We start from the raw sequence: 57,671 nt of genomic DNA, 5'->3' as shown, positions 1-57,671 counted from the left end.
ATGGTGTTGGAAAATCTTTACGGCGACATCGTCAGCGACCTTTGCGCAGGCCTTATCGGCGGTCTCGGCCTTGCTCCGGGAGCGAATATCGGCGAGTTTGGTGCGGTCTTCGAGGCGGTTCACGGCTCGGCGCCTGACATTGCGGGACAAGGCATAGCGAACCCGACCGCGCTGATGCTGTCAGCCGTGCAAATGCTCAATCACATTGGCGAGCGCGACGCGGCAACGCGAATGCACGACGCCATTCTTGCGGTATTCGCCGACGGCAGGGCCATCACACGCGACCTTGGCGGCACCGCGAGAACGAATGAATTCGCACGCGCCATCGAGGACAAGATAAAGGCGGGCAACGCCGCTAATGCGTAGCGATATCGCCTCAGTTCACCAAACCTTTACGCGATCCTTCGGGTCAAGATAGAGCTTCTGGCCCGGCTTCACGTCAAAGGCGCGATACCATGCATCAACGTTCCGCACCGTATAGGTTCGCCAGCGATCGGGCGAGTGGCTGTCGGTCGTAATAAGCATTCGCAAGAGTTGTTCGCGCATCTTACCGCGAAATGCTTGGCCGAACGCGACAAAGAACTGCTGATCGCCGGTCAGATCACTCACGGTAGGAGCCTCTTTGCCGCCGTATGCCGCCCGATAACCGTCGTATGCTGCCGAAAGGCCCGCAAGATCGGCGATATTCTCGTCCAAAAGCTGCCGTCCTTTCAGAAAGAGCCCCGGCAATGCCTCATAGGAATCATACTGAGCCGCAAGCCGCTTTCCGGCATCCTGAAAATGTGCCAGATCGGCGGGCGTCCACCAGTTCGAGAGTCGGCCGTATGCGTCAAAGAGCGAGCCTGTCGCGTCAAAACTGTGGCTTATCTCATGGCCGATGATCGTGCCGATCGCACCGTAGTTCACCACAGGATCAGCCTCGGGGTCGAAGAAAGGCGGCAGCAGGATCGCTGCCGGAAAATTAAGTGCGTTCTGCAGCGGCAGGTTAAGTGCGTTGACCGTCTGTGCGGTGATCCACCATTCGCTTTGATCGACCGGATGATTCAGCTTGCTTAGCGCGTACTTGTAATCAAAAAGGCTCACCCGTCGGTCATTGCCGACAGCATCGAACCTGTCGATCTTCAGGCCGTTATAGCTGCGCCATTTGTCGGGATAGCCGACGCCGACATACAGCGTATCGACCTTTGCCTTTGCCTTCTCGCGCGTCTCGGGTGTCATCCAGTCAAGCTTGTCGATGCGAAGCCGGAACGCCTTGCGAATATTTTCGACAAGCTGCTGGATCGCAGCCTTGGCCTGCGGGCTGAAATACTTTTCGACATACATCTTTGCGACAACATCGCCGAGTGCGTCACTCGTTGCATTGATGCCGCGTCCGCGGCGCGAACCTTGAACCGATACGCCGCCGAGCTCCTTTCCGTAGAACGCGAAATTCTCGTCCGCGAAAGCCTTCGGCAGCAGGTTCGCATATCGGTCGATGACCCGAAGCGTAAGATACTCCTTCCATGTGTCAAGCGGTTCGCTGGCCGTAAGCGCTGAAATGCCCTTGACCGCATTCGGATGCCAAACGATGATCTTCGGCACCGTACCGAGCCCCGCGGCCCGGAAATATTCCTTCCAATCAAGCCCCGGAGCTTGTTTCGAGAGATCGGCGGTCTTCCATGGATTATTTGCCTTTGAAACATCGGCCGATTCTTCGCGGCTGGCGTGCGTCGCGGCTATCTTATTTTCGAGATCATAGATTCGGCGGGCCTTTGCCTCCGGGTCGGCAACCTTTGCAAGCCGAAGCACGTTGCCGAGATGCTCGCGGTATTTCTCTTTTAACGCCACTCCGTCTTTTGACTCATCAAAATAGTAATCACGATCCGGCAGGCCAAGTCCGCCTTGAAGTAAATACGGCACATTCCTCTTCGGATCGTTGAGGTCCGCTGAGACCCACAAGCCTAAGAGCCTGTTCGTGTAGAAGTTCGTCATGTTGAGCGGATCTACATCCGCACGCATTTGCGAACCCAACACGCGGGCAAGGCCGGTCTTGTCCTTTATCGCAGCGATCTGAGCAAGCTCATCCGCGATCGGCTTGAGGCCTTTCGCCTCGATCGCTTTCTCGTCAATATAAGCAGCGTAATAGTCGGCCACCATTTGCGCCTCGGGCGTCTTTTCCTTTTCGGCGTCTGCGATCAGCGACGCATTCCGCCGCGCGACCTCGGCAGCGATCGTCTGGAATGTACCCAGCGATGAGCGGTCCGGCGGTATGACGGCATCCTTGTACCAAGTGCCGTTCGTGTAGAGGAAGAAATCATCGCCGGGAGCGACGCTTCTGTCCATTCCCGCCAGATCGACATTTACCGCGAGAACACTGCCCGGAAGGGCTGAAATGAACGCCGCCAATAGTATTGCGGCAACCGCACGCTTAAAGGCTCTCTCTCTCATAATTCCTCACAAGGCCGCTTGCGGCCCTCGCCGCTTCGCTGGTAATACGCCTAAACTATACTATGGTTTCTTCCATTTTTGCGTTAGCAAAGCTATCATTGGCTGCAACGCCGTAAGCGAAATCGCGTTCTAACAGTGAGGCGGAACGGCCGCCGGGAGAATTGTAATGAGGATTTTTATCGTAGCGGTGATCATCGCGCTCGGCCTCGCCGGAAATGTGATGGCCCAAAAGACCGAAACGCTTACCGTCAAGAACGGCTGCCAAAAAAAAGCTAAAACGAGCAAACTGAAGATCAAACTCGTCGAAGTTATGGAGGACTCACGCTGCCCTGACGGGGCGAACTGCATCTGGGAAGGCAACGCAAAGGTAAAGGTCAAGATCGTCGGTGCCAAGGAAACAAAGACCTTTGAATTCAACACCAACTTGGGGGCCCGCGGCGATACGATCGACGGCTGGGCGGTAACAATGGTCTCGCTCTCACCCGTACCGAAGAGCGGCGAAACTATCGACCCGAAAAACTACACCGCAAAGTTCGAGATCGTCCGCCTTATCCGCTGACCGCAGATCATCTTCCGAATCGAGAGAGGCCGGCTGAAATGCGTATCAGACGGCCTCTTTGTGGTTGTGTGAGTGTTTGTTTTGTTCGTATCAGCGGACGAAGATGCTTGGGACAGGGATGTCGCCCGTTGAGCCGAACTGTTTTATCAGAAGGCCGGCGGTCGAGCGTTTCACATACCAAGTGCTGCCCGTCGGACGGAACACGGCTGCGTCTGCCTTGCCGTCGCCGTCATAGTCGCCCGGCGAAGGCACATCGCCTGTCGTCCCGAACTGATCCGCGTAATATGTCAGGTCTTCGCTCCGAAGGATGTACCACGTTCCCCCTGATGTCCAGAATGCAATGTCAGCCTTGCCGTCTCCCGTGTAGTCGGCAGGCACTGCCTTGTCCGTCGAAGAGCCGAACTGTGTTGCGAACACGCTGTTATCCGAACTCTTGCGTATCCACCATTCGGCACCGTTAGCACCGTTCGGACGGAATACGGCAATGTCAGCCTTACCGTCGCCGTCATAGTCCGCTGCGACGGGTTTGTCGCCTGCCGCTCCGAAGCCTGTGATCGTAGTGCCGCCCGTTGTGTTGTTTATGTACCAAGTGGAGTTCGACGGACGGAACACTGCTGTGTCGGCCTTGCCGTCGGCATCGTAATCCGCAGGCACTGGCACATCGCCGCTTGCTCCGAACGGCGTTGCATAGTACGTCATATCCTCACTGCGGAGAACGTACCAATAGCCTGTCGAAGGCCTCCAAAACGCCACATCAGCCTTGCCGTCGCCCGTGTAATCAGCCGCAACGACACTGTCTGTCGCCGCACCGAACTGTGTGGCGAACACACCGTCATTCGAACTCTTCGATATCCACCACTCCGAGCCGTTCACTCCATTCGGCCGATAGATCCCGATATCCGTCTTCCCGTCACCGTCAAAGTCAAAGGGAACACGCGTTGTTGAGGTCTGCGGCCTGTACCAATCGGTAGCAATATCGATCGCCGAATTTGTGGTCAGCCGAACCGGTGAAGTCCCGTCAGAATTTGCAACAAAGACTTCCGGCAAATTTCCTGCTTGGCCGGAGTACAATATTTTTGTGCCGTCGGGCGACCAGACAGGTATTTGAGGATTATTTGTCTGAGGCCATGTCAGAGGGTTCGTACCATTGATGTTCATTACAACAACACGGACATCGCCCGTGCCGGAATCCCTGATGTACGCTATCTTTGTACCATCCGGCGAGACATTGGCATATACGTTAAGAACGGGCGCTGACGTACCGGTGATCGCGGTGCGTTCGCTTCCGTCCGCATTTGAAACGCAAATCTGATAATTCGTTTGCTTCTGATCGCTACAACTGAACACCAGCTTAGTGCCGTCCGGAGTATAGGTGGCAAGATCCTCGTCCGGAACGGTTACAGCGACCGCACTTTGACTCGAACCGTCCGGGTTCATCGTATATAGGTCACAGCTTCCGCTGCTGCAGCGTGAGAAAAGTATCTTCTGACCGTCGGGCCGCCATGTAGGATATTTATCGACCGTAGCAGTATTCGTTAATCGAACAGGGTTGGTTCCGTCGGCATTTGCGGTCCATATTTGCCATGGGCTGGTCGGTGTCTCACGACGCTGATAAGCGATCTTCTGGCCATTCGGCGAAAACTTTGCGAGAATTTCCGCCACCTCATTATTCGTTGTGCGCACCTGAGATGCTCCGTCGGTATTCATACGAAACAGTTCGGTCGTCCCGTTACGCGACGAATAAAAAAGTATCGGCCTGTTGCCCGAAGGCGCCTCCGGCACTCTGTCAAGTTGGTGGATCTGGTCAAGGGACAGAGGCCCATCGTAAATGCGAAGCCTGGCAATGGAGCCAGCGGAAGCCTGGATCGGATTCGCTCCGGCCCAATCCTGAAAAAATCTTAGACTTGTGATCGGCCCTCCGTCAGAAACGTCGCTAACGGCAAAAATATTGTCGCGATATATTGTCAGTACATTGTTGGAACGAACCATAGTGATCTGAAAATAGGAGTTTGCGTCGGTCGGCGGGTGTGACCCGCCTTCGCTTTCACCGATCCGTCCGTCGATAAGCCAACCGCCTTCGTCAGGAGCAGTTCCGCCGGACGCATCCAGAACCCGCCTTTTGCCTGTTACCGCTGCAAACTTGAACAAGATTACCAAGGACATGCTTTCCGTGTTCGGCACTATCGGCCCCAGAGCGTTGATCGCCACTCCGTTATTCAACGGGAAGTTGAGCACCTGACGCGAAAATCCGTCAACTTGTTCAGTACCAAATGTATTCGGCCCATTCCCCGTACCGGTGAGATTCGCTAATTCCGGTACCCCTGCGACGGAACTTGCTAAATTTCCCTGGAATTGGTAGTCAGCCTTCAGTGTTTGGGCCTTTGCGTTCCCGTAATACGCGATAATGATCACAAGGATCAATGCTACTCTAAACAATTGATGTCTCATTTCTGTTGCTCCAGATGTTGAATTTGATCGATCAGTCTCCCTCCGAGAAAACTGACCAACGAACAGATATACATAGGAACAGCCGCCAAAGTAATTAAAATTCGGCTAATTCTTGGCTAATTTCACAAAATAGGCATAGAATCATCCGAGACGGAAAGGCAATGGATGAGATCGTATCCAGTTCTCTTACGGATCCGCCGAGAGCGTTCAGGTTCGGCGAATTCGAGCTCGATCTGCTCGACGAGACCCTGCGCCGCAACGGAGCAAAGATCGCGCTGCCTCGGCGGACGATCCAGGTGCTTCGCCTACTTGTCGAACGACGCGGCGAGATCGTTTCAAAGAAAGAGTTCTTTGAAACCGTTTGGACCGGTTCGTTTGTCGAGGATAACAACCTTACCGTCGCAATTGCGGCCCTAAGAAAAGTACTTGATGATGACGCCCGGCACGCTCGTTTTATTGAGAATTTGCCGCGAAAGGGTTATCGTTTCGTCGCTGAGGTCGAATCAATTACGGATGATGGGAGCAAATCTGCCGCGAATGCAGGATCTGCCGCAGCCGCATCGCCGAAAAGTTCTCGTCGTTGGATATTCTTTGGCACATCGGCGATGATCGTACTCTTGCTGATCATCATTGCCGGTTTCAGGGGCCGCGATTCATCGTTTCTCGAAAGCCGCGGCCCAACACTGAAGTTTGATTCCCTCGCGATCTTGCCGTTCCAAAGTGAGAGCGAACAAAGCCGATATCTGGCAGATGGATTTGCCGACGGCATTACAAGCGACCTCTCGAAGCTGTCGGGGTTCAAGATAATTGATCGCAATTCGGCCGAAAAGTTCGGGAACGCTCCGGACCTGGCGGTTGCGGCGAAGGAACTGAACGTTGCAGCTGTATTGACAGGACATCTCGAGCAGAATGGCGACGTAATGATCGTGACGACAGATCTGTTCGATGCAGCCGCGAATACCGTTGTTTGGCATCAGCAGGTACGCCGGCAGACCCTGGAGATGCTCGCATTACAGCAGGAGACCTCGCAGGCGATGATCGAACGGCTGCAGCTTCAGCCCAATGATCCGCAGCTGGCCAAGCTTGCGAAGCGGCAGACAAATGACCCTATCGCCTACGACCTTTATTTGAAAGGACGGTACTTTTGGAACAAGCGTGACGAGTCCGAGATCGTCAAAGGTGCCGAATTTTTCAGGGCTGCGACAGAACGGGACCCCACGTTTGCCAAGGCCTTCGTCGGCCTTGCCGACGCTTACACGCTTGGCAGCTTCGGCGAGATGGGCATGAGCATAGAGGAGAAGAACTCGCTTGTTCGCGGATATCTGCAAAAGGCTCTTGATATTGATGATACGTTGGGCGAGGCTTATGCAGACCGTGCTATCAACAAATGCTACTACGACTGGGACTTCGCGGGTGCCGGCGCTGATTATCGGCGCGCTATCGAACTCGCTCCGAATTATGCAACGGCGCGGCATTGGTACGCCGAGTTTCTCACTATGGAAGGCAGATTTGATGAAAGTGCGGCCGAATATGAACGAGCCTTGGCGCTCGACCCACTCTCAATGCCGATCAGGACAGATATGGCGTTGAGCTATTATTACGCGCGAGATCTCGACAAGGCCGCCGCTTTGCTTGAAAAAGCAAAGGATCTTAACCCCGAATATGCCCGCACATACTTATTTCTCGGAATGGTTCATTTGGAAAAAGGCAATTTTAGCAAAGCAATTGACGCCTTTGATAAATATGTTACTCTGCAGCATAAGAACGGCACAAGGTCGCGGGATAATTACCTCAAAAATGAACGATTCTTTGCAGATCTAAGAGCCGTTGCCAATTCCGGCGGCTTCTGGCGCGCCTTTGTCAAGGGCGGCACCTACGATCTGCTTGACCCTTATCTCCTGATAGTTGGATATGCAAAACTCGGGCAGAATGATAATGCCTTTCGACTCGTGCGACAGAGTCTCGACGATCATTACTCCGGATTGGTTTGGTTCAAGGTCGCTCCGGGTATTGACGGCATTCGCGCCGACAACCGATTTCACGAGATCGAAGAGCGAGTGAAGTTCTAAGCCGCTTCTCGTATAAGAAGTACGATCGCGGTCGCTCGGATGGCGAGGCCGTGGCCGACCGCATCGACCATTTCGCCGGTCTTTGCCTTTACGGAAACACGTTCAGCCGAGACGCCGACGGCATCAGCGATCACGGAGCGCATCTCATCAATGTAAGGCCTGAGTTTCGGGCGTTCGAGATCGATGGTCGAGTCAAGGTTTTCGACAGAATAGCCCATTTCGCGGGCGAGGCCGGCCGCATATCGGAGGAACTGTATGCTAGCGGCATCGCGCCATTTAGCATCATTGTCCGGAAAATGTGTACCGATGTCGCCAAGCCCCAACGCACCGAGTATCGCGTCGGTTGCCGCGTGCAGAAGTACATCGGCGTCCGAGTGTCCTTGCGCACCGAGGTCAGACTCGATGCGGGTGCCGCCGATCATTAACGGCCGCCCGGCCACGAGGCGATGAATATCAGTGCCGATCCCTATGAGCATCATAACTTGTGTTCAGCCTCGATCTCTGCAAGAAGAGCTTCCGCGACAGCGATATCCTCCGGCCGCGTGATCTTGATATTGCGGGTGCTGCCTTCTACACAGTGTATCGGAACGCCGATCGCCTCAACAAGGTACGCTTCATCCGTAGCAGCGGCGGCCGACACTCCTGCATCGGCAAAGGCACGCGTCAGGACCTCCATCCGAAATGCTTGCGGCGTGAGCGCTCGGCGAAGCCGTGTGCGATCGACCGTACGGACGATCTCGCCGTTCTCGACGTGTTTTATCGTGTCGCTGACCTCGGCAACGAGGCACGCCGCGCCCGTCTCGGATGCCTTGCGAATGACCTCATCGATCTCCGCAACCGATACAAGCGGCCGGGCGCCGTCGTGCACGGCGACAACCTCCGCGGCTTCGACCGCCGCCAAGCCGTTCCGTACAGACTCAGCCCGAGAGCTGCCGCCGATGACCACGCTCTGCAATTTTGTTATGCCGCATCCGAGATCCATTGCCTCAAAACGGCGGCGGCCGTCATCCGATAACACTAGGACGATGCGGTCGATCGTTTCGGCGGCCTCGAACCGCTCGATCGTACGGCGGAGAACAGGTACGCCGTGGATATTGACGAATTGTTTTGGAGTTTCCGCACCGAACCGCTCGCCGGTGCCCGCAGCTACGATGATAACGGTCGTCATAATGGCAAATGCCCGATGAAAGCCGCCGATCAGCCGCAGGCTATTCTATCTCTTCGATGATGGTGGTTTGACGAAGCTCGCGTGTCGCCTTGCGAAACCCGACCGAGCGCGAATCGTGGATATTGAAATTGTTATTGTCGCCGTTGTCCTGACCTTCTTCCCACAGGCGGCCGAAGATCATCTTTCCTGCTGTCGTTTGGAGCACGCTCGTAACCGCGATATCAGCGGTCTTGCCGATCAAACGGCGAGCGTTATCAATGACGACCATTGTGCCGTCGTCGAGGTAAGCAACACCTTGGTTGTACTCCTTGCCCTCCTTGAGTACAAAAACCCGCATCGCTTCGCCCGGCAAAACGACCGGCTTGAGTGCATTGGCAAGCTCATTTATGTTCAGCACGGAGACGCCGCGGAGCTGCGAGACCTTATTGAGGTTGAAATCGTTGGTAACGATCACCGCGTCAAGCTGCGTGCCGAGTTCGATAAGCTTGAGATCGACCTCTTTTACATTCGGAAAATCGGTCTCAACGATCTGAACATCGAGCTTTGTATTGTTGCGGAGCCGCTGGAGCATATCGAGGCCGCGGCGTCCGCGCTGCCGCTTTGATGAATCGGCAGAATCGGCAACCTGCTGAAGCTCGGTCAAAATAAAATGCGGGACAATGAACGTACCGTTCAAAAATCCTGTTTCGGCGACGTCGGCGATGCGGCCGTCAATGATCACGGACGTATCGAGTATCTTGTAATCGCGGACCGCATTCTTGTCGCTGAAGATGCCGCCGAGTGCCGAGAGATCGATGTAATCGCCTTTAGCGGCCCCCACCATCAGCCCCACATATCCCATTAAGAACATCAGCGAAATGGTCAGGAATGTCTGCATTTCAGCCGACACAGCAGCTTCTTTTTGGATCGATATGAGCATTCCGATAAGAAATGCCCCGATGATGCCCAAGATCGCGCCGACGGCCGCGCCGATAAGTGTCTTGAGGCTTGCGCGACGCACGCGCATCTCAAAGCCGATGATAACAAAGCCGATGAGCATACCGAGGCCGGCACTGATCATGCGCCGCGTATTCTCATTCGCAACGCCTTCAAGCCCGAATCGGTGAGTTCGCTCAAAAGGATTAAGGACGTACCCAAGCAAGATGAGTAAACCCATGAACGCCACCCGTAGGATAAGGACATCGACCTTCATTCCCTGAAATCTTACCATAAATGAAACTGCTAAGTTAAGAATTTCTCCAGAGTTTCTCGACAAATACGCCAACCGCGGCCGAACTCTGTTATCATTTCACTTCCGAATATGGCGAAACAGCCAGCAACGATCTTTGTTTGCCAGAACTGCGGCGGTCAAGCACGCAAGTGGCTTGGGCAATGTCCCGACTGCGGCGAGTGGAACACGTTCGCCGAAGAGAAGTTCAGGCCGTCGCGCGTTTCAACCTCACAAAAGCTTGGCAACGCCGCTTCGCCCGTGCCTTTTTTGAGTATCGAATCGCAGGATGACAAGCGAAGCGCGTCGGGGATCGATGAGTTCGACAGAGTGCTCGGCGGCGGCATTGTCGCCGGTTCGCTCGTGCTTATCGGCGGCGCTCCCGGCATCGGCAAATCGACCATCGTTATCCAGATCGCCGACCGTCTAAGCTCGGGCGGCCACAGCGTTCTGTATGTTTCGGGTGAAGAATCGGAGCGGCAGATAAAGATGCGCGGCGAACGTCTCGGACTAAATGCCGAAAATCTTTTCATACTTGCCGAGACGAGCCTGCGGACGATCCTTGACGAGGCGGCGAGGCTGCGGCCGGATCTGATCGTTATCGATTCGATCCAGACGATCTTCACAGACCGCATCGAGTCAGCCCCCGGAAGCGTATCGCAGGTTCGCGAGGTCGCAAGCGAGCTGATGATGCTGGCAAAGCACACGGGCACGCCGGTCTTCGTTACCGGCCACGTTACAAAGGACGGCTCTATCGCAGGCCCGCGAACACTCGAACACATCGTTGACACGGTTCTCTACTTCGAAGGCGACCGCCATCACAATCACCGCATCATCCGGGCGGCAAAGAACCGCTTTGGCGCGGCCAATGAGATCGGCGTTTTTGAAATGACCAACGCGGGCCTCATTCCGGTCGGTAATCCTTCGGAAATGTTCCTCGGCGAAAGGCCCGACAACGCAACCGGCTCGGCAGTAACGGTCAGCATTGAAGGCACCCGGCCGATGCTCCTCGAAATACAAGCACTTGTTAGCGGTGCGAAGTTCGGCACCGGCCGCCGAATGACGCAGGGTTTCGACCACAATCGCGCAAGCCTTTTGATCGCCGTCCTTGAGAAGCGTCTGGGATTTCAGCTTGCCGGCGACGACATCTTTGTCAACGTTGCTGGCGGCGTAGAAGTGGACGAACCGGCTGCGGATCTTGGTGTGATCGCGGCTATCGCTTCCAGTTATCGGGGGCTGCCGATCCCGCATGATACCGCCGTATTCGGCGAGGTCGGCCTGACGGGCGAAGTGCGCGGCGTCCTCCAAGCCCAAGCACGCGCCCGCGAGGCTCAAGCACTCGGCTTCAAGAAGCTGATATTGCCGCACTCGAACAAAAAAGGCCTCGAAAAGCTCCTCGGCCTGCGTGTTGTCGGCGTTCGCGATCTCGAACAAGCGATGGACGAGCTATTCTAGCTGAACCAACGTTTTATTTATTGAATGGATTTAAGTATATTTAACGAATGAAAGCCATCGTAGTTACGCCGAAAAGCGAAAGCGAATTCAAATTCATCGCCGACCTGCTTAAGAAACTCGGCGTGGGCAGTTCAACGCTGACACGTTCAGAACTTGAAGATATCGGAATGCTGAAATTGCTAGGCAAGGCGGACAGATCAAAGAAAGTGAGCCGCCACTCGATAATGAAGAAATTATCAACTTGATGAAGGTCCAATTTCTGCAAAGCTTTTCAAAAGATATCGATAAGATACACTTGAAGTCGGTCAAAGCATCGTTAAAAAGATTGATCGAATTGATAGAATCAGCCGAAACTCTCTCGAACATACCAAACACAAAGAAACTCAAGGGCCATAAAACGGCTTATCGAACTCGCGTCGGAGATCATCGCCTGGGATTTTACTTTGAAAACGAAACAATTATTCTCGCACGTTTTGTAGACCGAAAAGATATCTACAAGTTGTTCCCCTAATGATCTCGCTTTCGACGTAAATGTCGCGGTTAGACTTTTGCGATCAATAGCGATGCTGCAAACTCTAACTCACTCATTTTCCGTCAGATCGATAAAAGGAACGGCTTCAGAACCGACGGCGTCTTGAGCGATGCCTCATAGAAAAACTGCTTCCTGACGCCCCGTGAAGACAAGAGTTGCATGGTCAGTTGGCTTGTCATCACGAAGCGTGGACAATGTCGAAAGAGTACGCTTAAATGCCGTGAAATGGACGAGCTTTTCTAGGAACCGTCGGAGCTCATTATCCGTTCCAAGATCAGATCGCGTTTTTGTCTGATGTCGATGACGCGCGGCGACGGTTCTTCATTTATAAATCGCGGCGGTACGTTAAAAGGATCGATCTGCAGCGGCACGCCTTCATCCTCGAGGCGCTTTTCGATGATCTTTGAAATGAACTGCTGTTCGAACTGCGAGATATCGAGGAACTTTATGCCGATGCCCATATCCTCGAACCGATATATCGCCTTACAGGCGAGCGGCAGGAAATTGCCGTCCGGAAGCGGCATCTCCATTCGAAATTCGTCGCCGACGAGAATTTCGTCGTCCCAGTCAATGAAACATCCGCCGATACTCACTTGCGTAAGGCCCGCTTCACGCCGCTGCCCGTAATTGTCGTAGATCCGCACCCGCAGGTCGAGCGAAAAGCGAATGTACTGGCGTTGCGGTATCGACATCTGTGGTTTGACGCGTCAAGATGCTCTGACGAGTTCGATTTTAGCCGCAATCAACCCCAATGGCAATAGAAATCTCTCGGACACGAAAAAGGCCCCTTGCCGGGGCCGAAATATTGTACTGCTAATATCCCGTACGACGCGGGCTCAGTTGGCCGCCGCATCCGAGTGAACGCAATATTTGTCGAACGCTTCCATCAAGGTTTGAGCGATCATCGCGGGGTGTCGGCCTTCGAGGTCGCGGCGTTCGAACATTTGTACAAGTTGCCCGTCCTTCAAGATCCCTATCGACGGCGACGACGGCATATAGCCTTCAAAGTGCCCGCGAGCCGCCTCGGTAGCATCGATATCGGCACCGGCGAAAACTGTGATCGAGCGGTCGGGCTTATTTTCGGCATGCTGCATTGCCATCGCGATGCCGGGACGAACGCCGCCGGCCGCACAGCCGCAGACAGAATTTACAACGATCATCACCGTTCCTTCTGTCTCGCGGATCGCCGCCTCAACGGCATCAGGTGTCTTGGTTTCTTCGATGCCGAGAGCAGAAAGCTCTTGGCGCATTCCATGGATCATTGCTTCCGGATACGGCATAATTTCCTCACAAAAATCAGTGTCGATCGCGTAAAAGCGATGTTCTGACCTATTGTTTCAAGTATTGACGATTGGCCTGATGTAGTCAAGACCCACCGGCCTGCGGGTGCCCGATTTGCTGCATCGGCCGCGTTGCCATACCATCGAACCTGTAAGACCTATGGCGATCGAGATCGAAAAGAAATATAAGATCGACGCAGACATTGCCGCTCGGCTTGCCGAAAAGCTCGTGTCTATCGGGGCCGAGTTCGCATATGAGCGATCGGAGGAAAATTATCTGCATCGCGGCGGCACGGTGGACGCCCGTTCGATCGTGCTTCGCGTGCGCAAAACGGACGACACCGCGACACTCACCTATAAGGAAAGGATCGACCCTTCGAGCGAATTCAAGAAACAGATCGAATTCGAGACCGAGATCGGCGATGCCGCCGCAATGGAGGAGATCATCGAACGGCTCGGTTTTTCGCTTGCTGCTGTTTACGAAAAACACCGAAAGGCCTGGAACTGGGGCGGTGTCGAGATCGTGCTCGACGAGCTTCCGTTCGGCCGCTATATGGAGATCGAAGGGCCTCCCGATGGTATTCGTGATGCCGAAAAGACCCTCGGCATCGAGCATCTTGAAGTGGAGCTGAAAAGCTATCCGAGCCTGACCTTGAAGTTCGGCATACTTCGGGACGGTGTTGTTGAGGCAAGGTTCGACCGCAAGAAATAAGGTTATGAGCCGATCAGTTTGCCGACAAACGCCATTTGAGCATCGAATCCGCCCGAAGCCCGCGAAGCGACACGTTTATATGTTCCGTCAGACTTCAGCAGGCGTGCGTTGACTTGATCTTTCAGATAATTCTCAAGTAAAACATCCCGCAGATATGTCTTCAGTGACTCATCGCGTATCGGCGTGAGCACTTCGACGCGGCGATCCATATTGCGGTGCATCAGATCGGCGCTGCCGATCAGAACGTCGGGCACGCCGTCATTCGCGAACCAATACACGCGGCTGTGTTCAAGGAACCTGCCGACGATCGAACGCACGCGGATATTCTCCGACAATCCTTTGACTCCGGGCCGCAGCGTACAGGTGCCTCGAATTATCAGATCGATATCGACACCCGCTTTTGACGCCTCGTACAGTTCGTTGATAAGTTCATCATCCGTAAGGCTGTTCGCCTTCAGCACGATCGACGCTTTACGGCCTGCGAGTTTATTCTTCTTTTCGCGCCGGATCATCGTTATCAAGCGGTCGCGCACATGGAACGGCGACACAAAAAGGCGGCGATACTTATCCTGCTGCGAGTAGCCCGTCAGGAAATTGAAAAGATCCGTAACATCGGCGCCTATGACCTCATCCGCCGTCAACAGCCCAAGATCGGTATAGGTGCGCGCGGTCGTCAAATTATAATTGCCCGTTGCGATGTGGACGTAACGCACGAGCTTTTGCTTTTCACGGCGGACGATCAGCATCACTTTCGAATGCGTCTTGAGCGTCGAGATGCCGTAGATGACATGTACGCCTTCTTTTTCAAGGCGTTTCGCCCACTCGATATTATTTTCCTCATCAAAGCGTGCCTTAAGCTCGACAAGCGCCGTTACCTGCTTACCCATCTGAGCCGCACGTATGAGCGAACCGATGATCGGTGAATCTTTACCGGTGCGATAAAGGCATATCTTGATCGCCTTTACATTCGGATCCTCGACGGCTTCCGTAAGCAGATCAATGACAATGTTGAATGAATGATACGGATGATGCAGCAGGATGTCGCCGCGCCGGATCAGATCGAACATCGACCGTTTCTCATCCATGGTCCGAAGCGATATGGGCGAGATCGGCTTCTCTTTCAGCGCAGGCCGATCGAGGCCGTAGAGCTGCATCAGATCGGGGATATTCATAAAGCCGTCGATCGGCTCCACGCACTCCTCGCGAACGCCGACTCCCGCGACGAGCATCTTATGCATCTTAACGGGCATCGCACTCGAAAGCTCAAGCCTCACAGGAAAACGGTCGCGGCGCCGCTGCAGTTCGCGCTCGAGCGAACGCATCAGATCGCCGGCCTCATCTTCGCGCAACTCGATATCGGCATCGCGGCTCACTCTGAAAAGAAATGCGTCGCTCGTCCTCATGTTCGGGAAAAGTTCTCCGAGGTTTGCCGCAACTATCTCTTCGAGCAGCACATAGCGCTCCTCCTTGTGATCGACCGCAATGAGGCGCGGCACTGCGGGCGGCAATTTGATCCGGCCAAATCGCTTTTGTTTGAAAAGATGCCTCAGCGGCGGCGGCAAGGCTATGCGGTCCGGTGCCACCATTGTCCCGAGGTTGAGGCTCAGGTTGGATATGTACGGGAACGGATGGCTCGAATCGACAGACTGCGGCGTAAGGATCGGGAAAACATCGTCGTGAAAATACTTGTCGATCTTCTTCTTTTCTTTCGCCGCCAGCGACGCATACGGAACGATCGAGATGCCGGCTTTTCTTAATGCAGGCAATAAATTTCCTGCGAGGCATCGTGCCTGCTTATCAAGCATAGGCCGGACACGCCGAAATATCTCCGTGATCTGTTCCTGCGGCGTCATCCCGTCAGGCGAAAGCTCGCAAACGCCCTCAGCGATCTGCTCCAAAATACCGGCAACGCGGATCATGAAGAATTCGTCGAGATTTGTCGAAAAGATCGCAAGGAACTTGAGGCGCTCAAGCAGAGGCAAACTCTCATCCATCGCCTCTTCGAGCACGCGTGCATTGAACTCAAGCCAGCTTAGCTCGCGATTGAAATACAGCCTTCGATCAGCCGGCTGTTCTGTCGCCGTTCCGTTCGCTGTTTGTGATGCTTTGTGTTTTACGGCGCTGTCAAGAGCCATAGCATCTAGAATTATAATCGAATTTGCGGGCCCTAAGGAAGAAAATTATCTGCGCGGCATCGCCTCTATCGCGATACGGCGAACATCGTCGCCGTCACCCTTGATAGTTACCTTGAATGTACGTGTGCCGAATCTTACATCATCAAGACGGTCTGCCCACTCGATCAGCACGACCGCTCGCCCGTCACCCAATAGGTCATCAAGACCCGCTGCCTCGGCCGCGTGCCTGCCTTTTTTCAGTCGCCAAAGATCAACGTGATATACATCCAAGCGTTCGGTTCGATAAAGGTTTACGAGGGCAAATGTCGGGCTTGTAACCTCATCCACATCAAAGCCGAGACCGCTCAGAACACCCTTAACGAACAATGTCTTTCCTGCGCCGAGTTCGCCTAAAAGCAGGACGACGTCGCCCGCAAGAATTGCGGCGGCGAACTTCTCACCAAGGGCAAAGGTATCCTTGGGCGTTGGCAGTTCGTAGCCTCCATATATGCTGCCTGTGTATGCCGCCTCCATTATCTGTTTCGCTCCAACCGATCGAAGGAAGCGGTAAGGCATTCACGAACGTCGGACGCGGTCATCACACGCTTGCCGTACCATTCTTCAGCAACGTCAGCCGCCATGCCGGCGATGAATACAGCGGAGACCACCGTCTCAAATGGCTCCATACCGAATCTGGCCCCTTGCGCCGTAATTCCTGCGATGATGCCCGAGAGAGTGTCGCCATTGCCTGCCTTGCCAACCCCGGAATTACCGGTCGGATTTATGACAACGCGCCCGTCCGGAGAGCCGATCAGCACTCGCTCGCCCTTCAGCACAACGATCACGCCGCGTTTCACTGCCATATCGCGCACCGCCGAAATGCGATCAGCAACGGCCGCTTTGTCCGAAGTGCCGAGAAGCCGCAGAAATTCGCCCTCGTGCGGGGTAAGGATCAACGCCGGAGCCTCAGGCGAATTCTTGAACTCGATCGGAGCTATTTGATTCAAGCCGTCGGCATCGAGTACCAACGGCTGCTTACGGTGCTCAACGGCCTTGCGGATAAACGCCGCCGTGCTTTCGTCTTTCGCAAGGCCGCAGCCGATAAGAACCGAATCTGCCGTTGCGAGAACCTTCACAAGCTCATCAAAAGCCGCCTCGGCGATCGTTCCGCCATCCGTTTCAGCGACACCGCGTAAGATCACTTCAGGTAGAAGACGCGGCGCCGCCAAGCGTTGACAGCCCTTCGGCACTGCAAGAGTTACAAGGCCTGCCCCGGAACGCATCGAAGCGTTCGCAGCAAGCACGGCCGCACCGGAATATTCTCGCGAGCCTGCGATCACAAGCGTATGACCGCGTTTGTTCTTAAAAGAATCGTCAGAAAAACTCGTGCGTTCAAGCCATTCGGCCGCATCAGCGGTCTCAGAGACGAAGGTCTTTGAGGCCTGTTCGTCGATCAGTTCTTTGGGCGAGCCGATATCGGCCACGATCAATTCGCCTCCGTACGCTGCGATAGGTATTGCGACATTCGCAAGCTTCGGCGCGGTAAAAGTAACGGTAAGATCAGCCTTAACGACAGGGCCTTCAACAGAAGCGGAATCCGCCATTGCTCCCGACGGCAGGTCGATCGCAACACGCAGCGGCACTCGATCTCCCCTGAACATAGTATTTATTTCATCTGCCAATCGCGCAAAAAAACCCGCAATCGGCCGGTCAAGGCCAAAGCCGAATAACCCATCGACAACAGCATCAAAGCGGCCATGTTCTTGCCTGAACAGATCGCGGCCGTGCCGAAAGTCTTCGATGGTGCTGACCTCTGAAAATGAAAATGATGTGCCGCTCAGACATTCGGCGGCTTGAAAATTCACTCTTGCATCGCCCGCCGTCTGCTCGACCTTTCCGAAAAGGCAGACATCTGCCGCCGCCCCCTGCATCCGCAATAGACGCGCCAACGCCGCAGCGTCGCCGCCGTTGTTGCCTTTGCCGCAGAGGATGAGGACATTCCGGCCTCGAACCGAACCGCCCAGACGCTCACTAATGGCATGTGCAAGAGCGTGGGCCGCATTCTCCATCAGCAGAAGCGATGGGATATTGAAACGTTCCGTCGTAAGACGATCGACGGTACGCATCTGCTCTGCGGTCAGCACCTTTTGCATAATCGTAACTATAGATCATTAAGGGCGACTTTTCAGTAAGCGGGCTGCGGCACGTCCAAACGGAAGAGAGGCGACGCATTTACGCCGCCTCTCTACGCCCGATAAGCAAGGAGTTATGAAAAATCATGAACAACCAAGAAACACGTTAGCACTCAGCTGCGGCCGAAGTATGTTTGCCACTGTGCTCGACACGCTTTCTTCCGTTCATTAAATAGAAACGGCTATTTGCAACGGGTTTCCAAAAAAATGGTGATCCCGGCTGGATTCGAACCAGCGGCCTTTCACTTAGGAGGCGAACGCTCTATCCGGCTGAGCTACGGGACCACGAAAATGCAAAAGTCTAGTCTGTCGTATGCCAAAAGGCAAGCCTTACGAATCGTAACGCACGAGCGATGTTATATCGTATCCGTTGAATTTCTCACGGCCGTTCAGGAAATTAAGCTCGCAGACAAAAAGCAGTCCCGCCACGACACCGCCGACACTTTCGACAAGATCGACGACGGCGCGCGCCGTGCCGCCCGTTGCGAGCAGATCGTCAACGATCAATACTCGATGGCCTTCGCCGACAGCGTCCTTGTGCATCTCAAGCGTATCGGAGCCATACTCAAGCTCGTATGAGATCGAAACCTTCTCGGCAGGCAGCTTCTTTGGCTTCCTTACGGGAACAAAGCCCGCACCCAACTTGTATGCGACCGGCGCACCGAAGATGAAGCCGCGCGATTCGACGCCGATCACCGTATCGGCCTGCTTGCCGCCTGCCGCATCGGCAAGCGCATCGATCGCCATGTGAAGGCCTCGCGGATCAAGCAGCAGCGTCGTGATGTCGTAGAAATTGATGCCCGGCTTCGGAAAGTCCGGCACTTCTCGGATAAGTTGTTGTAAATCGTTCATAAAACAATAGTTTATCTTTCGATCCTGAATGTTGAGTACAAGCCGACGGGATCGACCACCAGCTCTTCGACACTTTCAATGGCGGAATACACAGGGCCGGCGGCCATGTCATCGCGAAACGCATCCACACTTTCAACGCTGCCTTCGACCCATGCTTCCACACGCCCGTCGTCAAGGTTGCGAACGAAACCCAATACCTGATGCCGCGCGGCACTTCTTTGCGCAAAGTACCGATACCCGACACCTTGAACGCGGCCGCTGATGAATAAGTGCCGTGCAACTATCATCCGAGTGCGTCGAGACATTCCCCAAGCGGACGCCGGCGGCATATGTAGATCGGTGTGCCTCGAACAGCGAATCGGCTTGCCTCCGTCTCGCGAAGCTCTTCAGCAAGTGCGAGGAATGCCCGCGGTTCATCCGTCTCAAATGAGATCAGATATTCCGTCTCGCTGAAGCCGAAAGTGTGCGTCATATGGATCCGTATATTCGGGAACCGCTGCCCCACCATGAAATTCTCTTTAATTATCGCATCTCGGCGTTCGGCAGGAAGGTCTGCCCAGTCCCTTATCTTTGAACACGGGTACACAAAATGATATTTTGTCGAACCCGCAACGACATGAAGGCGGTCATCGGCCCCGCTGTCAACAAAAACGCGGGTCTTCGTGGTCGAGAGGTAGCTGTAAGCTGTTTCCAAAAACCTGCCCAAGCCGGTGCGATAAAGCGCCGCGGTCATCTCCTGTACAGTGTCGAGTGATTCACCGATACGCCACAACATCAGATCGGCCTTCGAGTCGAAACCGACCAGCGAATAGCTGAAAAGCAGAAGATGCTCGCGAAAGCTCTCATAAACCTCGCAGAATTCGCTCTTGAATGCCGCCTTCTCGCTCGCCGAAAGCCTGCGCCATTCCGGCGAAATGCGGAAAAAGATGAAGTTGACGAATTGCGGTCGCGGTGCCTCCGTGTCCGGCAGGTCCGAAGATCCCGGTACAAGTCTGAGGCCGCTATCGGCCGGATCTCGTTTTTCCGTAATATTCTCCATCAAATTACAGTTGGATTGTGGCAATTTTTACCCTCAATGTCCAAAGTTGGAGCCATAACTGAAATTTACAATCTGAAAGATGCGTGGCACAATAGCCGACGAGTGTTGCGTTCCTTAACAATCATCGTTTTTCTCACTATCGCCGCGGGCATTTGCGCCGGCCAGCAACGGCCTTTGATGACCGATGACATCGATATAACGCCAAGCGGTGCTTTTGAGGTCTCGGCGGGCGTCGATTTTCTGCAGAACGCAAAGTTCCCGCTCTCCGGCATTAAAGGCGATCAGACAAGAGTCGGCGTACTTCGCTTACGTACCGGTCTTGCTGCAAATGTCGAGATACAGGTCGAAGGCTCACTGTACGAATTTGTCGCCATCAATTCACGCTCGACATCGCCTATACCGCTCAATATTAACGGCAACTCAACAAGCGATTTCGGCGACATCACCCTTTCGACCAAGATAAAACTTGTTAATGAGACCAAACACATGCCTGCGTTCGGTCTAAAATTCGGGTTTCAGCTTCCGAATACCGACCAGGCAAAAGGTGTCGGCACAAATCAGCTTAACGTCTTCGGCAAGGTTATCGTGCAAAAGGGATTTGGCAGTGTGCTTGACCGTGTCAGCCGCTTCAACCTCGTCGGCAATCTCGGTATGACGATAATGACCGATCCGCTCGAACGTTTTTCGCAGAATGACCTTTTGCTGTACGGCCTTTCGGGAACATATCGTGTGAACCGGCGGATAAATATCGTCGGCGAAGTGAACGGAAGGCAGAATACGCGTGCTCACGGTGCCCCCGTCGGAACGGAAAGTATCGGTCAATTTCGTATCGGAACACAGATCCGGGCGTCGGGGCTTCGCTTTGACACCGCAGCGGTCTTCGGCCTCACCCGCAACAGCCCGCGTACAGGCGTTACGTTCGGCGTTACCTACCTCTCGCCGCCGATCTTCAAACCGGCAAAATAGGCTTTACAAAATGATCCAACGGCCCGCTGCCTCGGCCTATTCCCGGCGCGCTTCGTATCGCTTCGCTGACAAAAGCTTTTGCCGTCGAGACCGCGTCGGAAAGCGAAAGGCCGAGCGCCGTGCACGAGGCGATCGCGGCAGATAACGTGCAGCCCGTGCCGTGCGTCGAGACGGAGTCTATCATCGGAGCATCAAATGCAAAATAGCCGGCATCATTGAACAGGTGGTCGCGTGCTGTGCCTTCACCCGCTGTTCCGTCAAAATGTCCGCCTTTTATAAGCACATTCTTTGCACCTTTTGAGCGGATCATCTCGGCGGCGGCGGCGATGTCATCGAAAGACTCGATCGCGACGCCTGAGATCCGTTCGGCCTCGGGAATGTTCGGCGTTACAAGCAAGGCAAGCGGAAAAAGTCTTTCAACGAGCGCCGAAAGGGCCGCGCTGTCTATAAGGTCATACCCCGATGTCGAACGTACCACAGGATCGACGATCAAGTTCGCGGCCATTTTGCTTGACAGCACTTCGGCGACCTCATCGATCACCTCTGCCGAAGGCAGCATTCCTGTCTTTACGGCATCAATATCGGCATCGTCAAAGACCGCGTCAAGCTGTGCCCGCATCGAGCTTCCGGTTGAATGAACCGCGCCGAATACACCCATCGTGTTTTGGAAAGTAAGTGAGGTAACTGCCGCCATTCCGAAACATCCGAATGCCGTAAATGTCTTGATATCAGCAAGTACGCCCGCACCGCCCGAAGGATCGACGCCTGCAATCGTGAGGCAGATCTTTCGCCGCCGGTTCACTTGCCGTTCCTCAGTGCATTCATGGTCTCGGCTATCTTTTTCGCACTGCCGAACGCTCGTATTCCGGCGATGCCTGAAGCCCCGTGCCGCAATGCCTCCGGCCCGGTCTCGGCATCGACGCCGCCGAGGGCCATGATAGGCAGGTTCCGATGCAAGATGCAGACCGCGTGCAGAACCTCGACACCAAGTGCAGGCCCCTTACCGGGAGTTGAGAATACAGGGCCGAAAACGACAGCGTCGGCGCCTTTGTCTTCCGCACGGGCGACGCTGCTTTCATTGTGTGTCGAAACAAAAACCAAAAGAGAACCGAATCTCCGGCGGACGACATCGGCTCCCAGCGAATTTGATGTCAGATGTACGCCGTCAGCACCGGCAGCAGCGGCAATGTCGGCGCGATCGTTCACGAGCAGTTTCATTTCGGCGCCGCTCTTCCGCACGGTAAGCCGCTGCGTGAGCGAGAAAAGCCCCTCCCCGGAAAGCTGCTTCTCCCGGATCTGAAAGTGCGTTACGCCATTCTTGAGCGCAGCGTCGAAAAGCTTTTCCAGCCGCACCATTGACGCCTCAAGGGTTTCGTCCGTTGCCCTGCCGTCCGTAATGAGATATGTGATCGGAGAGTTCATTCGTTGTCGGCCCCGGATTCTAAAAGCTTGACGCTGCGGCCGAAATTCGCCGCCTCCCAACCTGCGATGAGAATATTCATTACGCCAAGTCCCGTTACCGCTCCGCGAAACCACGTCGAGGAAACCGCCCTCTGGATAGACGGCAGGCCCGATCTATCAGCTACGAATGCGAGAAGATAATTCTCCGACCATTGACCGAACAGCATATCCCAAGGTGCAAGGATCAGGTAGAACCCTAACAGGAAGCACAGGAGAATAAAAAAAATGACGGTGAGGCGCTCGACCATACCGTCAAATTATAATCTTTACAGCGCTTATGCGGAAATTCGCAGAGGCCTCACATGGTAGGAACGAAGGTGCGGACCCGCTCGGCCACGTCGCGGAACTCCACATTCTCGGCATAGATCGCGTCGAAGTAGCGGGCTGCATTTTCAATGTCACCTGACGCTTCATAAGCGGCGGCAAGCTCATACCAAAGGCCTTGTTTCTCTTCGGGGCCTAATCCTTCGGTCTCAAGTGCACGCAGGAACCAGGTAACCGCATGATTCGGTTTATCGTGGCTGATGAAACAATGCCCCAGCAGGTTGGCACAGCTAAAGAAGCGCCGCGTGTTATCGCTTGTTCTCAGACACTTGATCGCATCCTGAAATTCGCCGATGGCTTGTTCGTACAGACCCATTTCCTGATATGCGACCCCCGTCTGGAAATGAGTATCAAAATCGCCGTCCGAGCCGGCCTCGACGTCATTTTCATCCAAGCCGAATTCCGAACGAATCTCATCAATGCCGATCGGCCTCATTTCTGCGGCCGGTTCAGAGCCTTGTTCAGCTGCAAGCTTGTCGCGCAGCCGCGAGACCTCGTCCGTCTCGCCGAATCTCTCGGCAAGCTCTTGGATCGTCTTCTCTGCAAGGTCGAAATAGCCGTTCTCAATATAGAAAGTTATACTCTCGACCTCTTTGTCGAGGTCGCGTGCCGCCGACTCGCTCAGGGTCTCGCCGTCCGCCGATCCTTCTCCGGCATACGGCTCGGAGACGATCGAGATCGCCGGCTTCGCTTCTTCGTCAACGGAATTTTCTTCCTCAACGACGCTGACCGCTTCAGGTTCGGCTTCCTCATCGTCAGGCAAATGACGGTCGGCAGCCTTCGGTTTGATAAATTCATTCTCAACGACCTGAATGTCGCCGCCCAGCTGTTCGTTGATCTCGTCGAGCCGAATACGAAGCAGAGTCTCGTGCGGTTTAAGGATCGTGAGGTGCGCAAGTGCATATCGTTCGTCCTCAAGGTTCCCTTGTTTCGATGCCGCGTTTGCAAGGCGGTCGAGAGCAACGATATAAGTGCGCTCCTCCTTGAGCCACGCGGCGTAGCTCACCAAAAGCCGCAGGCCCTGTATATGCTCGGGGTCGCGTTCGAGTATCTCGTTGATCCAGCGCCTGCACTCGTCGCCTTGACCCGCCGCAAGAAAATACTCGGCGGACATCGACAATATCCGTCCGGCGCCGTCGAGGTCGTTCGCGTTGAGATAAATGCGCAGGATATCGAGCAACTTCGGGTAGTTCGCCGGCTCGATCTCCACGAGTTTGATCACCGACCTCTCGGCCGCAGGTATGTTATTGGCCGAGATGTGGCAGTCTATCAGAAGCAAAAGAACGTCGCGGTTGTACGGTTCCTCCTCGATGATCTCTTCGAGTACCGAGACGGCACGTCCCGCACGGCCTATCGCCGCGTGCGCCTCAACAAAACCTGTCAGCAGCCGAAGATCGCTCGGCCTGATGTCAAGGCCTTTTGAAAAAGCCTTTATGGCCTCCTCGTGCTTGCCTTTGCGGGCAAGCCTGGCGCCTGCCTCCGCGTATGCCTCGGCAGCGGCCTCGTGCTGGCCCTCCCGCAGGTAAGATTCTGCGAGGCTCACGCAAACCTCTGTATTGTTCGGATCGAGAAGCGAGATCTGCTTCCACATCGCAAGAGCCTCGATCCTGTGGCCGGCCTTTTCGTAGTGCTCGGCAAGCGTCGTATAGTGCGAGCGTGCTTCGTTCAGTGACCCCTTGATGGTATAAAGCTCCGCGAGCTTCGTCGTAACCTCGATCGAGTCAGGCTGGAGCCGCGAGACCTTGTTGTAAACAGCGATAGCCTTCTGGGCAAAACCCTGTGTGCTGTAATGCTCGGCGACACGCAAATAACAATCCACGGCCTCACGTTTGTTGGCGTTCTTTACATAGAGATCGCCAAGCATATTGAGCGTGGTCACATCACGCGGATCGGCATCAACGATCGCTCGGTATTCCGAGATCGCAGATTTCAATTTTCCCTGCGCAACGTAACGCTCAGCGTTACGCATCGCCTTTGACCTGTCGAAATTCATCGTTTATTAACCGGATCGGTTGATGATCGAACTTATGATCGCTTCCTTACGAAATCTCCGGACGCGTTGTGGGCGTTGCCACAGGTGAGCCTGTGCATTTCAAGATTATCGCTAAGTACCCGTGATGTCAAGGTTTTTTACTGTTGTTTAACATATTTGTAGTATTTTACTGCGATTTTGATTTTTCGTGGTAAGGTTGGTTAGTCTAAGGTACAGAACCTTATGCAGGCGATAATACTCGCAGGCGGCAAAGGCACAAGGCTGAGGCCGCTGACCGTTTATACCCCGAAACCGATCGTACCGGTTCTGAACCGGCCGTTCTTGCTTTATCAGATCGATATTCTTCGCAATGCAGGCGTTACCGACATCACGCTTTCGCTGAGCTATCAGCCTGATAAGATCGAGATGCTGCTTGGTTCCGGCGCCGAGCACGGCGTTTCGCTCACGTATATTACAGAACCTAACCCTCTCGGCACAGGCGGGGCATATCGCTTTGCTGCCAATGAGATCCGCGAAACGACGATCGTGCTTAACGGCGATGTCCTGACCGACATCGATCTGACACGGTTGCTCGCCTTTCACGCAGAGCGTAAGGCGGAGGCAACGATCGTCCTTACTCCTGTCGAAGATCCACAGCGTTACGGCCTCGTTGAGACGGACAACAAAGGCAGCATTCTGCGTTTTTTGGAAAAGCCTTCTGCCGAGGATATCGAGAGAACCAAGACAAATACCATAAACGCAGGTATTTACGTACTCGAACCATCCGTACTTGACCTGATACCGTATGGTGAGAACCGTTCGTTCGAGTACGACGTTTTTCCCGAACTGCTGCGGCGCAAAAGCGTATTCTGCGGCTATGTGATGCAGGGCGAATATTGGCGCGACATCGGCACGCCGGCGAGCTATCGCGAGGCTCACCTCGACATCCTGGCCGGAAGATTCAGAACCGCTGAAGACGAAGACAGGCCGCAATACGAAAAGGCAACGGCCGCCGCTGTCGATGCGGTTTCCGTGATCGGCGCCGATTGCGTGATCAAGCCGAATGCTCGCATATCTAATTCCGTACTCGGTCCCGGCGTCAATGTCGAGGAAAAGGCTTTGATCGAGAACAGCGTTATTTGGGGCCACACGCGTATCGCTGCGAACGCGATCGTTCGCGATTCGATCGTCGGCCGCAGTTGCCATATCGGGCGCAACGCGCTCGTCACCGAGGGTGCTGTGCTGGGTGATAAGACCCAATTGACCGATTACACGCAGGTTTGACGACGGCATTGACACTGCCGCCAAAAAAGAACATCATCGAATTGTTGACTTGTGGTGAGTTAGGGCAACTTGCGACCACGTTAAATAAGCGGCTAAATAGCGAACAAAAATCTGAATAAAGGTTTGATCCTCGCTGGTTTGGCGAGGATCTTTTTTACGCTTATGCGGCTCAGTTTGACGGAAGATCAACACCAGTTCGCACGGGTGACTTAACAAGATGAAAAACTTCCGAGACCTGTTGGATTCCGAGAGTGTATATGTCTTTGACGGCGCGATCGGCACACGGCTTTACGACAAAGGCGTTTACATAAACCGGAGTTACGACGAGCTGAATGTTACTTCGCCCGACCTTGTACGCGAGGTTCATCAGGAATATGTCGAGGCGGGCTCCGACATCATCCAAACAAATACGTTCGGGGCGACCCGCAGCAAGCTGCACCCGTACGGCCTCGAATCCAGGCTTCGCGAGTTGAATGTTGCTGCCGTAAAGCTCGCACGCGAAGCCGCGGGCGACTCGGCCTTTGTCGCCGGCTCCGTCGGGCCGCTAGGCCTGCGTATCGAGCCATTTGGCCCGACCTCATTCGAAGAGGCAAAGAATATGTATAAGGAGCAGGTAGAAGCCCTGCTCGAAGGCGGTGTTGATGCCTTCGTCCTCGAAACCTTTTCCGAGCTTCCGGTCATTGAGCAGGCAATCTATGCGGTCCGTGAGCTTTCGGACCTGCCGATCATTGCACAGATGACGATCCAAATGGACGGGAAAACGGCGTTCGGTGCCACGCCCGAAGCGTTTACCGAGCGGCTCGACGAGCTGGGCGTTGAGATCATCGGCGTCAACTGCGGCATGGGGCCGAGCCATATCTTAAGCGCCCTTGAGAAAATGCGTGCAGTTACGAACAAGAAGCTCTCGGCACAGCCTAACGCCGGATTGCCGCGTGATGTTCAGGGGCGGCAATTCTATATGGGTTCGCCGGAGTATCTGGCCGAGTTCGCGCGCCGTTTTGTACAGGCAGGGGCAAAATTCATAGGAGGCTGCTGCGGCACGACACCGGCTCACATCAAGATGATGGCCGAAGCGGTTCGCTCCGTCAGCCCGCGGCAAGCTGTCAGCGAGGCACGCAAGCAGAGCGCGAATGTTATCGACCTTAAGCCGAGCGGCGTTACCGTCATACCGAAGGAAGAGCGAAGCCGCTGGTCGGCAAAGCTCGCTCGCGGCGAGTTCGTGACATCTGTCGAAGTGCTGCCGCCAAAAGGCTGCGATGTGCAAAAGACGATTGACAGCATCAGACTGCTGAGCGAATCGGGTGTCGATGCCGTCAATATACCTGACGGCCCGCGTGCTCAGACGCGAATGTCCGCCATGGCGACCGCCGTACTAGTACAGCGTGAGGTTGGTATCGAAGCCGTGCTTCACTACTGCTGCCGCGACCGAAATTTGCTGGGAATGATGTCCGACCTGCTCGGTGCGGCTGCGCTCGAGGTTCATAATTTGCTGCTCATCACGGGCGACCCGCCAAAGATGGGGCCTTACCCCGATGCAACGGCCGTCTTCGATATCGACTCGATCGGGCTTACCAATATGGCGAACAAGCTGAACCACGGCCTCGACCTCGGCAATAATCCGATCGGCAAGCCTGCTTCATTCTCGATAGGGGTCGGTGTCAATCCCGGCGCACTTAATTTGGATGAAGAGATACGTCGATTTGAATGGAAGGTTGAGGCAGGTGCGGAATACGCGATCACTCAGCCCGTCTTCGACAGCGATCAGCTTCGGCGTTTTCTTGATCGCATATCGCACGTACGCATTCCGATCGTTGCAGGCATTTGGCCGCTGATCTCATACCGAAATGCCGAGTTCATGCACAACGAAGTGCCCGGCGTGAACGTAACGCCCGAGATCCTCGAACGTATGCGTGCCGCTTCGGATAAAGGAAAGGACGAGGGCCGCATTGAGGGTATAAACATAGCCCGCGAGTCGCTGCTCGAAGTGCGTGACCTGATACAAGGCGTTCAGGTGTCGGCGCCGTTCGGCAACGTGAACTACGCCCTTCAGGTTTTCGACGTACTTCCGCAGTAGGCTCGATATCGATCGTGCTTATTCAGCACATAGCAGCACGATCTTTCCGGCTGCTTTCGACTCGATGACCGTCTTGTGTGCGGTTGGCGCCTCCGCAAGAGGAAATGCCTTGTTCACGATCAGATCGAGATAACCTTCCGACAAACCCTTATAGATCGCTTCGTATATCTCGTTCCGCTCAGCCGCAGAATAATTGTACAGCGACATTCCGTAGATCGTCGCGTCCTTTCCCATAGCAAGCCGGGGTGTAAATTCCAAACTCCCGCGGTTGCCGACTATGACGATGCGTCCGAACATAGCAAGCGCGCTGAAATCCCGTTCGAGATTCACATTTGCGAGCATCTCGATGATCACATCAACACCTCGGCCGTTCGTAAAACTCAAGATCTGCTCAAGATGGCCATCCTGCGAATGATCGAACGCTGCCGCACCAACTCGTTGGATCAGCTCGCATCCGGCCGCCGAACCGGCCGTACCGATCACACGCAGGCCGGCATTCTTTGCCCATTGGACGGCTGCGATGCCGACGCCGCCCGATGCTCCGTGAATAAGCACAGTCTCGCCTGCGGCTGCCTTTGCTTTTTGAAACAAAGCCCGATACGCGGTCGCGTACGGCGTCCAAATGCCGGCACCTTGCTCAAAACTGACATTCGCGGGAAGGGCGGCAACGTCGTTTTCATCACACAGGCAGTATTCAGCGTAAGTGCCTGTAAGCGAACCCGTCGTATAGACACGGTCGCCGATCTTGACGCCTGCCACACCGCCGCCGACTGCTTCAACGATGCCTGCGGCATCCTTTCCCGGCGTGTACGGCAGAGGCGGGAGTTTCGGATAAACGCCGGCACGCAAATACGTATCGACCGGATTCACACCTGCGGCAAACACCTTTACGAGCACCTGTCTCTCGCCCGGCACCGGTGTATCGACCACGGCGATCTTCATCACTTCAGGCGGCCCGAACTCATTGATCAAGACAGCTTTCATAAGACCTTTTTTATGTTAGCACTTGAATATTGGCACTTTATCGGTCTTTCGAGGACGCGACTCAAATGCGGTGTGATCGTAATGCTTGCCCATTCTTCGCATAACCGATACCGGTTCGCCGCACGGCAGCAACGGAACGCGGACACTCCTGTCCGCATTCCGTTGTTACTCCACAGTAACGGATTTTGCAAGGTTTCTTGGCTGATCGACGTCGCATCCGCGGCGTACGGCGATATGATACGAAAGAAGCTGCAGCGGCACGATCGAAAGGATCGGTGAAAGCAGGTCCGATGTCTCAGGCACCTCGATCACGTGATCCGACGCTTGGCTGCTCATCGTATCGCCCTCGGTCAGAACGGACACAATGATCCCGTCGCGTGCTTTGACCTCGACAATATTTGAATGAGTCTTTTCGTAACGCAGCTCACTTGCCGTGTTGCCGTTCTCTTTTGTATTTACGATAACGACGGGCAATTTCTCATCAATAAGAGCGTTCGGGCCGTGCTTCATTTCGCCCGCGGGATAGCCTTCGGCGTGAATGTAGCTGATCTCCTTCAGCTTAAGTGCTCCTTCGAGCGCTACCGGAAAATTTATTCCGCGGCCAAGATAAAGAAAATCCTGTACGCGGAAGAATTCCTTTGACAGCTCTTCGATCGAATCAGCATCGTTAAGAAGCTGCTCGATCTTCAGCGGAAGCTCGGCAAGGTCCTGTGCGAGTTTCTTTGCCTTTTCGGTATCGATATGGCCGCGCAGTTCGCCCAGATAAGTTGCGAACAGATAGAGCGCGATCATCTGCGCCGTAAAGGCCTTTGTCGATGCGACGCCGATCTCGGGGCCCGCGTGCGTCAAGATCGTGCCGTCGGCCTCGCGTGTGATCATCGAGCCCTGCACGTTGCATATCGCAAGCACCTTGCAGCCGGCGGCCTTAGCTTCACGCATCGCTGCGATCGTATCTGCTGTCTCGCCCGACTGCGATATAACGATAAGAAGGTCATTTTCGGAGAGCACGGGATCGCGGTAGCGGAATTCCGAAGCATAATCGACATCGACGGAGATGCGTGCAAGCTGTTCGAGCATATATTTGCCCGCAAGGCCCGCATGCCAGGAGGTTCCGCAAGCCGCGATCTTTATGGAAGAAAGTTCGCGGAATTCCTCCTCGGTGATGTTCATCTTGTCGAGATAGAGCTTTCCGCTATCAAGCGAGACACGCCCTTGGACGGTATCGCGGACGGCACGCGGCTGCTCGTAGATCTCCTTTAGCATAAAGTGCTTAAAGCCGCCCTTCTCCGCCATTATCGGATCCCATGTGATCCGCTGTTTCTGAGGCTCGACAACATTGCCGTCGTAATCCGTAACCCTGACCGAATCTTTTGTAAGAACGGCTATCTCGCGGTCGCCGAGAAAGAACACGTCGCGTGTATGCTGAAGGATCGGCGGAACGTCGCTGGCCACAAAGAACTCGCCGTCGCCAAGCCCGATAACGACGGGCGGCCCTTCGCGAACCGCAATTATCGTGTCGGGCTCGTCCTTTGAGATGATCGCAAGTGCGTAGATGCCGCGCAGTTCCTTTACCGTCTTGCGAACGGCAAGTTCGAGCGACAGCCCTTCTGTATCGATATAGTGGCCTATAAGGTGTGCGACAACCTCGGTATCGGTCTCGGTATGGAACTCGTGGCCGAGTGCCTGAAGCCTCTCTTTCAGCGAGAAATAGTTCTCGATAATGCCGTTATGGACAACGACGACCTTTCCCGACTGGTCACGGTGCGGATGGGCATTCTCCTCGGTCGGCCGTCCGTGCGTCGCCCAGCGCGTATGCCCGATCCCATAATTCCCGTCAAGCGGTTTCAGCCTGATGGCTTCCTCAAGATTGCGGAGTTTACCCTCTGCACGCCGCAAACTGAGGTTATGATCGGTATCAACGACGGCAATGCCGGCTGAATCATATCCGCGATATTCGAGCTTACGCAGGCCCTCGATTATCAACGGCACGACCTGCTTATTTCCAACGTATCCGACAATTCCACACATAAGAGTTCAAAAAGCGGCGGCCTATTTACCGTCGAGATCCTTGATCGTCCGCGCCGGTGCTCCGACGACTAGCTTATTCGGCATTATATCTTTTGTTACAACTGTACCGGCACCGGTAACAGCGCCGTCTCCGACCTTTACCGGGGCCACGAGCATCGTATCCGAGCCGATCTTCACATTTTTTCCGATATGCGTTTCGTGCTTGTTCTTGCCGTCATAATTGCAAGTGATGGTGCCGGCACCGATATTCGTATCCTCACCGATGGTGGCATCGCCAAGGTACGTCAAGTGGCTCGCTTTTGAGCCGCGCCCGAGCTTTGTCTTTTTAAGTTCGACAAAATTCCCGATCTTTGCGCCGTCCGACACCACGGCGCGGCCGCGAAGGTGTGCCATCGGCCCGACCGCGCAGCCGTCGCCGATCACGGAATCAGTAATAAAGGAATTGTCCTTGATCTCGGTATGGTTGCCGATCTCCGCATTTACTATCCTTACGCCCGGCCTCAACACACAGTTCTCGCCGATAATGCTTTTACCCTCGATAGTTACGTTCTGACAGATGACAGTGTCGCGGCCAACCTTCGCCTTCGACGAGACATACGCTGCAGAAGGATCGATAAAACTCACGCCGCTTTCCAACATCAGGCGCCTTACGGTACGCCGCCGTATCTCAGCCTCCATCGCAGCGAGCTGTGAACGGTCATTCACGCCTTCGATCTCGTTCGGGTCATTGTGAAGGAACAAAGCTACGACGTCGCCCGCCGCGTTAAGGATGGTCGGCACATCGGTCAAATAATACTCGCCTTGAGCGTTATCGTTACCGATCTTGCCGAGTGCACGAAACAGCTTTTTCGTGTCAAAACAATATATTCCGGAATTGATCTCACGGCAGGACCGCTCGGTCTCGCTTGCGTCCTTCTGCTCGACGATGCGGCTGAATTTGCCCGCATCATCGCGGACAATGCGTCCGTAGCCGGTCGGGTCGCCAAGCTCGACCGTTAAGATCGTACACGCGGCTTTTGAGCGCTTGTGCTTCTGAACGAGTGCGCGCAGCGTTGCCGAGCTGATCAGAGGTACGTCGCCGGATAATACGAGCAAGATCGAATCGCGCCCGCGGAGTTTGCTTTTAGCAGAGTTGACCGCATCACCCGTGCCGAGCTGCTGTTTCTGCATGGCAAATTCTGCTTTGCCTTCGCCAAACTCGGCGGCAACGGCACGTTTCACATCGTCGCCCTGGTGGCCGATCACGATATTCAAACTCTTGGGCTTCAGCGACAATGCGGTTTCGCACACGTGGTTGATCAACGGCCGCCCGTCGAGTCGGTGCAGGACCTTGGCGAGGCCCGAGCGCATCCTAGTGCCAAGCCCTGCCGCCAATATTAAAATGTCTAGTTCGCTACTCACAGGTTGATGATACGGCAGAGTGCGTGAAGTCTCTAGGCCGGAAATGCTTCGTTCTCGACAAGCTCTTTTCTGTTGATCGCACAAAGCAGCGTGACCTGAGCCAGACGTTCGGGATCGTGGCGGACCATTTCACCTTCGGACAGCAGATTACCGTAGATTATCTCCGCACCTTCAATGGTTTTCGGCGTGACCGAGCCGTGAACGCCGATCTGCTCGGCCCCTTCCTCCGCATATTTTTCCATTTGTTCGTGGCTGATCGGATGATCGTTGACAACGACAAAATCGAAATCGATCTGCGGAGCATACTGCTTGAACTTTTCGATATGGTGGCGTGCTGTCATGCCGTCGGTCTCGCCCGGCTGTGTCATAAGATTGCAAATGAACAACTTTACTCCCTTGCTCTCGGCGATAGCGTCGGCAACGCCGCTGACGAGCACAGGCGGGATCAAACTTGTGTATAGAGATCCCGGCCCTATGGTTATCGCATCGGCCTTGCGGATCGCATCGATCGCCTCCGGCAGCGGCTCGCAGTTCGAGGGCTCAAGAAAGAGGCGCTCGATCAAATTGCCGACGTGCCCGATCTTCGTTTCGCCGTGAACGGTACGACCGTCAGATAACCTTGCCGCAAGCCGCACATCTGCTACCGTCGCGGGATAGATATGGCCTTTGCTCGCAAGGATCTCGGATGAGACCTTTACGGCTTCGGCAAAGTCGCCCGTGATCTCGGCAAGAGCTGCGAGAAAGATATTCCCGACGCTGTGGCCGCCGAGGTCGCCGTCGCCGCTGAATCGATGGCGGAACAGCCGTGACAGCGTCTGCGAGTCCTCGCTCAGGGCTACCATGCAGTTGCGTATATCACCGGGCGGCAATATCTGAAGCTCATCACGAAGCCTGCCCGAACTGCCGCCATCATCTGAGACCGCGACAATCGCAGAGAGATCTTCTATCCAGACAGGTTCGCTCTCTCCGGCCCGTACAAAGCGTTTCAGCCCCGAAAGCAGCATTGAAAGGCCATTGCCGCCGCCGATGGCAACAATTCTGAGGCCTTTTGATCTGTTGGAAAAAATGTGATGTTTCATCGAAGCACACCTGGCCGTGGGTAAAATTGCTGCTTACAATGTTAAAGAGGTGCGGGGCGCGCCATCCCGCGATCACTGATTTTATCACCTTGCACCATTATCATCAATCATTTTAATAAGGGGTGTAAGCATTGCTGTTAGAATTTTATCGGCACGCCCAGACGAGTGAAAGGTGTCCGGATTACTGCTCAGCAGGTTGGATCAGGAAAAAAATGCTTGTGTGCGGCTTGGCGAGTGTGATAACTTTGATTTTGCGGCAGAGATTGTGCCGCCCATCCGCTTTTGTCGAAATCGGCACTCAATTTCTAAATTCGCCCGACCCGGCCACGAGTTAAATGGCAGACACGCCCTTCATACTTCAAGAACATCAGTTTTCGAGGATAAAGATGATCCTCGCCCGCCTTTGTGTCGAATGTGCGGCCCGAGCGGTCTTTCTTGTCGATCGCGACGGCCAGCCGATCGCCTTTCACGGCGACATCGGCGATATGGACACGACGAGCTTCGCCTCGCTTGCTGCGGGCAACGTTGCCGCGACCAGCAGCATGGCTCAGCTGATCGGTGAAGCGGCCTTTCCCGCCGTGGTTCACGAAGGTGAACGCGAAAGCATCTACATCGGTGTGATCGGGCGAAGCCTGCTTGTGGTAGTATTTGATGGACGGTCCACGGTCGGACTCGTCAAGATACGCTCAAAACGCGCGAGCCATGAGCTTGCGGCGCTGCTTGAAGAAGCAGTGGCCGAATCGGCAACTATGCATGTCAGTCCGAACTCGTTCTTTGCCGAGATAACGGACGAAGATATTGACAGCCTGTTTAGCTAGTGCGCAGTGGCCAGTGGTCAGTGGACAGAGTGCCTGTCCTTTTGATGACCACAGAGCACTGACCACCGAACACTAATCACTATGACCTTTATCAATTACGCATCACGCGAGATAAACTGCAAGATCGTTTACTACGGCCCCGGACTTTGCGGAAAGACGACGAACCTGCAATACATCTACGATTCGACCGCCCCGCAGGCCAAAGGCAAACTCATAAGCCTGGCCACGGAGACGGATCGCACGCTGTTTTTCGATTTCATGCCGCTGGAGCTCGGGACTGTTCGCGGGTTCAAAACGCGGTTTCACCTATACACGGTGCCGGGCCAGGTGTATTACGACGCCTCGCGTAAGCTGATCTTGAAGGGTGTTGACGGTGTCGTTTTTGTCGCCGACAGCCAAGAAGAGCGAATGGACGCAAATATCGAGTCGCTCTACAATCTTGAGGAGAACCTGCAGGTACAAGGATACGATCTGGACAGCATTCCGTATGTTCTTCAGTTGAATAAACGTGATCTGCCGAACGTAATACCGAGCGATGAGCTTTCGCAGGAACTCCAGCGAAAGGACGAGCCGATATTTGAAGCGGTCGCAACCGACGGAACAGGTGTTTTCGATACGCTGAAGGCCGTCGCAAAGCAGGTGCTGACCGAATTGCGAAAGGCATAACGCCCCTTCGCCGGCATTCCATATACAAAAAGCACATCGAAGCTTATTGCTTCAATGTGCTTTTTGACATTTGTATCAAGTGGCGGGGCCGACGGGACTCGAACCCGCGATCTCCAACGTGACAGGCTGGCATTCTAACCAACTGAACTACGACCCCGCAAGAATGGTGGGCACGAAGGGACTCGAACCCCTAACTTCCTCCTTGTAAGGGAGGCTGTCTACCAATTGACGTACATGCCCGCGATACTTTTTACGGCATTTGTGCCCGATCTTATTGTCAAAATTCCCGCCTTGCCCCGCAGCAGGCGAACGATTACATTACGAAAAATCTGGCGGCTAGTCAAGCTGCGGCCTTTGGCTGTCCCGCTCTCGTATCAGGCTTACGGCTGGCGTGTGATGGCAGGGCGCTCGCCGGCTGCCGGGCCTTCTGTCGAGAGAATGGTGCCGCCAAAGCCGACGATCCAGCCGCGGCCGCCGCGAAAGGCGATCTTTTCGAGGCGATATTTGACACGCGAATTCTCTTCCGTCCACGTCTTGCCGCCGTCCTGTGTCGCAATGATCGTACCATCATCACCGACAGCCCAGCCGCGGCGACGGTCGAGAAAGATCACGTCATTCAGATCTGCCGTAACACCTGATCGCTGCACACGCCAAAGGCGCCCGCCGCCGGTGGCCGCCACTATTGCGCCGCCCGTGCCGACAGCCCAACCGTTGCGTTCACCGACGCAGTAAACGGCGTTATATTTTGCGTTCAAGTCCCCGAGCAGAGTTGCCTTGTCCCACATCAAGCCGCTGTCCTCGGAAAAGAGGATCGTACCTCCGGCCCCGACGATCAGCCCGTTCCGGCCCTCGCCGTATGCTCCCGACATCAGGAGAAAATGTATCGCCGTCTTACTTTGCTTCCACGTCCTTCCGTCTTCCTGCAGCTTGTAAAAGTAGCCGCCTTCGCCAAACGCGGTTCCCCAGCCGTACTTATTGAATATCAGCTTTGTTACGCGTTCGCGGCCCGCGCCTTCAAATTCGATACGGTCCCACGTCGCGCCACCGTCAACCGTCTTCCGCAGATACGAGGTCGCATTCTGGCCGCGTGAATATGTGTTGCGCTCGCACAAGAGCCATCCGGTCTTTGCATCGGTAAAATGTATCTGTCGAAAGGTATCGGTCGTGAACTTCGGCACTTGGGTCCAAGTTTCGCCGCCGTCGCCTGTAGTCAGCATCACGCCGTCGGTACCGACGATAAAGCCCTTCGTCTCGCTCACGAACGCAATATCGCGAAGCCACGCAAAGCTTGCGGACTTATACCTCACCCACTCCGCATGGAGCGTTGCCGACGCCGCAACGATCACCGCGAGTACAGATAAGATGAAGCCGGGTCTGCGCATTTCTAAATTAGAACGGGCTTCCGAAAAGGAGGCGGACGGCACTTGCTCTGCCCAAATAATCGAAGACCTTTTCGATGCTGAATCCCTTGCCCGGTACAAAGACCTGATCGCCGGGGCTTAGAAACACCATTTCCTGTTTGCCGCTCTCAATATCACCCAGATTGAGCGTCCGCCGTTCCAATCGGCCTTGAGCGTTGTAGCTGACCAGGACGATCTTTGACTTGTCGCCGCCCTTTGCGACACCGCCGGCATCGATGATGGCTTCATATACGCTGATCTTGTGATCCATGACGCGCACACCCGGCGACACGACCTTGCCCATTACGCTGTATCGGATCGACATCGCTTTGTCGAGCGTTACCGAGACCTTGGGGTCGATTATGTACTCATCAAGCTTTTTCGTGATCTCGGCAGCAACCTCTTCGACCGTCTTGCCGGCAACGAAAACACCGTCGCGGATAAGCGGATACGAGATCCTGGCCGTCGGCGGCACGGTAACATTCAGCTTGCAATAGTCCGGGCACTGGCCGAAGACCTCGACCGATATCACATCGTTCGGGCCGAGCCTGTATTCCTTCAAATAGTTGTTGTAATAGGCATAGACCTCTTTAACCTCTTCCGGGTCGGTTTCGGCGTCGGCTTTCGGATCGTTCATTACCGTCGCAGCACCGGCCGGTGTCCGCTCCGGCGTTGCCTCAGGCGTAGAAGCCGCAATAACCACAGGATCGGAAAGTTTCGTTCCATCTTTCGACGTAACGGCCGTATCCTGTGCGTGCGTTGCCGCAGCAAGGCACAACACTGCGGCCAGCACCGCAAATTCAGCTCTTAATGAATGCATCATCTTCATAATTAAAACTCCGACGCGAAAAAAGGCCTATATCGTTGCCTTTGTCGCCATTTCGCGATCCTTTGGGTCAACGGCCGCCCCTGCTTAAGAGCACGGTCTTTATCGTTTCAAAAACTATCACCATATCGAGCACAAGGCTCTGGTTCTTTATGTAGTACAGGTCGTACTGCAATTTCTGTATCGCATCCGCAACAGATGCTCCGTACGGATATTTTATTTGTGCCCAGCCCGTCAGTCCCGGAGCTACCAAGTGCCTGTGCTCGTAGAACGATATCTCGGTCGCGAGCTGTTTGACGAAATGCGGGCGTTCAGGCCTCGGGCCGACGAAATTCATCTCGCCCTTTAAGATATTCCAGAACTGCGGCACCTCGTCCACGCGGATCTTTCGTATCACGCGGCCCACGCGCGTTGTACGGTCGTCATTATCGGCAGCCCAAACCGGCATTCCGTCGGCCTCAGCATCCGCACGCATCGAACGGAACTTAAGCACCTTGAACACGCGGCCATTCTTACCGACACGTTCCTGTCGATAAAACACCGGGCCGCGAGACTCGATCTTTATCAAAGCTGCCGTAACAAGTGCGATCGGCAGCGAGACGATCAGCCCGATCAAAGCAAGCATCCTGTGGATTGCTTCGCGAAAGACCGATCGGAGTTTTGATTCACGCGGCCGGCCGGCAAATATCAACCACGACGGCCGCAGCATATCGACGTGGACCTTGCCCGTTATTCGCTCATAGAATGATGTACATTCCTCGATCGAAACATCGCCGGCAAGGCTCATTCTCAGCAGTGCCTCGGTCGGAAAAGCACCGCGCCGTTCACGCACAGCAATGACGACGCGATCGATCTTCTCATTGTGGATAACATCCTCAAGGTCGGGCGCCTTGCCGAGTATCTCGCTTCGCCCGAGCTTTTCGCGGGGTTTTGCACCGTTCTCGGAAATAAAGCCGACGATCCGATAGCCTGCATCTCGCCGCTTCCAAACAGCCTCTGCCGTTTCGAGGGCGGTCTTGCCCGTTCCCACGACGAGAATTTTCTCGCCAATGTCCGGATGTCCGGTCAGAAGATGTATCATCACGCGCCAGCCGAGCAGCAGAACGAGCACCAGCGGCACCGAGATCATCGAAACGCCGCGGCCGATCATCAGCGGCGGGGCGAAATAGAAAATAAGAGCCAGAACGGCCCATGCAATACCGAGTGCCTGGACAAGCCGCAGAAGCAGTTCGCGGCGGTTCGTCATCACGATATAATCGTAAAGATCGTAGAAATAGAGCGTAAGCAGGCAGAATGACGTTGCAAGCAGTATCTTCAGCCAGCCATTGCGGGAGTCCAGTTCGTTGATCGAACCGTCAACGCCGAGTCGTATGTACAGTGCCAGGATAATGCCGCCGTAAATGATCGCGGCATCGGCTAGGATCAGCCAAAATTTTCTGGAACTGAAACGCGACTTGACCACAGGCATCCTTATCCGACGACGTTCTCGTTAAGCCGCCGATAATTGTAGTAGCCGTAGGTGTAGTGCGATTCATCCATAACGTCATCGCTTTGGTTGAGAACTACGCCAAGCATCCTCTCTTTCGGCAGCGGTTCGAGTACACGGTCGAGAACACTGTATTTCGTGCGGTTAGCACGGATCACAAGCAACGCACCGTCGGCATGATTGATCAGCACGGTCGCATCGGTAAAGATGCCGAGCGGCGGAGCGTCGATAATTACGTAATCGAACATCTCGCGTGCCTCCGCGAGAATGTCCTTGAATTTCGGGCCTGAAATAAGCTCGGCAACATCCTTGCGGGCTTCGCCGCCCGGCAAAAGGTGCAGCCCTGACGGATCGAGCCGGACGATCGCATCCTTGAGGCTCGACGTGCCTGAAAGCACATCCGAAAGGCCTCGATCCGTCTCGATGCCGAGATAATCCGCGAGGCTCGGCATTCTTAGATCGCTGTCGATGATCAACGCACGCACGCCGTCCGTCTGTGCAAGCAGCCAAGCGAGGTTGATGGCGGTTACCGACTTGCCCTCGCCCGGATTGACGCTTGCTACCACAATTGACTTGAGCTGATTGCGTTGCCCTTTATGCAGAACGTGAGTTCTGAGGCTGCGATACTCTTCGCAGTAGGCTGAGTTGGGGCTTGTGATCGCAACGAGTCGAGGCTCAACGCGCTCGGGATCGACCGTCCAACTGACAAAGTCAGGCAAGGACGGGCGAACCGAACGCGTTGAGTTGTCGGCATTCAATTTTGCCCCGGCAGTTGAGTCCGTATCCAAATCAGGGAGTGCCGTCCCGATCATAGATCCCGGCTGCCCATTGAACGCCGATGTCGGATCGCCGATCTTCAGGTCGTTCTTCATAAGCTCGGTCGGCACATTGGCGCGGCCATTTGCTCCGTCGAACGGCACGACGACCGATGCGGCCGCCGATCCCGGATCAGGCGATTCTTTCTTTTTCTTTTCGAGTGCTCTTAAAATACTCATAACGATACCTGCACAAAAGGTCTCAGTAGGTCATACACTGCGGATCAATACGGCCCGCCAAGCTCGCCTATTTCAAGGCTGATGTCATCTTCAAGGTCATCGAACGCGCCGCCGTTGTTGTTAGGGCTTGCTGCTGCGTTGTTGTAGAGCGTCGGTCGATGGGTGTTGTTCCACAGTTCTTGTTCGGTCTCAGCCCGCATCACGTTGCCCTTTCCGATCGCGGGCCCGTCAAAAACCGGTGTCCGTTTTGCTGAATCCGGAAGCATATCGAGGTTGTCGGCAACCTTCTCAACGATCTCGCGGCCGATGCGGCGCTCGCCGGCACCGTACGCCTCGATCATCGAGTTGTCGCAGATGTTGTTGATATTTCGCGGAATGCCCTCGCTGCACTGAAAGATCAGTTCGACAGCCTCACGCGAGAAGATCGCAGGTTGTTTTGACCCCGCGATGTGAAGGCGCTCACGGATATAGCGATCGACCTCTTCGGTATTCGGAAGCGGCTTCATCTCGAACCGTAATGCGACACGCTGCTTGAGCTGCCGCAGATTGGTCTGGTTCAGTTTGTCGCGAAGCTCCTGCTGCCCGGTCAGGATGATCTGAAGGTGCTTTGCCGTATCCGACTCAAAGTTCATCAGCAAGCGTATCTCTTCGAGTACGTAGTCGGACATCTCGTGCGCTTCGTCGATAATGATCACCGTACGAAGCCCCCGGCGGTGGCGTTCTTCGAGAACGCGGCCCATCAGTGTCAGAAGCTCTGATTTATTGCTCCAATCTTTGATCCCGAGTAGCTGTGTGATGTGATGGTAGAACTCATCGATCGAGAGCCTCGGATTGAAAACATACGCCGCCAGAACACTCGCATCGAGGCGGCGGAGGATCCATCGCATGGCGGTCGTCTTGCCCGTACCGACCTCGCCCGTAAGGACGATCAGCCCTTTGGCGTTCTCGAGGCCGTAATAGAGCGTCGCAAGGCCTTCGTTATAGTTCGGCGTGAACACCATGAACCGCGGATCAGGTGTCAGCGTGAACGGGAAATCATCAAGTCCGAAGAATTCTTTGTACATATCAACCCCTTATGAAACGAGCTTGTCGAAAAGTTTCGTTGTCTGTAAGAAAAGTATTATCACCGGTATCACACCGATGGCCGCCGCGACACCTGCGGCGAGCTTGAACCAATAAGAACGCCGTATCCACGTCTTTTCCGCGTTCGACAGAAGCGGCGGCACAGAAGCAAGTACCGGCAAGCCTGTGTAATGGCGTGCATCCTCGATGTTCTGGATCTTGAAGAAACGCGGCACTTCGAACACTGCCGTAAGCAGCAGCCCGATAAATAGCCCAAGCCCCGCCCCTACAAGCGTCAGCATAAAGCGTTTCGGAGCGACCGGTGACTGCGGCACGTTCGCAGGGTCCTGCACACGAATGGTCTCGCCCTGTGCATTCGTCTCAACGCCCACGACCGTCTCGGCTTCGTTCTTTTTCTTAAGGATCTCGTTGTATGTATCCTTTGCCGACTGATACTGGGCGGTGATGCCTTCAAGGGCAACCTTTACGCCGGGAACCGCATTGATCCGCGACTCGAGTGCAGCGACCTGTGCCGCATTCTGCCGAAGCTCGACATCCTTTTGCGAGAGTTGAGTTTCGATCTGGCCGATCTCGGCCTGGATACGCTGATTCTCAAGCTCAAGAGCCTTCTTCTGCATATCGGTCTTGACCTTTGTCGAGCTTGTCGCGCTTGCGACACGCTTATCCGCACTCTTGCGCAAATTCTCGAACTCCTCATTCACTCGCTTCAGTTCGCTCTGTTTTGCGACCACGAGCGGATGCTTATCCTTATAGACCTTTAGCAGGTTATCGAGCTGTGCATTGATGTCGGCACGCTTCTTGATCAATTCGCCCCACGCGACCGAATTTTCAGGGTCGGCTGCCGCGCGTGCAGTATCAACCGTTTCACGCTGGCCGAAATCCTCAATAAGGCTCATTTGGCGGTTATTCGCGCCGATTGAATCGCTTAAACGCCCTTTCTGGTTCATCAAGGACTCTTTTTCCTTCATGATGTTCGCTTCGCGGTCGCGAAGTCCGCTAAGCTGCGCGACAAGGCCTTGTTCGGATTCGGGCAGCGTCGCGACGTTCTGCGTCATAATATCTAGCCGCTGCTTTTCGAGGTCGTCCATTGCGGCCTTCTTTTCGGCAAGCTGCTTTTCGAACAGATCTTTCGTCGATTCGGCGATCTCGGTCTGCGTCTGCACCTGTGCGTTCACGTATTTGCTTGCAAGTTCGGCAGTTACATTGCGTGCCGCCTGCGGATCGCGGTCGCGATAGCGTATGCGGAATGCCGCCACTTTTTCGCTGCCGGATTCATCAAGCTCGACCTTAATGCTCTTGTACATCTTCTCGACGACAAGTTCCATAGGCATTCCCGAAGCCCTTTCCGCCTTGTAAAGGTCGTACTTTGTAACCATCGGTTCGAGCGACGAGCGGCTCAGCACTTCCTGATTGATGGTCTGAAGACGCTGCGAAAGGTCTTCATTCGTCAGCGACTGCACGAGGTTTGACGAGATCGTCGGCGGCTTGACCGTCAAAAGCGAGGTTGATTCGTAAATACTCGGCAAGCGGTAAACCACATACCCGACAGCAGCCGTGAAGGTAATGATCGGAAGTATGATCAACCACTTCTGCCGCTTTATCATCCCGAGCAGTTCGCCTGCCGTCCTTTGTCTGAATTCACCGTTCATATCACTTACCTGTAAGTGTGTTGTCCTTGTGTTCGCGTTCGGCCTTTGTAAGTACCCAACGCAGTATCACCGCAACCGCTGCCAAGCCGATCCCGGCAGCAAGAAGCCCGACGGCTTCGGGTATGCCCGCAAGCAGCGGCCCTATCGCCGCCATATCCGGAAACACTGTCTGCAAGATCACTGTCATACATCAATAGCCTACAACGAGGCCAAAACCCTCTTTGCGTCGCTGACCTCCTGCTCGGTCAGCTTTGCTTCGTAATGAAGCGATGCCTCGGCTTCACGACGTGCGGATGCTTTGTCGCCGCTTGCGGCCAAGGCTGAGGCAAGGCGTACGCGGTATGCGGGATTTGCCGTCTGGCCCGACCTTTCGTCGAAGGCAACAGCCTTTTTAAGCTGCTCAACTGCCGGCGAATAAAGGCCTTTCTTGTAATACACCCAACCGAGCGTGTCGTAGAAGCCCGCGGTCTCGGGGCTTTTTGCGACCGAACCTGAAGCAAGCTGCAACGCCTCATCAAGGTTGCCTTGATTCTCAGTAAGCAGCCACGCCAAGTTGTTCATTGCTATCGGCGACTGCGGGTCGAGATCAAGGGCCTTCCTATAGTTGCCTTCCGCCGCTGCGGTGTTGCCCCGCGAATCTTCAAGTATGCCAAGCAGCGTATAAACCGGAGCGGACGGTGTCTTGACTATGATCGCCTCGTATTGTGCGATCGCCTCAGGAATGCTGCCTTTTGCGGCCAATATCGAGGCATAGGCCGAATATGCCGGCAGATAATTCGCGTCAAGCGACATCGACTGTAAAAGCTCGGCTTCCTGCTGTGCCGTATTGCCTTCGGCCGCGAAAACGGTCGCATTCAAGTAATGCAAAGCAGCCAGTACATCGGCTCGGCCCATATTGGCATCGAGCTGTGCGGCGATCTTTGAATGTGCCTGCTGCGGCTGCTTGAGCTTGACCGATGCGGCAACGAAGCCAGATATAGCGTCAAAATTGCTCGCATCTGCGGTCAACGCCTTTGAATATTGGTCGAGGGCTTTTGCGTACTCTCTCTTTGCGGCAAAAAGCCTGCCGAGATTGACCATCGCATTGGACGAATCAGGCGTAAGCACCAGCACTCGTTCGAGGTCGGCCTGAGCCTCATCAAGCTTTTTCAGATCGATCTCGGCAAGGCCGCGTGCCGTCAATGCCTTGACCTGCAGGTCGGCCAGAACACCGGCTCCGGTATCTGCGTTCGGCGTGGCAGCATCGACCTTCGCTAGCAGCTCATTTGCCATCTTGAGAGCACCGGTGGGATTACCTGACGAAAGCTCGACTTGGATCTTTAAGATGCCGGAACGCAAATAGTTCGGATGATAACGCTCAATATCGGCAATGAACGCTCGCGCCTGATCATATTGGCCGATAGCGGTCTTTGCCTGAGCCATATAATAAAGGGCGTCACGGTGGCTCGGCAGCTTCTTCAAGATCGATTCGAGGTCGCCTATTGCGGCGTCCGGCTTACTTTCCTGCAAATTCAGCCGTGCCCGGATCAAGAACGCCTCAGTGTCGTTGTTGTTTATCTTGAAAAGCTCGGTCAACTGCTCGGTAACCTTTGCCGGATCCTTCCGGTCGAGATATATCTGAGCAAGGCGGTAGCGTGCCCGTGCATATTCCGGAGCGTTAGCGATAACGTCATTAAGTACATCTATCGCCTCATCCGTACGCTTTACACGGACAAAGAACTCAGCAAGATCAAGGCGGCTCTCAGGGCTGTTGTCCTGGATCGTTATGAGCGTGCGATACTCGGCCTCGGCTCGGTCATACTGCTTTGTAGCAACAAAATGCTCAGCTATCGCCTCGTGCGCCTCGATATCATTCGGTTCAACCTCTATGGCACGCGTGAACTGCGCCTCAGCCTCATTAAGACGATCCGCGTAGGTTAGGAAGCGCCCGTATTCGATCAGACCCACAGCACGGCTCGGTGCTGCCGCTATGCCGCGCTTTAGCGCTTCTTCGGCCTCGGCGGTCTTATTCTTTGAAATGTAATAGCGCGAAAGGCTAATGTAGGTCTCAGTACGCGTCGGATCTATTGCTATCGCCTCGTTGATCTTCGCTACGACCTCATTCTCGGGACGGTCCTGTACGGCTAATATCGAAGCCTCCAAAATATGGCCCTCGACGAAATTCGGATCCGCTGCAACTATCTCTTTCTGAAGCTGTTCGGCCTCGGAAATCAGCGGCGGTTTGACAAGAAGATAATAGTTGCCGAGCTTTGCTTTTGCCTGAAGGTTGCTGCCGTCAAGATCGACCGTCTTGCGAAGTTCATCCAGTGCGTCGTTGAACTGTCCGAGGTTCTCAAGGCTGCGTGCCATACCCCAATGAGCAGCCGCAGAATTGCCGTCCGATTCGACGGCGGCCTTGAATTGCATCAGTGCATCGTGGAATTTGCGCTTTGCGAGATAGTCTTCACCCTTTGCGAGGAGCTTTGCTGTCGAGTAGCCGCACGCTGCAAAAGCAATGCACGCAACGACAACAATTAGGGTCAGGAAACGTGTTCCTGTGATCGGGCACTCTGATCGGCACATAGATCTTGTGAAAAATCCTTCTGACATCGCCATCCGCGGGGCACGCGGCCGGCGGTCAGGTTCGGGCTTCTGCAGCGGAGAAGGCAAATTCATCCGGCTGCATATACCTTTTGTTTCTCAATGCGATAGGATTCCCTAAGTACTGCCTTTTCCTATCGGCATTTGAGAAAAAGAACTAATCGAACTGTGATTTCAGATTTTTGGGATCTTTTTCGGAAAACCGGGCAGTCATACTCAAAAGCTAATTCGGCACAAACGGAGGAAGTTCATCCGCCAGCCGTGCCGCAAGGTCGGACGCGGCCGCGAGTGAAGCGGCTTCATCGCTGCCGACATCGGTCATCACGCGGACGATCGCTCCGTCACTGCGGCGGCGCGTAACGCTGTCGAGTACCGTGTTGAGCTTGTCAACATACTCACTCGCGGCCGTTCGTCCTCGTCCTTGATACCAGTAGATCATAACCTCGCGGTAAATACCATTCTCGACGATGTAGCGGTTCGCTGTAAAGCGCCGGCCGGCCGGCGTCACAATTTCGACAGGTTCCGGGCTGCTGAGAACCCAGCCTGCACCGGGCAGACAATTCTGCGGGCTGTGGTAGGTAGCACCCGTACGCTGGGTAGCGTAATAGCCGACATAGATATTTGCGATGCGGCCGTCCGGCAGGCTGTATTCGCGCATTACGTAGTCGGTGGTTCTAAGTATTGATTCAACGCCGGCATCGAACTTGAAATCATCACCGCGTTGACGCCAATCGCCTAAAGCTGCCGGCATTTGTGCCAAAGGAGCTCTCGGCGGTGTCAGTTCAGCCCTGAAAGAGAACCAGTTAACAATGGCCGTGCCTGTCAGCAGAACAACGGCGATCGTAAGCACAGGAACAGGTGAGAGTGGCCGCGAACGAGACGCGCTGTCGGCTGCCTCCGGCTTTGCTCCGAATGAAATAAAGCGTTTCAATATCCAATTCAACCCGACGATCAGCCCGAGAGCCGCTACAAAGACCGCTACGCCCGACACCTCGTGGATCGTGCCTTCGGTCGCCGCGATCCCGTAGAAATACGCTCCGATGCCTGTTGCAGCGACACGAACGGCGTTCGTAATTACCGCGACCGGCACCGCCGCGGCCATAAGTACAAGCGTTCTGAGAAGGTCCGCTCCCGAAAACATCCCGAATTCGAGATGCCCTTTCTCACGCCTTCGGGTAAGGTATCCAAGCACCAGAGCAAGCGTAACAAGCGTCATCAATGAACGAATTCCGCTGCACGCCTCGACAACCTCGAGCGAGATCGTCTGTGTCGAACCGCGCGGCAGAATGTCGATGATGTTCCCTTTACGCAAGGTCGGCACTTCCGCCGAGCGTATAAGCCAAACCGCGATGCGTGATGCAAGCAGTTGGAGAGGGAATGAGATCCGGTTAAATATTATCTGCGGGATCGGGATCGCAAGCAGAAGCAGCGCAAAGGGCAGCGTCAGCGGGAGCAATATCCGGCGGCCGAAGAAGTATATGACCAGCCCGGCGATCGTAATGATAAGTGCGATCCGCTGCGTAAAAAGCTCCGCTCCGACCGTGCCGCCGAGCAGAAGGAGTAAACCTGCGGCCACAACACCAATGCCAACCGCTCGTTCCGGCTCGCCGGCAGCCGATAGCAAACGGCCGCGTTCGCGCCACAGAATGAACGCTGCGACGAACGGAATGAGCAGTCCGTGTGAGTAATTCTCGTCGTTCCAAAGGTCACTTGCGAGCTTTACAAGCACCGGCAGACCCAACAAAGTGAAGAGGACAAGGGCGATAAGCGGCCCTGTGTACCAATTTGAATTGAGTTTGCTCACTGGTGCCATCACGCCGAACGGTATTGAAAGTGCCAATAGCGGCGAATTTCCCTTTCGGGTCAATTTATCCGCCGGAAAACGTGGTCGCAAAGTGCGGTCAGCAGTCCTCGGCCGCTTCCGAGATGATCAAGCGCCGCGATCGCCCTGTCGTGAACCTCACTTGCGAGCCGATCAGCCTCTTTGATGCCGTAGTGGCCCGGAAATGTGGCTTTCTTTGCAGTAACGTCCTTGCCGGCGGTCTTGCCGAGTACCTCGCTCGACTGCCGTATATCGAGAAGATCATCCGTTATCTGAAACAGCAGACCGATCTGCGAAGAATATTCGTGTATGGCAGCAGATTCGCCCGCGCTGGCCCTGCCTATGATCGCTCCCGCGTCACCCGCAAACTCGATCAGCGCTCCGGTTTTTAAGCGGTGGATATGCTCGATATCGACTGTTCGCGGATCGACCCCTTCGGCATCGAGGTCGAGTTGCTGGCCCGCAACCATGCCGCGGGGCGAACTTGATGCCGCCGCGAGGTTCGCTATGAGCCGAAGCTTCATTTCAGGCTCAAGATACTCATCGTCCGCGATGACGCCGAATGCCATCGACTGCAAGGCATCGCCTGCAAGTATCGCTGTCGCCTCGTCGAATTTCTTGTGGCAGGTAGGTTTCCCTCGCCTCAGATCGTCGTCATCCATCGACGGCAGGTCGTCGTGTATGAGCGAAAAGGTATGGATCATCTCAACAGCGGCCGCGGTTCGTACAAGGTGCTTTTCATCGGCGCCGAACGCCGCACCGACCGCGAACGTCATCACCGGCCGAAATCTCTTTCCACCGGCAAATACGCTCCAGCGGATCGCTTTGTGAAGCCTTACAGGCTCGACCGTCTCGCCGGGCAAAAGCCTGCCCAAGGCGTCATCAGTGGCCTCAATGACGTGTTTGAGGAATGTTTCAAGGTCATTCATTGCTGTCAGCAAGTATCGCTTCGAGGTCGGCGGCGTCAAGATTATGGTCGTTGCCGCAAAAGCCGCAATTCATTTTTGCGCCGCCGTCTTCCTCCAGCATCTTTGTCACTTCATCTTTACCTAATGCTGAAACCATTGCGACGGCCCTTTCCCTCGAGCACGAACACCTGAACTCGACCTTTTTTTCGCCCAAGACCTCAAAATCGATCTCGCCGAGAACTGTTCTGATAAGGTCAACCGGCGTCGCCCCGTCCTTTACCATAGCCGTTACCTGCGGCGCACGGCCTGCGGTATCCTCGATCATGGTTATTACATGATCATGCGCCGTCGGAAGCATCTGGATCAGCACGCCGCCGGCCGCTGTCACGTACGGCTCACGATTGCCGACCAGAACACCAAGCATAACAGCCGACGGTATCTGCTCCGAACGAGCCAGATAGAACGCCAGATCCTCGGCCACCTCGCCAGAAACGATCGGCACCGAACCGATATACGGTTCACGGCCCATGCCAAGTTCAAAACCGGATTCGCGGATGACGTATAATGTACCGCGCCCGATTGCTGTCGCAATGTCGAACTTGCCCGCCGCGTTAGGCGGAAGTTCGACCGTCGGATCGTAAACGTAGCCGCGAACCGCGCCCTGAGCGTCCGCCTCGGCTATCACGCGGCCCAACGGCCCGCCGCCGTCAAACTTTACGGTAACGCGGTCAAAGTCCTTCAGGCTTGCCGCAAAAAGTGCTGTGCCGGTCAGAACACGCCCCAAAGCAACCGTCGCGGTCGGCGATGTCCGGTGCCTGCGGATCGTCTCCGCGACCGTATCTGTTGTTATCGCTGACAGTACGCGGACTGTGCCGTCGGCGGCTATTGCATTAACAAGTGTGTCCATAAAAAGTGCTTAAAATTTATGCAAAATGGCCGTAAATCGCGTAACTTTAACAATAACATTAACTTACACTCGTAGGTGTTGTAATCATTGCGCTTACTCGGCCAATAATATCAAAAAATGCAATTGACTTTCCGATTTTACTCGGCTAGACTGCCCTACATCGGTGATCAAACCACTTCCAAAACGTAGAAATTTAGCCTAGAGGCAGCGGCCTCGTGAGACTGTACGGCTATTATAAGCCGTAATGAGGAGAAGTATCTTATGACGAGCATTTTTGACCCTAATTTTACCGGAACGACGACAGTCGAACACGCAAACGGCACCGGAACCGCCGCCGGCCGAGAGTTTGCACCTTTAGGCCTAAATGCTCAAAGAGTGGTCGCAAAACGGTACGCTACAAAAGGTCTTGACGGCGAGCCGCTCGAAACGTGGCAGGACATCGTCCGCCGCGTCGTCGGTCATATTTCAAAGGCCGAGCCTGACCCGATCAGGCAAAATCAATTTTATAACGAAATGGCTCCGGTAATGTTCGCCCGCGAGTTCATACCGAACACGCCGTGTCTCGTAAATGCGGGCAAACCCAAGGGTCAGCTTGCCGCGTGTTTTGTCCTGAATGTGCCCGATTCGATCGACGGAATAATGGAGCACGCAAAAAATGTCGCGATCATCCACCAGACTGGCGGCGGAACGGGCATGACCTACGAATTCCTTCGGCCTGCCGGTGCTATGGTCCAATCGACGCGAGGCGTGGCTTCGGGGCCTGTCTCATTCATGAACATCGTTAACCAGACGACCGAGGTCGTAAAGCAGGGCGGCGTTCGGCGCGGCGCTAATATGGGCATCCTGAGCGTTTCGCACCCGGACATGCTTCGCTTTATACATGCGAAGAACGACCAGACGAGTCTTACGAACTTCAACATCTCAGTAACCGTTACCGATCTTTTCATGGATGCCGTCGATAACGGCACGTGGTATCAGACGGAATTTGACGGTGAACCGTGGACAAGCCCTATCTTTGACGCGGCGACCGGCAGCCCGTATGTCGTTTACCGCAAGCCCGACGGCTCAACGGTAACGTTTGCCGATAAACTCGCATTCGAGACCGCCGACCTGACCGACTGCGTTATCGAAGAGCCGCCGATGGACGGCATGATCTACGCTCCGGACATCTGGAACAGGATCATCGCGTCGGCACACAAATACGCTGAGCCGGGCATCATTTTCATTGACGAAGTGAACCGCCACAACCATTTGATGGCATCGATGGGGCCGATCTACGCATGCAATCCTTGCGGCGAGCAGCAGCTTCACTTCAATAACTCCTGCAATCTCGGCTCGATAGATGTTGCGAAATTCTATTCAAGCACTGCCGAGGACGGCGGCTATATTGATTGGGAACGCCTCGCAAGCGTTACGCATATTTGCACCCGCTTTCTCGATAACGTCGTAGATGCCGGTTATTTCCCGCTGCCTGAGATCGACGAGGTAGTAAAGCGCACACGCCCGGTCGGTCTCGGTATTATGGGCTTTGCCGACCTTTGCCTCAAGCTTGGCATTACTTACGGCAGTGATGAGTCACTTCAGCTGATCGAGCGCCTGATGGGCTTTGTACGCCGCGAATCATGGATGGCGAGCCTGAACCTCGGCCGTGAGAAAGGTACGTTCCCTGAGTTCGAAGCGAATCGTGAGGCTTATTCCAAGTTCATTTACGAGGACATCGGCATCTCGCGCGAGGTTCCTCTTACGCCGCGAAATTACGAGGTTACGACCATCGCTCCTACAGGAACGATCTCGCTTGTTGCCGAAACATCGTCAGGCATCGAACCGAACTTCTCATGGGCATACGTTCGCCACGATACGCTCGGCACGCGCACATACGTTCATACCGCAGCCGCCGAGGCGCTCGGGATGACGGTCGATCAGACCAACGAGGAATCGATAACGAACGCTGCTGAATTTGTCGTCGATCACGAGGCCAATTTGCCGAAGCATTTCATTTCGGCAATGGAGATCAGCTCGGTCGAGCACGTCAAAGTGCTTGCGGCAGCCCAAAAGCACGTTGACAACGCCATCTCAAAAACCTGTAATGGTGCAAAGGATGATACCGTCGAATCCGTTGATGAACTCTATCATCTGGCACGCAGCCTCGGCTGTAAGGCGGTCAGCTACTATCGCGACGGCAGCCGCGAGGGCCAAGTGCTCAACGCTATGAAGACCTCGGAGGCGGAAACAAAACAAGAGGAAGCTGCAGAGGAGGCCGCCGATAGCACTTCATACTCACAGGCATCGGATGTTGACACGTCGGTGCGTGTCGAGCGCCCGCGTGAGCTTCAGGGTTCGACATGGCGCATTCCTTTCGAGGGCCAGAACCTTTATGTTACCGTAAATCATGACGGACGCCGTATTCTCGAGGTATTCGTTGTCGGCCCGATAAGCGCCGGTGTCGGCCTGCTTGCTTCAAAGATGCTCCGCGGCGGCTTTGACGTTCGCGATGTTGCCCGAAGCCTCGATAAAGTAACGGCTACACACGCGGTTTGGTTCAACGAACGGCTCCTCACGTCGCCCGAGCAAGCGGTCGCCGAGTGCCTCTCGCTTGTTGATCGTCGGCTAAAAAATATGCCGGAATCGCAGCGTTCAACAGGCCACGCTGAAGGTATCAAAACTGATCGTGCTATGGCGAATATGGTCGGCAAATGCCCGGAGTGCGGCGGCCAGCTTGAGCACGCATCGGGCTGCGATTCATGTCGTGATTGCGGTTACTCAAAATGTAAATAGCCGCGGCTGAACGAACTTAAAGCCGGTGCCGTCCAAAAACGGCGCCGGCTTTCTTATTCTCCGAGGCAGTACTTTCAGATGCCCTTCGGCATCGAAAGATACATTGCGATGAGTTCGAGTATAAAGTACGGCACCAGGACTGCGGCTCCCGGATAATCCTTTGCGATCCTTTGCCCGACGAACAGCGCACTCAAGGTCAACGCACCAAGGATAGACGCAATAAAAATAACGATCGTTGAACCGGCGGCGAAGAAATAAATGGTCCCTGCGGCAGCGGCAATGCCCGTAAGCAGTTCGAGAACCGTTATTTGAGCGAGCATCACAGGCACCATACCCGCAACGAACGTCTTAGAAAAATGGCCGGTCAGCCACTCAAGGTTCCCTTTCCGGTCAAAGACCTTGTCAAGGCCCGATTGAAGAAAAAGGATCGCCGTGAACATCGCGGCAAAAAGCAGCGGCAATTCCCTTATGATGTCCGTATATTTCATCGCCTTTCGTTACCGCTTCGAGCCTCGCATAATAGCCTCGATCTCGTCAGGATCCTTTGTAACCTTTGCCGTCATGTTACGGTTACCGTCCTTCGTTACAAGCACATCGTCCTCGATGCGGATGCCAATGCCGCGATACTTTGCGGGAGCCGTTCTATCATCAGGCGGAATGTAAAGCCCCGGCTCGACCGTAAGTACCATTCCCGGAGCGAACGGCTTGGAGCGGCGAGCCTGCTGGTCGGTAAAGTAGCGGCCTGCATCGTGGACATCGAGGCCTAAATAATGCCCAACGCCGTGCATATAATATTTCATATACGCCTTTTTCTTGATCAGGTCAGACGTCTTGCCTTTCAAAAGGCCGAGCTTTTTCATACCTTCGGTCAAGAGTTCGATCGAGTGGTCCTGCCTCGCTTTTACGGTGTTGCCGGCCACGGTATAGTCGATACAATTTAGCTGCACGTCAAGCACGACATCGTAAACCTCACGCTGCGCCTGCGTAAATTTGCCGTTAACCGGAAAGGTCCGCGTGATGTCTGATGCATACCCTTGATATTCCGCTCCCGCATCGATCAGCACAAGGTCGCCGTCCTTTAGCGGCATATTATTCTCGATATAATGCAGGATCGTCGCGTTGTCGCCGCCGCCGATTATCGAGTTGTACGAAACTCCGCTCGCACCCTTGTCGCGCATATAAGCCTCCATAAGGGCCTCGACCTGCGCCTCGTTCATTCCGGGCCTGACCTTTTTCATCGCCAAGATGTGTGCCTCTGCGGCGATAGTGGCCGCCGTCTGCATCAGCTCGACCTCTTTGGCAGATTTGTGAAGGCGCATCTCGCCGATGATCGGTGTCGGATCTATGATCGTATGCGGCGGATATGCGGCCTTTAACCGACGCACACGCTGCTCTGTCAAATAACCGAGTATCATCCGATCAAGTTCCCGATCGACAGCAAAACGGTAGTAGAGCTTTTCGTGGCCGTTCAACAGTTTGCCAAGGTCGGCACCGAACCGCTCGATCGAAAAGGCCTTATCGGCGGCAAAGTTCTTCACGGCGCCGTCAACGCCCTGCCGGCGGCCGAACCATGTCTCCATCAGCGGGTCGCGCGGCCGCACATAAAGCGCGAACGGCGTTTTGCTGTCCTTTGTGATAACGGCAATGGCATCAGGCTCAGGAAAACCGGTCAGGTACCAAAAGTCCGAATCCTGACGGAACTTAAATTCCGTATCGTAACTTCGCGTCTGCTCGTGTGCCGCCGGGATGATAGCCACCGAACCCGGCTCCATCTGATCGAAAAATCGTTTTAATTCTGCTCGCATACTGCAAATGAGTTTATCTTAAATCGTTCATAATCTGAATTCTGCTATACTGCCTCAGACAATTGCAGAGGTTCAAAGTTATGAAACAGACATTTTTCTTATTTGCGGTGGTCGCGTCGTTGGCTTTAGCCGGCCTTGCGAATACTCCGCCGCCGACACCGAAACCCAACAAGTCGCGAACCGTCGATACCGATCTGATCATAGAATTGGATACCAGAGCGAAGGATGCGACGCTTTATATTCCGCGAGATCAGATCAAACAACTCCGTGCGGAACTCGAACAGATCGACAGCGGCGACTCGACCGCTGCTGTAACAACCGACGGCAGCGTGCCCGGCATATTCACACGCACACAAACATTTGCGACCGGCCTGCTTCTTAGCCTCGCGATCGTCTTTGGCGGTGTTTGGTTCTTTAGAAAAAAGGCGGCTGTGCCGAGCGGCGTCAAGACAGCGGTCATTGCATTGGCGGCTGCAGGCCTCGCATCAACTGCTACGTTTGTTTACGCGAATGTCGGTCCGCCGCTCGTAGCAAGAAGGATCTCCGCCGCCCTTTTTAACGATGCGGTGCGGCAGTACGGTCGGGCCGTCGGCAAGATCAAGCTCGCCGTTGAAACCGACTACTCGATACCACGGCTCGTCGTACCGGATCCTCCCGCGAAAGAAGAAGGGCCTAAGGAGTAACAGTATTTATTTGGAAAAAATTATGAAGAAACTGATCTGTATCGCCTTTACCGTCGCGGCCCTCTCGCTGGCCGCCTTTGCCGACATCGCTCGTCCTGACCGTTCGCCGAACCGCGTTGTAAAACCGGTTCCGAGCACGTCCGGTACAATGACCATTCGGATCGATCCGAATGTCAAACAGCCCACGCTCCGCCTGCCGGCGAGCGTTCTGAGCAAACTCCGCGCTGAGAATGATACCGCCGAAACTGAGCTGAATACTGCATCTGCGGGTACTTCATCATCACGGCTGCAAACGCTGATGACCGGAATGCTCTTAAGCTTCGCCATTGTGTTCGGCGGTGTTTGGGTGTTTCGCAAGGGTCGAAATGCGTCAGGTGCCGACAAGGCTTTCGCGATAATGGCCGCAGCGGCCATCGTCGCTGCTGCTGCTTCATTCGCCTACGCCGATCTGGCACTGCCGGAGGCGCGAGCCATTACGAACAGGATATTCAATACGAGCGAGCTTGGCCCGCGAAGTTCGGTAACCGACAGCAACATTCGCATCGAGCAGTCAACCGGCCGCGAGATAGAACTGCTCGTTCCTGATACCGACGCTCCCGCAGGAAAATAGACAGAACGAGGTGCAGGAGATCCGGCAGGCAAGATACGGCTTTACGAGCGCACAATACCTTGTGGCCGCTTTTGCCGCGTCGTGCGCCGTCGCCGCGATAGCGATCGGAGCATCTCCGTTGACCGCTTCGCTCGCAACGATCTTCCTCTTCGCCGGCGCACATAACGTGATGGAGTTCCGATACTTCGTCACCCGAATGCCGCGGCGTTGGGGGCATTCACGAAGCTATTATCTGTTCGCCATGGCCGGCGTGGTCCTGCTCGCCGCTCTCTATATCACAATTTACTTCTCGTCGGACAGTTGGCTTTGGAGCCCTTCGACGTGGTTCGCAGCCACGGCTTCGTGGAACACCGCTTTCATATTGTGGGTAGGCACATTGTTCTATATGCGAGGCCGCCAGCGGCCGCGAAGCGATTGGTCGTGGGCGTTTCCGGCCGCACTCCTTCTCGCAGCCCTTGCATGGGCAGTGCCGCAATATTGGAGCCTCGCTCTCGTTTACCTGCATCCTTTCATCGCGATGTGGTTCCTCGAACGCCAGATACGCCGAACCAAGCCCGAATGGCTTAGGGCGTATCACTATTGTCTAGCGATGATACCGATATTTGTCGGCGCTCTGTGGCTGTACTTCGCGAATGCACCGAACCTGCCGCAGGATACACGGCTTTTCTGGCGAATATCGCAGCATGCCGGCAGCGAGATCCTGCCGGGCATTTCGAGTCATTTCCTTGTCGCTGCGCACGTATTTCTCGAGTCGATCCATTACTTTGTTTGGATACTGCTTATCCCTTTGATCGACAAACGTGCCGTGCCGTGGCGGCTGAGCGGAATACCGTTATTCTCAGGAAAGGACGGCTTTCCGAAGCTGGTTGCCGCCGCATTGGCGATCGGCGTTGTTGTGATACTGGTGTTGTGGCTTGGCTTTGCGGTCGATTATTCAACCACACGCGATATCTATTTCGCGTTTGCCATAGGCCATGTTATGGCTGAATTTCCGTTCCTGATAAAGATGCTCTGATCGGCGTATGTTCCTATTTGACCTTGCAGAAGAACCTGTCAGAACCGTTCAGAGCCTGCCGATGAGCGAGCTTTGGACGTTCCTGCCGATAGGATATCTGCTAACCATTATCATCGAAACAGCCGTCCTGCTTGTCGGCCTGCCTTCAAAGGTAACGCTCAAACAGAAGCTATTCTGCGGCATCTGGCTCACAGCCTGTACATATCCGATCGTGATACTTGTACTGCCGGCACTCTTCTACGGCTCGTCGCGTGCACTTTACCTGCTGATCGCGGAAACGTTCGCTCCGGTCGCCGAGTGCCTGTTGTTCCGGCTTGCGTTCCGTTCGCGTGACGATCTGAGCACATCAGATTGGATACGCAGTTACGCGGCGATCATCCTTGCAAATCTCGCCTCGTTCGGCGCGGGTGAGGTCTTGAACAGCTATAATTGGTTCGGAGTGTTTTGAACTGTATGAAAAAATTGCTTTTAGCCGCCTTTCTTACCGGACTGATCTCGGCCTCGGCATTCGCACAAAAGGCCTACGAGACGTATTTCAACGATCGATTTTCGTTCTCGATAGATTATCCGAGCGACCTTCTCATAATGCAGGATCCGCCGGCGAACAACGACGGCCGCACATTCTTGTCCCCGAACGGGCTTATCGAGATGCGTGTTTGGGGCTCGAACAACGCATTGCTGCGCAGCCTGAAACAGGAATATAACAGTGCGATAAAGGATCTCGGCGTCAAGCCTTCATACAAGCTGCTTCAGAGGAACGGCTTTGTCGTTTCGGGGCAAAAGAAAGGCATCATCACTTATCAGAAAACACTGTTCAGCGATAATGTCTTCTACACCTTCTTGATCGAGTATCCGGCAAAAGATAAAAAGCTTTACGACGCGATGGTAACGCGGATCGCACGTTCATTTAAGATCGAGGGGTAATACAGAATGGACCTTCGCATCACAGAGATCTTCCTGTCGATACAGGGCGAATCTTCGCACGCCGGACGGCCTTGCTCCTTTGTACGGCTGACCGGCTGCCCAATGCGCTGCACTTGGTGCGACAGCGAATATACATTTACGGGCGGTGAGCGAATGCCGTTCGATGCGATCTTTGAAAAACTCGACGAGTTCGGCTGCGGCCTTGTCGAAGTTACGGGCGGCGAGCCGCTTGCGCAAAAGAATGTGTTCCCTTTTATCACCGAACTTTGCGACCGCGGTTACGAGGTGCTGATCGAAACAGGCGGCTTCGTTTCGACCGAACTTGTCGATCCGCGGGCAACGATCATCCTCGATGTAAAGTGCCCCGCGTCAGGCGAGTCTGAACGCAATCACTGGCCGAACCTCGAGCGGCTGCGGCCCGAAAAGGACGAGGTGAAATTCGTTATCGCGGATATGAACGATTGGCAGTTCGCTCTTGATATAACCGAGCGGTACGGCCTTGAAAGGCATACAAAAGAGCTGCTGATCTCGCCCGTCTTCGGCATCGATATGCGGCCGCTCGCACAAGCAGTCGCAAAAAGCGGCCTGCCGATCCGATTCAATCTGCAAGTGCATAAATACGTTTGGGGAGCCGATGTTCACGGCGTTTGAAATCTGCCGGTCAAGAGAGTTTTGTATGCGATCTTGACAGTAGAACGGCCCGTTTCCGGTATTCGCGGTGATATACGCGATCTGCCATTTTTTCTATGAGATCGATATCTATCGTCCTTGTTTCAGGCGGAATGGACAGTTGCGTAACGGCCGCGATCGCTGCGGCGGCAAACTGCAACCTTGTATTCCTTCATATTTCCTACGGACAGCGTACGGAAGAAAGAGAGCGGAGAGCATTTAACGACATTGCCGATCATTTCGGCGTCAAGGATCGCCTCGATGTCTCGATCGAGTATCTTGCAAAGATCGGAGGTTCGTCGCTGACGGATGAAGCGATCGCGGTCTCTGACGCCGATCTTGAGTCAAAAACCGTGCCGACGAGCTACGTTCCGTTCCGCAACGCGAATATGCTCGCGATAGCGACGAGCTGGGCCGAGGTCA

Annotated in this window: 53 protein-coding genes and 3 tRNA genes (2 of these 56 only partly in view); 19 read left to right on the top strand and 37 right to left on the bottom strand. The window is 54.7% G+C overall.

The features are described from left to right. Nucleotides 1-366 carry the 3' end of an isocitrate dehydrogenase (NAD(+)) gene (locus HS105_02355; protein MBE7515441.1) on the top strand. It extends 657 nt beyond the left edge of the window, so only the last 366 of its 1,023 coding nucleotides appear in the window; its start codon lies beyond the left edge, outside the window; the stop codon is at nucleotides 364-366. 15 nt (nucleotides 367-381) lie between these two features. Here HS105_02355 and HS105_02350 read toward each other — a convergent pair whose 3' ends face one another. After that, nucleotides 382-2,427, bottom strand: a complete 2,046-nt coding sequence (locus tag HS105_02350) for a M13 family metallopeptidase (protein ID MBE7515440.1) — start codon at nucleotides 2,425-2,427, stop codon at nucleotides 382-384. Between the two features lie 166 nt (nucleotides 2,428-2,593). On the opposite strand from HS105_02350, the gene HS105_02345 reads away from it, so the two are divergent. Then, complete coding sequence (locus HS105_02345) at nucleotides 2,594-2,986, top strand: hypothetical protein (GenBank protein MBE7515439.1); 393 nt, start codon at nucleotides 2,594-2,596, stop codon at nucleotides 2,984-2,986. 90 nt (nucleotides 2,987-3,076) lie between these two features. Here HS105_02345 and HS105_02340 read toward each other — a convergent pair whose 3' ends face one another. Further along, nucleotides 3,077-5,434 (bottom strand): PD40 domain-containing protein, encoded by a 2,358-nt coding sequence (locus HS105_02340; GenBank protein ID MBE7515438.1) that lies wholly within the window; start codon nucleotides 5,432-5,434, stop codon nucleotides 3,077-3,079. A 161-nt stretch (nucleotides 5,435-5,595) separates the two neighbouring features. Between HS105_02340 and HS105_02335 the strand changes: the two genes are divergently transcribed. After that, nucleotides 5,596-7,503: a winged helix-turn-helix domain-containing protein gene (locus tag HS105_02335; protein ID MBE7515437.1), complete on the top strand. Its 1,908-nt coding sequence runs from the start codon at nucleotides 5,596-5,598 to the stop codon at nucleotides 7,501-7,503. On the opposite strand, the gene HS105_02330 is transcribed toward HS105_02335, so the two are convergent. The 3 genes from HS105_02330 to HS105_02320 are packed head-to-tail and all read right to left on the bottom strand — an operon-like array spanning nucleotide 7,500 to nucleotide 9,881. After that, nucleotides 7,500-7,982: a 2-C-methyl-D-erythritol 2,4-cyclodiphosphate synthase gene (locus HS105_02330; GenBank protein MBE7515436.1), complete on the bottom strand. Its 483-nt coding sequence runs from the start codon at nucleotides 7,980-7,982 to the stop codon at nucleotides 7,500-7,502. The two genes, HS105_02335 and HS105_02330, sit on opposite strands and share 4 nt — an antisense overlap. Beyond that, the gene (gene ispD, locus HS105_02325; GenBank protein MBE7515435.1) at nucleotides 7,979-8,671 is read right to left on the bottom strand and encodes a 2-C-methyl-D-erythritol 4-phosphate cytidylyltransferase; all 693 of its coding nucleotides are present in this window, start codon (nucleotides 8,669-8,671) and stop codon (nucleotides 7,979-7,981) included. The genes HS105_02330 and ispD overlap by 4 nt, the downstream gene beginning before the upstream one ends. Before the next feature lie 40 nt (nucleotides 8,672-8,711). Next, entirely contained in the window at nucleotides 8,712-9,881 is a 1,170-nt protein-coding gene (locus tag HS105_02320) for a TRAM domain-containing protein (protein MBE7515434.1), read from the bottom strand. 90 nt (nucleotides 9,882-9,971) lie between these two features. Here HS105_02320 and radA point away from each other — a divergent pair, with 90 nt between their 5' ends. Both radA and HS105_02310 read left to right on the top strand, forming a co-directional pair. Then, nucleotides 9,972-11,333 (top strand): DNA repair protein RadA, encoded by a 1,362-nt coding sequence (gene radA, locus HS105_02315; protein MBE7515433.1) that lies wholly within the window; start codon nucleotides 9,972-9,974, stop codon nucleotides 11,331-11,333. A gap of 47 nt (nucleotides 11,334-11,380) precedes the next feature. Then, entirely contained in the window at nucleotides 11,381-11,578 is a 198-nt protein-coding gene (locus tag HS105_02310; GenBank protein ID MBE7515432.1) for a hypothetical protein, read from the top strand. A 526-nt stretch (nucleotides 11,579-12,104) separates the two neighbouring features. Here HS105_02310 and HS105_02305 read toward each other — a convergent pair. Continuing rightward, nucleotides 12,105-12,557 (bottom strand): PilZ domain-containing protein, encoded by a 453-nt coding sequence (locus tag HS105_02305; protein MBE7515431.1) that lies wholly within the window; start codon nucleotides 12,555-12,557, stop codon nucleotides 12,105-12,107. A 144-nt stretch (nucleotides 12,558-12,701) separates the two neighbouring features. Next, on the bottom strand, nucleotides 12,702-13,145 hold the full coding sequence (locus HS105_02300; protein ID MBE7515430.1) for a BrxA/BrxB family bacilliredoxin: 444 nt from the start codon (nucleotides 13,143-13,145) through the stop codon (nucleotides 12,702-12,704). A 160-nt stretch (nucleotides 13,146-13,305) separates the two neighbouring features. Here HS105_02300 and cyaB point away from each other — a divergent pair, with 160 nt between their 5' ends. Continuing rightward, nucleotides 13,306-13,857 carry a class IV adenylate cyclase gene (gene cyaB, locus HS105_02295; GenBank protein ID MBE7515429.1) on the top strand — a complete coding sequence of 184 codons (552 nt, stop codon included), beginning with the start codon at nucleotides 13,306-13,308 and terminating at the stop codon, nucleotides 13,855-13,857. A gap of 2 nt (nucleotides 13,858-13,859) precedes the next feature. Here cyaB and ppk1 read toward each other — a convergent pair whose 3' ends face one another. The 7 genes from ppk1 to HS105_02260 form a co-directional block, all read right to left on the bottom strand. Then, nucleotides 13,860-15,992, bottom strand: coding sequence for a polyphosphate kinase 1 (ppk1, locus tag HS105_02290; GenBank protein ID MBE7515428.1), 2,133 nt, complete (start codon nucleotides 15,990-15,992; stop codon nucleotides 13,860-13,862). Nucleotides 15,993-16,037: 45 nt separating this feature from the next. Then, nucleotides 16,038-16,505, bottom strand: coding sequence for a tRNA (adenosine(37)-N6)-threonylcarbamoyltransferase complex ATPase subunit type 1 TsaE (gene tsaE, locus HS105_02285; protein ID MBE7515427.1), 468 nt, complete (start codon nucleotides 16,503-16,505; stop codon nucleotides 16,038-16,040). Next, nucleotides 16,505-18,124, bottom strand: a complete 1,620-nt coding sequence (locus HS105_02280; protein ID MBE7515426.1) for an NAD(P)H-hydrate dehydratase — start codon at nucleotides 18,122-18,124, stop codon at nucleotides 16,505-16,507. The genes tsaE and HS105_02280 overlap by 1 nt, the downstream gene beginning before the upstream one ends. A gap of 247 nt (nucleotides 18,125-18,371) precedes the next feature. Then, nucleotides 18,372-18,448, bottom strand: a tRNA-Arg gene (locus HS105_02275). 45 nt (nucleotides 18,449-18,493) lie between these two features. Next, on the bottom strand, nucleotides 18,494-19,015 hold the full coding sequence (locus HS105_02270) for an adenine phosphoribosyltransferase (protein ID MBE7515425.1): 522 nt from the start codon (nucleotides 19,013-19,015) through the stop codon (nucleotides 18,494-18,496). Between the two features lie 11 nt (nucleotides 19,016-19,026). Next, nucleotides 19,027-19,320: an acylphosphatase gene (locus HS105_02265; GenBank protein MBE7515424.1), complete on the bottom strand. Its 294-nt coding sequence runs from the start codon at nucleotides 19,318-19,320 to the stop codon at nucleotides 19,027-19,029. Next, complete coding sequence (locus HS105_02260; protein ID MBE7515423.1) at nucleotides 19,299-20,054, bottom strand: chlorite dismutase family protein; 756 nt, start codon at nucleotides 20,052-20,054, stop codon at nucleotides 19,299-19,301. The genes HS105_02265 and HS105_02260 overlap by 22 nt, the downstream gene beginning before the upstream one ends. Before the next feature lie 177 nt (nucleotides 20,055-20,231). Here HS105_02260 and HS105_02255 point away from each other — a divergent pair, with 177 nt between their 5' ends. Beyond that, the gene (locus HS105_02255; protein MBE7515422.1) at nucleotides 20,232-21,020 is read left to right on the top strand and encodes a transporter; all 789 of its coding nucleotides are present in this window, start codon (nucleotides 20,232-20,234) and stop codon (nucleotides 21,018-21,020) included. On the opposite strand, the gene thiD is transcribed toward HS105_02255, so the two are convergent. The 4 genes from thiD to HS105_02235 are packed head-to-tail and all read right to left on the bottom strand — an operon-like array spanning nucleotide 21,004 to nucleotide 24,798. Further along, nucleotides 21,004-21,822, bottom strand: coding sequence for a bifunctional hydroxymethylpyrimidine kinase/phosphomethylpyrimidine kinase (gene thiD / locus HS105_02250; protein MBE7515421.1), 819 nt, complete (start codon nucleotides 21,820-21,822; stop codon nucleotides 21,004-21,006). The genes HS105_02255 and thiD overlap by 17 nt on opposite strands. Further along, nucleotides 21,819-22,442, bottom strand: coding sequence for a thiamine phosphate synthase (locus tag HS105_02245; protein ID MBE7515420.1), 624 nt, complete (start codon nucleotides 22,440-22,442; stop codon nucleotides 21,819-21,821). The genes thiD and HS105_02245 overlap by 4 nt, the downstream gene beginning before the upstream one ends. Then, entirely contained in the window at nucleotides 22,439-22,729 is a 291-nt protein-coding gene (locus tag HS105_02240) for a hypothetical protein (GenBank protein ID MBE7515419.1), read from the bottom strand. Before HS105_02240 ends, HS105_02245 begins: the two co-directional genes overlap by 4 nt. 50 nt (nucleotides 22,730-22,779) lie before the next feature. Continuing rightward, nucleotides 22,780-24,798 (bottom strand): tetratricopeptide repeat protein, encoded by a 2,019-nt coding sequence (locus HS105_02235; protein ID MBE7515418.1) that lies wholly within the window; start codon nucleotides 24,796-24,798, stop codon nucleotides 22,780-22,782. Between the two features lie 222 nt (nucleotides 24,799-25,020). On the opposite strand from HS105_02235, the gene HS105_02230 reads away from it, so the two are divergent. Both HS105_02230 and HS105_02225 read left to right on the top strand, forming a co-directional pair. Beyond that, nucleotides 25,021-26,061, top strand: a complete 1,041-nt coding sequence (locus HS105_02230) for an NDP-sugar synthase (GenBank protein MBE7515417.1) — start codon at nucleotides 25,021-25,023, stop codon at nucleotides 26,059-26,061. A 217-nt stretch (nucleotides 26,062-26,278) separates the two neighbouring features. Continuing rightward, nucleotides 26,279-28,135 carry a bifunctional homocysteine S-methyltransferase/methylenetetrahydrofolate reductase gene (locus HS105_02225; protein MBE7515416.1) on the top strand — a complete coding sequence of 619 codons (1,857 nt, stop codon included), beginning with the start codon at nucleotides 26,279-26,281 and terminating at the stop codon, nucleotides 28,133-28,135. Between the two features lie 18 nt (nucleotides 28,136-28,153). Here HS105_02225 and HS105_02220 read toward each other — a convergent pair whose 3' ends face one another. The 4 genes from HS105_02220 to HS105_02205 all read right to left on the bottom strand — a co-directional run bounded on the left by HS105_02220 (nucleotide 28,154) and on the right by HS105_02205 (nucleotide 33,627). After that, nucleotides 28,154-29,119 carry an NADPH:quinone reductase gene (locus tag HS105_02220; GenBank protein ID MBE7515415.1) on the bottom strand — a complete coding sequence of 322 codons (966 nt, stop codon included), beginning with the start codon at nucleotides 29,117-29,119 and terminating at the stop codon, nucleotides 28,154-28,156. Between the two features lie 165 nt (nucleotides 29,120-29,284). Then, nucleotides 29,285-31,147, bottom strand: coding sequence for a glutamine--fructose-6-phosphate transaminase (isomerizing) (glmS, locus tag HS105_02215; protein MBE7515414.1), 1,863 nt, complete (start codon nucleotides 31,145-31,147; stop codon nucleotides 29,285-29,287). A gap of 21 nt (nucleotides 31,148-31,168) precedes the next feature. Then, the gene (gene glmU, locus HS105_02210; protein MBE7515413.1) at nucleotides 31,169-32,548 is read right to left on the bottom strand and encodes a bifunctional UDP-N-acetylglucosamine diphosphorylase/glucosamine-1-phosphate N-acetyltransferase GlmU; all 1,380 of its coding nucleotides are present in this window, start codon (nucleotides 32,546-32,548) and stop codon (nucleotides 31,169-31,171) included. 32 nt (nucleotides 32,549-32,580) lie between these two features. Then, nucleotides 32,581-33,627, bottom strand: a complete 1,047-nt coding sequence (locus tag HS105_02205) for a YvcK family protein (protein MBE7515412.1) — start codon at nucleotides 33,625-33,627, stop codon at nucleotides 32,581-32,583. A gap of 335 nt (nucleotides 33,628-33,962) precedes the next feature. On the opposite strand from HS105_02205, the gene HS105_02200 reads away from it, so the two are divergent. After that, nucleotides 33,963-34,445: a roadblock/LC7 domain-containing protein gene (locus HS105_02200; GenBank protein ID MBE7515411.1), complete on the top strand. Its 483-nt coding sequence runs from the start codon at nucleotides 33,963-33,965 to the stop codon at nucleotides 34,443-34,445. An 81-nt stretch (nucleotides 34,446-34,526) separates the two neighbouring features. Further along, nucleotides 34,527-35,111: a GTPase domain-containing protein gene (locus HS105_02195; protein MBE7515410.1), complete on the top strand. Its 585-nt coding sequence runs from the start codon at nucleotides 34,527-34,529 to the stop codon at nucleotides 35,109-35,111. An 80-nt stretch (nucleotides 35,112-35,191) separates the two neighbouring features. Here HS105_02195 and HS105_02190 read toward each other — a convergent pair. The 13 genes from HS105_02190 to hslO all read right to left on the bottom strand — a co-directional run bounded on the left by HS105_02190 (nucleotide 35,192) and on the right by hslO (nucleotide 48,767). After that, nucleotides 35,192-35,268, bottom strand: a tRNA-Asp gene (locus HS105_02190). A 7-nt stretch (nucleotides 35,269-35,275) separates the two neighbouring features. Then, a tRNA-Val gene (locus tag HS105_02185) sits at nucleotides 35,276-35,351 on the bottom strand. Between the two features lie 140 nt (nucleotides 35,352-35,491). Beyond that, nucleotides 35,492-36,493 carry a hypothetical protein gene (locus HS105_02180; protein ID MBE7515409.1) on the bottom strand — a complete coding sequence of 334 codons (1,002 nt, stop codon included), beginning with the start codon at nucleotides 36,491-36,493 and terminating at the stop codon, nucleotides 35,492-35,494. A 7-nt stretch (nucleotides 36,494-36,500) separates the two neighbouring features. Continuing rightward, nucleotides 36,501-37,340, bottom strand: a complete 840-nt coding sequence (locus HS105_02175; protein MBE7515408.1) for a polysaccharide biosynthesis/export family protein — start codon at nucleotides 37,338-37,340, stop codon at nucleotides 36,501-36,503. 67 nt (nucleotides 37,341-37,407) lie between these two features. Beyond that, nucleotides 37,408-38,805, bottom strand: coding sequence for a TIGR03013 family PEP-CTERM/XrtA system glycosyltransferase (locus tag HS105_02170; GenBank protein MBE7515407.1), 1,398 nt, complete (start codon nucleotides 38,803-38,805; stop codon nucleotides 37,408-37,410). A gap of 2 nt (nucleotides 38,806-38,807) precedes the next feature. After that, nucleotides 38,808-39,818, bottom strand: coding sequence for a CpsD/CapB family tyrosine-protein kinase (locus HS105_02165; protein MBE7515406.1), 1,011 nt, complete (start codon nucleotides 39,816-39,818; stop codon nucleotides 38,808-38,810). 44 nt (nucleotides 39,819-39,862) lie between these two features. Then, entirely contained in the window at nucleotides 39,863-40,882 is a 1,020-nt protein-coding gene (locus tag HS105_02160; protein MBE7515405.1) for an AAA family ATPase, read from the bottom strand. Nucleotides 40,883-40,891: 9 nt separating this feature from the next. Next, nucleotides 40,892-42,550 (bottom strand): hypothetical protein, encoded by a 1,659-nt coding sequence (locus HS105_02155; protein MBE7515404.1) that lies wholly within the window; start codon nucleotides 42,548-42,550, stop codon nucleotides 40,892-40,894. A gap of 1 nt (nucleotide 42,551) precedes the next feature. Beyond that, nucleotides 42,552-42,737 (bottom strand): hypothetical protein, encoded by a 186-nt coding sequence (locus tag HS105_02150; protein ID MBE7515403.1) that lies wholly within the window; start codon nucleotides 42,735-42,737, stop codon nucleotides 42,552-42,554. An 11-nt stretch (nucleotides 42,738-42,748) separates the two neighbouring features. Beyond that, nucleotides 42,749-45,112, bottom strand: coding sequence for a tetratricopeptide repeat protein (locus tag HS105_02145; GenBank protein MBE7515402.1), 2,364 nt, complete (start codon nucleotides 45,110-45,112; stop codon nucleotides 42,749-42,751). A gap of 241 nt (nucleotides 45,113-45,353) precedes the next feature. Next, on the bottom strand, nucleotides 45,354-46,997 hold the full coding sequence (gene epsI, locus HS105_02140) for an EpsI family protein (GenBank protein MBE7515401.1): 1,644 nt from the start codon (nucleotides 46,995-46,997) through the stop codon (nucleotides 45,354-45,356). Next, nucleotides 46,994-47,881, bottom strand: a complete 888-nt coding sequence (locus HS105_02135) for a polyprenyl synthetase family protein (protein MBE7515400.1) — start codon at nucleotides 47,879-47,881, stop codon at nucleotides 46,994-46,996. The genes epsI and HS105_02135 overlap by 4 nt, the downstream gene beginning before the upstream one ends. Then, nucleotides 47,874-48,767 (bottom strand): Hsp33 family molecular chaperone HslO, encoded by an 894-nt coding sequence (gene hslO, locus HS105_02130; GenBank protein MBE7515399.1) that lies wholly within the window; start codon nucleotides 48,765-48,767, stop codon nucleotides 47,874-47,876. Before hslO ends, HS105_02135 begins: the two co-directional genes overlap by 8 nt. A gap of 261 nt (nucleotides 48,768-49,028) precedes the next feature. On the opposite strand from hslO, the gene HS105_02125 reads away from it, so the two are divergent. After that, on the top strand, nucleotides 49,029-51,542 hold the full coding sequence (locus HS105_02125; GenBank protein MBE7515398.1) for an adenosylcobalamin-dependent ribonucleoside-diphosphate reductase: 2,514 nt from the start codon (nucleotides 49,029-49,031) through the stop codon (nucleotides 51,540-51,542). A gap of 74 nt (nucleotides 51,543-51,616) precedes the next feature. On the opposite strand, the gene HS105_02120 is transcribed toward HS105_02125, so the two are convergent. Beyond that, nucleotides 51,617-52,030: a DoxX family protein gene (locus tag HS105_02120; protein ID MBE7515397.1), complete on the bottom strand. Its 414-nt coding sequence runs from the start codon at nucleotides 52,028-52,030 to the stop codon at nucleotides 51,617-51,619. A 9-nt stretch (nucleotides 52,031-52,039) separates the two neighbouring features. Next, entirely contained in the window at nucleotides 52,040-53,347 is a 1,308-nt protein-coding gene (gene pepP, locus HS105_02115) for a Xaa-Pro aminopeptidase (GenBank protein MBE7515396.1), read from the bottom strand. 80 nt (nucleotides 53,348-53,427) lie between these two features. Between pepP and HS105_02110 the strand changes: the two genes are divergently transcribed. The 7 genes from HS105_02110 to queC form a co-directional block, all read left to right on the top strand. Then, nucleotides 53,428-54,030, top strand: a complete 603-nt coding sequence (locus HS105_02110; GenBank protein MBE7515395.1) for a hypothetical protein — start codon at nucleotides 53,428-53,430, stop codon at nucleotides 54,028-54,030. A 22-nt stretch (nucleotides 54,031-54,052) separates the two neighbouring features. Beyond that, entirely contained in the window at nucleotides 54,053-54,640 is a 588-nt protein-coding gene (locus HS105_02105; GenBank protein ID MBE7515394.1) for a hypothetical protein, read from the top strand. A gap of 10 nt (nucleotides 54,641-54,650) precedes the next feature. Further along, nucleotides 54,651-55,655, top strand: coding sequence for a hypothetical protein (locus HS105_02100; GenBank protein ID MBE7515393.1), 1,005 nt, complete (start codon nucleotides 54,651-54,653; stop codon nucleotides 55,653-55,655). Nucleotides 55,656-55,737: 82 nt separating this feature from the next. Continuing rightward, entirely contained in the window at nucleotides 55,738-56,103 is a 366-nt protein-coding gene (locus HS105_02095) for a hypothetical protein (GenBank protein ID MBE7515392.1), read from the top strand. A 5-nt stretch (nucleotides 56,104-56,108) separates the two neighbouring features. Continuing rightward, nucleotides 56,109-56,579 carry a hypothetical protein gene (locus HS105_02090; GenBank protein ID MBE7515391.1) on the top strand — a complete coding sequence of 157 codons (471 nt, stop codon included), beginning with the start codon at nucleotides 56,109-56,111 and terminating at the stop codon, nucleotides 56,577-56,579. A 6-nt stretch (nucleotides 56,580-56,585) separates the two neighbouring features. Beyond that, the gene (locus HS105_02085) at nucleotides 56,586-57,230 is read left to right on the top strand and encodes a radical SAM protein (protein ID MBE7515390.1); all 645 of its coding nucleotides are present in this window, start codon (nucleotides 56,586-56,588) and stop codon (nucleotides 57,228-57,230) included. Nucleotides 57,231-57,325: 95 nt separating this feature from the next. Further along, nucleotides 57,326-57,671: the 5' portion of a 7-cyano-7-deazaguanine synthase QueC gene (gene queC, locus HS105_02080; protein ID MBE7515389.1), read on the top strand. The gene runs 329 nt beyond the window's last position; 346 of the gene's 675 nt are visible here — the first part of the coding sequence; its start codon is at nucleotides 57,326-57,328; its stop codon lies beyond the right edge, outside the window.

The sequence above is a fragment of the Chloracidobacterium sp. genome (genome assembly GCA_015075585.1).
Lineage (GTDB): Bacteria > Acidobacteriota > Blastocatellia > Pyrinomonadales > Pyrinomonadaceae > OLB17.
Note: the sequence above shows the minus strand (reverse complement) of the source record. Positions and strands in the feature narration are given on the sequence as shown.

Coding starts and splice junctions, on each gene's coding strand:
- HS105_02350 (MBE7515440.1), bottom strand. CDS start 2,427: ATGAGAGAGAGAGCCTTTAAGCGTGCGGTTGCCGCAATACTATTGGCG.
- HS105_02345 (MBE7515439.1), top strand. CDS start 2,594: ATGAGGATTTTTATCGTAGCGGTGATCATCGCGCTCGGCCTCGCCGGA.
- HS105_02340 (MBE7515438.1), bottom strand. CDS start 5,434: ATGAGACATCAATTGTTTAGAGTAGCATTGATCCTTGTGATCATTATC.
- HS105_02335 (MBE7515437.1), top strand. CDS start 5,596: ATGGATGAGATCGTATCCAGTTCTCTTACGGATCCGCCGAGAGCGTTC.
- HS105_02330 (MBE7515436.1), bottom strand. CDS start 7,982: ATGATGCTCATAGGGATCGGCACTGATATTCATCGCCTCGTGGCCGGG.
- ispD (MBE7515435.1), bottom strand. CDS start 8,671: ATGACGACCGTTATCATCGTAGCTGCGGGCACCGGCGAGCGGTTCGGT.
- HS105_02320 (MBE7515434.1), bottom strand. CDS start 9,881: ATGGTAAGATTTCAGGGAATGAAGGTCGATGTCCTTATCCTACGGGTG.
- radA (MBE7515433.1), top strand. CDS start 9,972: ATGGCGAAACAGCCAGCAACGATCTTTGTTTGCCAGAACTGCGGCGGT.
- HS105_02310 (MBE7515432.1), top strand. CDS start 11,381: ATGAAAGCCATCGTAGTTACGCCGAAAAGCGAAAGCGAATTCAAATTC.
- HS105_02305 (MBE7515431.1), bottom strand. CDS start 12,557: ATGTCGATACCGCAACGCCAGTACATTCGCTTTTCGCTCGACCTGCGG.
- HS105_02300 (MBE7515430.1), bottom strand. CDS start 13,145: ATGCCGTATCCGGAAGCAATGATCCATGGAATGCGCCAAGAGCTTTCT.
- cyaB (MBE7515429.1), top strand. CDS start 13,306: ATGGCGATCGAGATCGAAAAGAAATATAAGATCGACGCAGACATTGCC.
- ppk1 (MBE7515428.1), bottom strand. CDS start 15,992: ATGGCTCTTGACAGCGCCGTAAAACACAAAGCATCACAAACAGCGAAC.
- tsaE (MBE7515427.1), bottom strand. CDS start 16,505: ATGGAGGCGGCATACACAGGCAGCATATATGGAGGCTACGAACTGCCA.
- HS105_02280 (MBE7515426.1), bottom strand. CDS start 18,124: ATGCAAAAGGTGCTGACCGCAGAGCAGATGCGTACCGTCGATCGTCTT.
- HS105_02270 (MBE7515425.1), bottom strand. CDS start 19,015: ATGAACGATTTACAACAACTTATCCGAGAAGTGCCGGACTTTCCGAAG.
- HS105_02265 (MBE7515424.1), bottom strand. CDS start 19,320: ATGTCTCGACGCACTCGGATGATAGTTGCACGGCACTTATTCATCAGC.
- HS105_02260 (MBE7515423.1), bottom strand. CDS start 20,054: ATGGAGAATATTACGGAAAAACGAGATCCGGCCGATAGCGGCCTCAGA.
- HS105_02255 (MBE7515422.1), top strand. CDS start 20,232: ATGACCGATGACATCGATATAACGCCAAGCGGTGCTTTTGAGGTCTCG.
- HS105_02245 (MBE7515420.1), bottom strand. CDS start 22,442: ATGAACTCTCCGATCACATATCTCATTACGGACGGCAGGGCAACGGAC.
- HS105_02240 (MBE7515419.1), bottom strand. CDS start 22,729: ATGGTCGAGCGCCTCACCGTCATTTTTTTTATTCTCCTGTGCTTCCTG.
- HS105_02235 (MBE7515418.1), bottom strand. CDS start 24,798: ATGAATTTCGACAGGTCAAAGGCGATGCGTAACGCTGAGCGTTACGTT.
- HS105_02230 (MBE7515417.1), top strand. CDS start 25,021: ATGCAGGCGATAATACTCGCAGGCGGCAAAGGCACAAGGCTGAGGCCG.
- HS105_02225 (MBE7515416.1), top strand. CDS start 26,279: ATGAAAAACTTCCGAGACCTGTTGGATTCCGAGAGTGTATATGTCTTT.
- HS105_02220 (MBE7515415.1), bottom strand. CDS start 29,119: ATGAAAGCTGTCTTGATCAATGAGTTCGGGCCGCCTGAAGTGATGAAG.
- glmS (MBE7515414.1), bottom strand. CDS start 31,147: ATGTGTGGAATTGTCGGATACGTTGGAAATAAGCAGGTCGTGCCGTTG.
- HS105_02205 (MBE7515412.1), bottom strand. CDS start 33,627: ATGAAACATCACATTTTTTCCAACAGATCAAAAGGCCTCAGAATTGTT.
- HS105_02200 (MBE7515411.1), top strand. CDS start 33,963: ATGGCAGACACGCCCTTCATACTTCAAGAACATCAGTTTTCGAGGATA.
- HS105_02195 (MBE7515410.1), top strand. CDS start 34,527: ATGACCTTTATCAATTACGCATCACGCGAGATAAACTGCAAGATCGTT.
- HS105_02180 (MBE7515409.1), bottom strand. CDS start 36,493: ATGCGCAGACCCGGCTTCATCTTATCTGTACTCGCGGTGATCGTTGCG.
- HS105_02175 (MBE7515408.1), bottom strand. CDS start 37,340: ATGAAGATGATGCATTCATTAAGAGCTGAATTTGCGGTGCTGGCCGCA.
- HS105_02170 (MBE7515407.1), bottom strand. CDS start 38,805: ATGCCTGTGGTCAAGTCGCGTTTCAGTTCCAGAAAATTTTGGCTGATC.
- HS105_02165 (MBE7515406.1), bottom strand. CDS start 39,818: ATGAGTATTTTAAGAGCACTCGAAAAGAAAAAGAAAGAATCGCCTGAT.
- HS105_02160 (MBE7515405.1), bottom strand. CDS start 40,882: ATGTACAAAGAATTCTTCGGACTTGATGATTTCCCGTTCACGCTGACA.
- HS105_02155 (MBE7515404.1), bottom strand. CDS start 42,550: ATGAACGGTGAATTCAGACAAAGGACGGCAGGCGAACTGCTCGGGATG.
- HS105_02150 (MBE7515403.1), bottom strand. CDS start 42,737: ATGACAGTGATCTTGCAGACAGTGTTTCCGGATATGGCGGCGATAGGG.
- HS105_02145 (MBE7515402.1), bottom strand. CDS start 45,112: ATGTGCCGATCAGAGTGCCCGATCACAGGAACACGTTTCCTGACCCTA.
- HS105_02135 (MBE7515400.1), bottom strand. CDS start 47,881: ATGAATGACCTTGAAACATTCCTCAAACACGTCATTGAGGCCACTGAT.
- hslO (MBE7515399.1), bottom strand. CDS start 48,767: ATGGACACACTTGTTAATGCAATAGCCGCCGACGGCACAGTCCGCGTA.
- HS105_02125 (MBE7515398.1), top strand. CDS start 49,029: ATGACGAGCATTTTTGACCCTAATTTTACCGGAACGACGACAGTCGAA.
- HS105_02120 (MBE7515397.1), bottom strand. CDS start 52,030: ATGAAATATACGGACATCATAAGGGAATTGCCGCTGCTTTTTGCCGCG.
- pepP (MBE7515396.1), bottom strand. CDS start 53,347: ATGCGAGCAGAATTAAAACGATTTTTCGATCAGATGGAGCCGGGTTCG.
- HS105_02110 (MBE7515395.1), top strand. CDS start 53,428: ATGAAACAGACATTTTTCTTATTTGCGGTGGTCGCGTCGTTGGCTTTA.
- HS105_02105 (MBE7515394.1), top strand. CDS start 54,053: ATGAAGAAACTGATCTGTATCGCCTTTACCGTCGCGGCCCTCTCGCTG.
- HS105_02090 (MBE7515391.1), top strand. CDS start 56,109: ATGAAAAAATTGCTTTTAGCCGCCTTTCTTACCGGACTGATCTCGGCC.
- HS105_02085 (MBE7515390.1), top strand. CDS start 56,586: ATGGACCTTCGCATCACAGAGATCTTCCTGTCGATACAGGGCGAATCT.